Source organism: Mesorhizobium helmanticense (assembly GCF_003034915.1).
Lineage (GTDB): Bacteria > Pseudomonadota > Alphaproteobacteria > Rhizobiales > Rhizobiaceae > Mesorhizobium > Mesorhizobium helmanticense.
Window position 1 is genome coordinate 1 of sequence record NZ_PZJX01000006.1, and the last position, 56,870, is coordinate 56,870.

Below are 56,870 nucleotides of genomic sequence, written 5' to 3' on the forward strand. Positions count from 1 at the left end.
TCTGGGTCAACTCCTGGTTCGATCCGGGCAAGGAGGCCGACGCCGCCAAGGCCCTGTTCGACCAGGGCGCCGACATCATCGTCCAGCACACCGATTCCACCGCCGCGCTGCAGGTGGCGGAGGAGCGCAAGCTGCACGGCTTCGGCCAGTCTTCCGATATGATCAAGTTCGCGCCGAATGCGCAGCTCACCTCACTCACCGACGAATGGGGCCCATATTATATCAGCCGGGTCCAGGCCGCGCTCGACGGCACCTGGAAGCCGGGCAATGTCTGGCTCGGCATCAAGGACGGCGCCGTCAAGCTCGCCCCGTTCACCAACATGCCCGACGACGTGAAGGCCATGGCCGAGGCAACCACCAAGAAGATCTCCGACGGCTGGAACCCCTTCACCGGCCCGATCGCCAAGCAGGATGGCACGCCATGGCTCAAGGACGGTGAAGTCGCCGACGACGCCACGCTGCTCGGCATGAATTTCTACGTCAAGGGCGTCGACGACAAGCTGCCGCAGTAAGCAGCACAGGATTTCAAACGGAAAGGGCGCCGCACGGCGCCCTTTCTTGTTGGCTTTCCGCTTGAAAATATCTGCGTCAGACCGCCGTGCCGTAGAGATCATAGGCGTCGGCGCGGTCGATCTTGACGGTGACGATATCGCCGGCGCGCATTGGCCGCCGCGACTGGATGTGCACCGAACCGTCGATCTCGGGCGCGTCGTATTTGGTGCGGCCCTTGGCCGAATTGCCATGCGCCTCGTCGATCAGCACCGGCAGGCGCTTGCCGACCCTCTTGGCGAGCTGCGTTGCCGAAATCTTCTGCTGGCGCTGCATGAAGCGGTGCCAGCGCGCTTCCTTGATCTCCTGCGGGACCTGTTCGAGGCCGAGATCGTTGGAGCGGGCGCCCCTGACCGGCTCGTATTTGAAACAGCCGGCGCGGTCGATTTTTGCTTCGTCCAGCCAGTCGAGGAGCATCTGGAAATCATCTTCGGTCTCGCCGGGAAAGCCGACGATGAAGGTGGAACGGATGGCAAGGTCCGGGCAGGTCTCGCGCCAGCCGCGAATGCGCTCCAGCGTCTTTTCGCCATGCGCCGGCCGGCGCATGCTCTTCAGCACCTGCGGCGAGGCGTGCTGGAACGGAATGTCCAGATAGGGAAGGATCTTGCCCTCGGCCATCAGCGGGATGACATCGGCGACATGCGGGTAGGGGTAGACATAGTGCATGCGCACCCAGACGCCGAGCTTGCCCAGTTCTTCCGACAGGTCGAGGAATTTCGCCCGCACCTCGCGATCACCGAACATCGACGTCTGGTACTTGATGTCGATGCCGTAGGCGCTGGTGTCCTGCGAAATGACCAGGATCTCCTTGACGCCGGCCTTGGCCAGCTTCTCGGCCTCGCGCAACACATCCGCCGCCGGCCGTGAGACGAGATCGCCGCGCAGTGCGGGGATGATGCAGAAGGTGCAGCGATTGTTGCAGCCTTCCGAAATCTTGAGATAGGCGTAGTGGCGCGGCGTCAGCTTGACACCCTGCGGCGGCAGGAGATCGATATAGGGGTCGTGGCTCGGCGGCGCCGCCTCATGCACGGCGGCCATCACGCTCTCATAGGCTTGCGGCCCGGTGATGGCGAGAACATTGGGATGTTTTTCGCGAATGACGTCCGGTTCGGCGCCGAGACAGCCGGTGACGATGACCCTGCCATTCTCCGAAAGAGCGGAACCGATGGCGTTGAGCGACTCGTCGCGCGCGGAATCGAGGAAGCCGCAAGTGTTGACGACGACGAGATCCGCGCCGTCATGCTTGCGCGCGATCTCGTAGCCCTCGGCGCGCAGGCGCGTGATTATGCGCTCCGAATCCACAAGGGCCTTCGGGCATCCAAGACTGACGAAACTGACGCGAGGCGCTGCGGACATAAAGGAGTTTCCGGGTTTTCGGGATTGGCGGCGCATTACCACACTTATTGCGGCATTGGTATGGTCGTGCGCGGCAACCGCGAAAGCGCTCTGGCCGGCGACGTCAGCCGACGGCGTTGTTCACATGCGGCCAGACTTCCAGCGCGCCGCGATAGATCATGTCTCCAGCGACATAGAGGATGATCAGCAGGCCGACATAGGCGATCCAGCGATGGCGGTGCAGCAGCCTGGCGATGAAGCTCGCGGCCAGGCCCATCAGCGCGATCGACAGCACCAGGCCGATGATCAGCACGGAGAAGTGATCGCGCGCCGCACCTGCGACCGCCAGCACATTGTCGAGCGACATCGAGACGTCGGCGACGACGATCTGCAACGCCGCCTGGCCGAGCGTCTTGCGCTGCGCCTTGCCAGCCACGAGACTATCCTGGTCGAGATCGGAATCCGACAGCGCTTCCGTCGCTTCGTGCTCATCGGCATGCGAGGTGCGCAGTTCGCGCCACATTTTCCAGCAAACCCACAGAAGCAGAATGCCGCCGGCCAGCAACAGGCCGACAATGGCGAGCAGTTGGATTGTGACGGCTGCAAAACCGATGCGCAGCACCGTTGCCGCCAGCACGCCAATGAGGATGGCCTTCTTGCGCTGTTCGGTCGGCAGGCCGGCCGCAGCAAGGCCGATGACGATGGCGTTGTCCCCCGCCAGCACGAGGTCGATGGCGATAACCTGGAGCAGGGCCGAGAATCCCGCGGCGGTAAAAATTTCCATCAACTGGACGTTCCTCGCTCTTCGCCGATCGTTTGCGTCGAGTGTCCGCCTACGTGCATGGTTCGAACGCGTCAAGAGATTGGTTGGGCGAATCCGGAATTGGGATCATTCCGGAGCAAACGCAGGGCGCCAACCAAGAACTCAAAATCCCACCATTAATATCTTGAATTCCCTAGTATTTTTCTGATTCTCCAGTCTAGTCGTAGAGATTGTATTTCGCCCAATCGGCTTCCGGAATCTCCTCGCCGATCCGATAGCGAAAATCCAGAACCTGCATATGGTCGGGCGCTGTCTGGCACTTGAATTTCAGCCGGTACCACTGCCCCTTGCTGCGAAAGGCGGCCCCAGGGCTCCTGATTGCATCGGCGCCCATTTCGGGTGTCGCAAACGCGTAAGCGACGACGCGATCGGCTTTGTATTTGCGATCGTCGTGGCTGATGCGGTCGAGCACTTCAGCGTCGCATCGCTGTTCGAGCCGGGTTTGCGGGTCGAGTTTCAACAGGCCGGCGCGCAGGGCGCTGTCCATGGCATTGGCCGGCAAAGCCAGCGTTGCTGATGCCAGGACCGTTAGACACAGCTTCTTCATGGCCGGGAGAAGCACCATATTTCGGCGGAAAAATCAACCGGACGAGGCCTCGGTCATCACGACGCATGTTACCGCTGGCTAGACCGCCCGCTCACAGTGCTGGCCTTAAACGAGGACTAAAGAGCAGTTTCAGATAGGTTCGGAACAGCATGATTTGCGCCGGCAGTGCACTCGGCTCATTCAACGCCTTGGACAGAATGATACCTCCTTCGGCCACGCCCATAACCATGTCGGCGAGGGCGCCCATGTCGACCGGCTCGTTAGGAGGGTATAACGCGCGGATATCCTCGATCATTGCGAGAAACCTGGCACGCCAGCCCAGGATTGCAGAACGATTCAACTCGCGAACCTCGGTGTTGAACATCCTGTCCTGATAGGCGGTCGTGGCGACCAGGCAGCCGGGGTGCGCCTGCGGCAAATTCTCGAACAGTTCAGCGAGCATTTTCAGGCCGATCAGCATGGCATGCAGTGGATCGTCATTGAGTTCGCGCGCCCTGCCGAACAAGTCGTCGAAAATGCGATCCTCTTCCTTGATGTAGCGACTAATCAACGCCTGCGCCAAAGCGTTCTTGTCGGCAAAATGGTAGAAAAATCCGCCCTTGGATATATCTACGGCCGCGACGATTTCCTCGATCGACGTCGCTTCGAAACCTTTCAGCAGGACAGCGTCCTGGGCGACGTCCATAATGCGCTGTCGCGTCGAACTCCCGCGTATATTTGTGCTCAAGGCATACCCGCTTTCTGGACCGTCAGTACAAAATCTTGCGACGACGGCGGGTAGGCATGCCGGCTGCGGCTCTGCAAGACATTGTCTCTAAACAACAATTTTCGATTTATGGCCAGTATACCGTAAGCCAACTGGTTTTGGAACGCTGGTCCGTGGATGTTCCGGGCACTCGAAACCCCGAACCAGACGGCGCATCCGCGAGCTGAAGTCCGATGCGCATCAGGAGACAGATCAATGTTCGACCAAACCCGTAGAAACGTACTGGGTGCATCCGTGATCGGTGCAAGTGGCCTGCTGGGCGGTATCGCGTCCGGCGCCACTCCGGTGAACCAGCAGAACGGCGTCAGAACAGCCCCGGAGCGCGGCCTTGCGCAAGTCGCTACCTTTCCGCTGCTCCAAGCGATTCACGGCCGCCGCTCGCGGCGTTTTGCGAAAGGCGCATCCATTCCGGACGGTCCTCTTGCCTATACGTCAAAACATCCTGCGGCGCCGATCACCGAGATCGAAAAGATGCTGCTCTTGAGCACGGTGGCGGGCAATACAGGATGGGCAAATCTCATTCCGCACAACAAAAGCTACGCCCCAAAAATGCCGAACTATGCGGGCGCCGCCGGTGGCCGCACATTTCCGTCTTCGGCAGGGTTTCACACATCGGAGATCTTCTTCACCGACGACACCGGAGTCTATTTCCTGCCGACGCGGGACATGGCGTCCATCGTGCCGGTCGGGGGCGAGATTGACTTGGACGCGTATCTCGGGGCGCACCGGTCGCGCATCGTCAAACTGGCGGATCAACGGCTAAACGTCCCGCGCTCTCCCGAGCACATGGAGATGCACAACGAGTGGTGCGGCAATGTTCCCGGCAGCACGCTGATTATTCCTGTCGCGGATCTCGCCCAGCACATGGTGCTCACGCTTTGCTACCTCGTTCAGAACGGAGCCTGCGTCTACGACGACGTCAATGGCCGGCCAATCCCGGGGCTGGAAAACTTCGCAGGGCTGGTGGATCTGCAGAATCCGTATCCGCTGACCTTCGTAGAACAGCTGGCTCTCACCGAAGTCACCGTTGAAACCTCGACAGCCTGCTACGCAGGTGCCCTAATGCTACAGGCACTTGGTCTCGGTGGCTGGATGTACGATGGCCTCAATCCATTCACGGTTCAAGGCGCCAGCGGCGATCCTGCCGTTCCCGGTCTCGGGTTCCGGTTCGACATGATCCCCGGAAAACCATTGCCCCATGTGACCGGACTGCCGGGCGTGTTCGAAGCGCACTGCCCGCCGCATTTTCCGGACATGCGCGCTGCCGTTGAAGCGGTGGTCGAGCGCAAGTTCGGCAAGGGCGGGCCGTTCCATGGCGAGACAAAGGGCCCCTACAAGCACTCGGAGACAGTCCGCACCAGCGCCGCGCCGATGGGAACGGAGTTCGTCAACTGCGTGGCCGTGATGGCCCAGTATATATACGATACTTTCGGCAGATTCCCGGCCACCGTGCCGGCGATCTTCAACCTGATGTATCTCCAGGCGCATCGGCTCGACACAGAGTTCTACGACACGCATTTCGCACTGGGCGCGTACCTTAGGACGCACGCGGAGCACGACAGCAATTGGGGCTGAGACCGTTCCGTTGTGCCGCTCTTTCACAACTTGAGCCCCGATATTCCGATCAACGCAAAGCGAGGCCGAAGTCGAACCCTTCGGTCGTTGGAACCTCTATGTCACTCAAGTTCCCTCTATCACAAGGTCGCGGCGTGTTTCGGGATACAGCTAAGGTCAAATCGCGATACATGGCCTGAACTCGCGCCAGGCACAGGAATAGTAAAAGCCATGCCGTGCGGCAATTGGCAGTTGTGCCGCGGGAGGGAGAGAACCGACCACAAATGGCGGGCCGGGCTGGGGGCTGGGGTTGATGCAGGCCGCCGCGGCAATAGATTAGATGCGAGAGCCGAAGAATGCCTGCCGAATCCTCACAGGAGAGGCTCGTGACGTCTGACGCCGACACAGCCGTCCTTTCCGGGGCGATCGGGGACTACCGCGAGTTCGATCCTGCGGCCGCGCTCGAAAGACATTTCCAGTGTGTCTGGTCCAATGCGGTGCGACCGGATGGAGGAAGCCTGTCGGCCGTCGTACCGGATGGCTGCGTCGACATCACCTGGGTCGACGGCAAGCTGATCGTTGCAGGCCCCGATGTTGCCGTCGCCGTCTCAACACTGACACCCGGCTGTACCGTGATCGGCGCGCGCTTCCGGCCAGGTGCGGCAAGCCGGTGGCTCGGCCTGCCAATGTCGGAGATCGTCGGCGGCCGGGTGGCGCTCGGCCACTTCTGGGGAACGCCGGCGCGTGAGATTGCCCGCAGAATTGGCGATGCGCCCTCCACGATAGAACGGATGCGGGTGATGCAGAGGGCACTCTCCAGACGCGCGCCCGATATCGAGCCGCCGCCGCCGGACATGGGATTTGCCTTTAACGCGCTGAAGACCGAATCCGCCGGTCCGGGCATGGCGGTGATCCTCGACCGGCTGGACGTCAGCCCGCGAACGCTGCGCCGCCGCTGCCAGGAGGCTTTCGGCTATGGGCCGAAGACGCTCGATCGCATTCTCCGCTTCCAGCGGTTCCTTAGCCTGGCGCGACAGTCGGGCGGTGAACGCCTTGCCGGCCTCGCCTTCGAAGCAGGCTATAGCGACCAGGCGCATCTTACCCGCGAGGTGCGGCGCCTGTCGGGTTTTTCGCCCGCGGCGGTTCTGCGGCAGTACGGCGCCTGACTGGCCGTTTTGTTCAATACGCCACTGTGACGTCAGCCTTATCTGTCTTCATCGGAAGGAGGCAGATATGACCATCTACAAATCCCGTATCATCACCGCGTCCATCGACCGGGACTGGCGCGAAGTCTACGACTTCGCCTCCATCCCGGAGAACTTCCAGCGATGGGCGGCAGGTCTCGGCAGGCGCTTCGAGCAATCGGGCGAAGAGTGGACGGCGGAGGATCCGGACGGCCGGCTCATCCGCGTCCGTTTCTCCCGGCCCAACGAATTCGGTGTCCTCGATCATATCGTCCTTGCCGAGGACAAGGAAACCCGCAATGCGGTGCGCGTCGTTCCCAACGGGACCGGCGCGGAGATGATGTTCACGCTTCTGAAGGCACCGGACATGACGGAGGAGGTATTCGCCGCCGACGCCGTCGCGGTGGAGCGAGACCTCCAAGCCTTGAAAGCATTGCTCGAACGCTGAGCATCAAACTCACGAAAGGAGACGATCATGGCCAAATCCAGCAACGACAAACGCATCGATTATGTCGAGTTTTCCGTCGCCGACATCGCACGCTCGCGCGACTTCTATGGCAAGGCCTTCGACTGGTCATTCAAGGACTATGGACCGGGCTATTGCGAGTTCAACGACGGCCGCCTGACCGGCGGCTTCGCTCTCGGTGGCCAGGGCAAGGCGGCCGGCGGTCCGCTGGTGATCCTCTATGCAGACAAGCTTGACGAGATCCAGCGTCGCGTCGAGGAGGCCGGCGGCAAGATCGTCAAGCCGGCCTACTCCTTCCCAGGCGGCCGCCGCTTCCATTTCTCCGATCCCGACGGCTACGAGCTGGCGGTGTGGTCGGAGAGGTGAGGAAGGTGGAAAGGGGCGCCGAGCCAGATCCGGCGCCCCGCGTCATGGCGAAGACTGTTCAGGAAAACCACGGCGCTGCCCAGTTGGTCGACATACCGGGTTTCTTGTGCTTGCCGGTAGCGTGCCCATCAAGATCGGCGATGAACCATTGGCGCGGTTGGGATCGGCGGCGCTCCCGGTGGCAACCTCGACGAGGAATGCGCCATGGAAGCGCTGGAAAAAATCAAGGACAAGCTAAAATAGCGCTCGGCGAGAAGGCACGCGTCGTCGAGGTGAGGTGCTATTGGCTCTGCCCCGTGCTTGGCAAACAGCCAATCAAAACGCGCCTTGGGGGGCGAGCTGCTTGTGCTTTTCGAAGATCGCCATCTTGTGCGGATAGGTGATCCGCACCTTGGCGTTGCAGCCGTCGCATCTGATGTGCGCGATCGTTCTCAGCGCGGAGCCCTTCCTTACCGTCGGATGCGAGCAATCCGGACAAGCGAATGTGAGCGCGATATCGGACAAGTTTTCGGCTAAACCCATTTCCATCTCCTTCGCGGCGCTTGGCGACACCATTCAAAGCCGTCGTGTGTGAAACTGATATGAAGGCGCTCACACAATGACCGAAGAAGCTCGCTGTCCCGCAATCAGCGAGCCCAACTCTGGCGAGTCTCACTGTGCAATTCAGATGCCAATCCGATCGTGCCAAAACGGGACGAGGCACGGCGAGAACGAGGAGACCAGCGCAGAGGAGGCCGGCTGCAGGATTGCCAAGCCGGCTTACCTTCCTGGGCCGCTTCCATTTCTCCAATCCGGACGGCTATGAGTTGGCGATGTGGTTGGAAGATTGAAAAAAACGAAAGAGGCGCCGGCCGGCGCCTCTTTCGAACGGTCTGGACAAGCTGTCGAGACTTATGAGGCTCTTGGGTCGAAGCCAAAGAGTCTCGGCCACGTCGACCACCACCACCTGGGTGGGGCGGTCAGTCAGGGCTGGCTTCGTGTTGAAGCGTCTATTCTGCCGCTTTCGCGTCCTCGTTTTTGAGGACCGGGGTGTCGGCAGTTGTGGCGGTATCGGCAGTTGTCGGCGTATTGCTGTTCGCGATGCTTGCCACTTTGGTTTGCTGGTCGACGGAAGCCGTCGTTTTGGTGTGGCCAACACATTCCGCCGCGGCGCCGGACACGGAAAGGCCGAGAGCGGCGGCGACTAAGATGGTGGTCTTCATCCTATGGCTCCTAGCTTTGTGAGAGTGCACTGCAGAGTAACGCCATATCGCCAGTTCGAAAAATCAACTTTTTCGTACCGCCATTAGCGGGTGGAAACCGACCTTTAGGGCGGATTGAACGGTCATCACAGTTGTTTTCGATGGTGCCGGCTTCGCCGTCAGGCATTGAGCGGAATCTGTTCGATCAAACCGGCTTTACCTCCTCCAATCAGGTGATGACCGGACGCGACTTCACTGTAACGTCGCGGCAGGTATGCCCGATAAGGTGAGGAATGCCTTTTAGAAGGCACTCGAAGGAACAGCGTCATGAGCAACATCCCTATAGTCGAACCGTTTTGCGTCTCCGACACCTTTGTCACCGGCGCCGGCCCACTCCAGTTCATGGGCGACAATCTCAGGCTGACCTTGTTTGTTGCGCAGCGCTTTAGCTACGACGGCGACAGTGATGGCCCTGAGAACGCCGTGGTGGCTAAGCTTGTCGGAAGCCGATCCGACATGCTGCAAATCGCTGCCGCCATCGTGCGAGGCTGCAATGCGGAAGGAACGCCACTCGAGAAGGTGACGGAGAGCTTTGTCGATTTCCTGGAGGCACCGAAGGGCCGGCACTGATCAACCGGCAAACTTGCCGCATGAATCGAAATCGGTAGAAGGCTTCCCTGTGAGGTGAGGGCGGCGAGGGCCGGCAAACCGATCGATTCCGACCCTCACCAAGGTGCTCGCCATCCCGGCCGGGATCAGCCCGCTACTGGCGTGTTGAGAAGCTGCTGCTAACGGCGTAGTATAGAATAGAACATCTAACCAATATTTATCGCTTCGCGCAGTGCCGTGGATGAGCAACCGGCGGGCGCGTGGTTAGACCGAATGGCTGATTTGCATCGCGACGGGGCGTCGGGCAGAGTTGAACAACGCTCGGTTCGACCGGGCAAGGCATGGCGCGGCGCAACCCAGGGAGGGACAGCATGAAACGCGTGGCACTTTTAGTAATGGTGCTTGGCGCGCTCGCAGGCACCGCATCGGCTCAAGAGAACCTGTTTCCAAAACTAGGTCAAGAACCTCTGACTGAGAAACAGAAGAGTATCGTATTAAGAAGATGCGCTTGCGACCGCACGTTCGCCCCACTATACTCATGCCAGTGTCTCATGACGGAGGAGTATTACATGCCAGAACTTCTGGCGAGAGTCAAAAGAAGCCCGCATGCTACCGAGCGTGACCATCTAGAGAATGCCATGGTCACAACCGCCCGCAAGCACGGGAATCAGTGCCTACTCCCAGAGCCTGACTACTCCATGGCCCTCTGTAGTACTTTGCCGCGAATTAAAAACTAACTTCGACCACGGCGTCGCGGTCAGCGTGGTCAAGTGAGGGCGCAAATCGAGGAGATCACCCCGAAGAAAAAGCGGCGCTGACTTCCGCCGTCCGCAACCTGACCGACACCTTTGTCACCGACGCCGGCCCACTCCAGTTCATGGGCGACAATCTCAGGCTGACCTTGTTTGTGGCGCAGCGCTTTAGCTACGACGGCGACAGTGATGGCCCGGAGAACGCCGTGGTGACTAAGCTTGTCGGAAGCCGATCCGACATGCTGCAAATCGCTGCCGCCATCGTGCGAGGCTGCAATGCGGAAGGAACGCCACTTGAGAAGGTGACGGAGGGCTTTGTCGATTCCCTGGAGGCACCGAAGGGTCGGCACTGAACAACCCGGCAAGTTTGCCGCAGGAAGCGAAATCGGTAGAAGGCTTCCCTGTGAGGTGAGGGCGGCGAGGGCCGGCAAACCGATCGATTCCGACCCTCACCGAAATGCTCACCATGCCGGACGGGATCAGCCCGCTACTGGCGTGTTGAGAAGCTGCTGCTCCCAAAGATACGCGATGCCGCTGCCGCCGAAGTGCTGGATGAGAATCTCGGTCAGCTCCTCGACATGCTCGGTGCGCGCCCAATCGCGTTGCCATTCGCCAGCGAGCGCCATCACGGTCATCACGTTCGCGCCGGCCGCGATCATTCGCTGGATGGCAACTTCGTGAGATTCCCTCGAAATCCCGCCCGACGCGTCGGTGATCACGGTCACGTCCCAGCCTTCGCCGGCGGCCTGGATCACAGGCATTGCGACGCAGACCTCGGTCCACAGGCCGGCGATGATCAGCTGCTTGCGGCCGGTCGCCTTGACGATGTCCACCACATTCTCGTCCTGCCAGGTGTTCACCCAGGTGCGATCGATGACTTCCTGGTCCGGAAATACGTCGGTGATCTGCTTAAAGAGAAGTCCACCGCGCGCCGCGATCACGCTGGTGAGAATGGTCGGAACATTGAAGGCTTTTGCCAGCTTCGCCAGCGCGGTCGTGTTGTTGACCACCATGTGCGGATCGTGGCTGTTCAGGTTTGCGAGCTGATAAGGTTGGTGATCGATCAGAACGAGGACCGAGTCTTCAGGACGAAGAAGCGAATCGAGGCCGTTACGAGGGGTCATCAAGACTTCCTTTCTCTGCCGCTATGGACGGCGATGGGTTCATTGGAGGCATGCGCCAGCGGGCGACGTTGCCTGGACACAATTTGCTGTTCCTTCTGGTGATGCGGTAGTGCCATAGTCAGGCAAGCTGTGTCGCGAAACGAGGAACGCCGAATTGGACATCGAAGATCTACAGACATTCGTCGCGGTGGCCGATGCAGGGGGCGTATCGGCCGCCGCGCGCCGGCTCGGCATCTCCAAATCGATCGTCAGTCGGCGGCTCTTTCGGGTTGAAGCGGAGCTTGGCGTCCAGCTTCTTGCACGAACGACCCGCGGCGCCGCGCTCACCGAAGCGGGAATCACGTTCAGAGACCATGCGGCCCGAGCCAGCGCCGAGATCGATGCGGCCAGGGAAACGATCCTCCCCGCCGGGGAACTGCGCGGCCGCCTGAGAGTTGCCATGCCGCTTTCTTTTGGCCCAACCCACTTTGCCCCCGTGCTTGCGGAAATGGCACAACACCACCCGCAGCTCCACATCCATACCTCCTACAGCGATCGCTTCGTCGATCTGATCGCCGAAGGTTTCGACTGCGCGATCCGGGTTGGTTATCTTCAGGACTCCAACCTGATCGCGAAGTGCGTCGGGCCGATCTTTGGAAAGCTTGTCGCAAGCCCGGATTATATCAAAGCGCACGGTTCACCCGAGACGGTAGAGCAGCTCGTCAACCATCAGGCCCTCATGCAAGGAACGGAAGCCTGGCAGTTCATGGATGGCGACAAGATCGTCACGGCTCAGCCGCAGGGCAGGTTCAAGGCCGACAACGCTACGGCGCTTGCCGCTGCCGCGGCGGCAGGACTCGGCATCGCCTGGCTCCCCGATTGCATCACATACGAATATGTGGCCTCCGGCGCGCTCGTTCCGGTGATGACACGCTATCCGGTACCTCCGGGGGCCGCATATGTCGTACGCCCGCCGGGTCAGCACCCCACGCGGAAAGTGCGGGTCCTCATCGAAATGCTGATCGAATGCTTCGCACGAAATCCAGACGTTTGGGGCGTGTAACGACCAGCGCATACCTCGCCGCGGTCGGATAGCGCAGCGATTTCCTGACGCCATTTACATGCGGCAATCGGCGGAGATTGGTCCTCTATTGGCTAATTTAGTATAGCCAGGTAATTTGTGCGGCTATCGGCGGCGTTTGGCGGAGGGAGTGCAACTGAGATCCAACCTTCTCCACCCACGCGTCGTAACCTGCCCCCAACGGGCGAAAAAGACTGTCCAACAGCAGCGCGTCGGCCGGTGAGGGGATTTCATCAACAAGGTGGCGTGCCGGCAGAAGCAAGCTGGGCTCACCGGTTCGGGGCTTGCATTTCCAGCAATGCTGGCAACGGCGATGATGAAATATGCCATTGAAGCCGGGGGAAACGTCCGGGGAATCGGGCGAGGAAGGATAGAGCCATCCGCTGCAAATCCTGCAAACTGAGGTAGCGGATTTGCCGACTGCCAGCTTAAGTGGAAGATGGAATGCCGTTGATTGCCGGGCCCTCAGTGGAACAGCTGATTGAAGCTCGACGCTCAGCAAACGACCGCTTCAATTCTGATCGTCCGCCGCCACGACTGCCTGAGGTGGCCATATATCGCGCGCGCTTTCTCTATGTCGAGCGCCGACAACATGCCGTCATTGGAGAATTTCGGATTGCAGAAATTCAATACTGACTCAGGGTCGTAGGCGTGACGTAGTTAAGAGCGGAATCGGACCCCTGCCGAAGTTCCGGGCATGCGTCGTCAGGTGCGCAAAGGCACGCCGCATGCGTCTTTAGCCTACCAAGTGGGGTCACGTCCTCCTTGATCATCCTAAGGCTCTCTCCTTGTTTAAAGGAGGTCGGCAATTGCTCAACAGCTTCCTTAATCCTTGCGGCAATAATGGAGAGCAATGAAGGGGGAAATAGTGGGAAACGGATTGCCAGTGCCCTGTGTGCTACCTTGAAGCTCGACCTGCCGCGCGGAGACGACGCCATAGTCATCGCCACCGGCCTCAACTTTGTCTCTTCCAGTTCGTGCTTCGCTGACGCTCAATGAGAAAGAAAGCGGAGGAATTTCGTCGGAAGTGAGGGTGAATTCTTCCAAGCCGCCTTGATCGTTAAAATTTCTTCTGACTGTTTTTTGACCTAGATCCCGATCAACTCGAGGGCCTGCAGCGATGATGCTGCGCCCGGCAAATCGATCGGAATCTTGGACACCTACATTCGTAAAACCATCGGGACAACCCGAGGGTAGGTCGAATGCAACAACGGCCCCTGTCGGGAGCATGCGAGAACCAAGGGAGTTTTCTACTTAAAGCGTAATACAAGCTGCGAGTTGCTTCAGGTCGTAACGCCCAGGTTGGTTCTCTAAATCGTCTATGCAGGACGCAAACGCCGGAACAGGAAATGCAAATGAAAGGATCAACGAAGGAAAGCAGTGCCGAAGATACATCGTCTTCTCCGCGATTGATCGTTTTTTGAAGGCTGATATCAAATATCGAATTCTTGGAGCCTCTTGGCGTCCATGTGTTTAGCTTGATAGTAACTCTCAAGCCTCGTTCGCGCCGGCTCGTTCTTGCTAAGGCCTAGGAAACGTTTGGCATTGCCGCTGAGGAAGCGCTGCCGCTTTTCGTCTGTTATGCCGACCGCCTGAGTGAAGCGGTCGACAACCTCGAAATAGTCGGAAAAGCCAGCCTCTTGGCCCAGCATAATCCAGTCGGTGGCGAACATCAGCCTTTCGACATTAGGATCGGAATTCGCTACATAGCTGGCAAAGGCGGCGCTCAGCCTCTGCATCTCAGCCGGCGTGGAATGACCCGGCAGGATCTCGCTGAGGAATCCCACATCGGCGAAGAGATTCTTGGCACCTGAAGAGACGAGCGCCACGCGGATATTCTCCCAATCCTCGCCCCCCGCGACCGACTTTTCGAACCCACCGAAATGGGCGAGGTTCAGTCTTAGTTCCGGATATTTTAGAAGAACCGGCTTCCAGTTCGCCGGGCTGGCGCGCCCGGAATATCCGGGTCCCGCGCCGTTGGAATCGGCGCTATGAGCCATAATAGGCACGCCTTGGCTGGAGGCCCACGAGAATAGCTTGTCCAGTGCCTCGTCAAGCTTCCGCGTGAATTGCGAGATGTCGCCGGCGCGCTCGGGAAAGGCAAGAGTCGAACCTTCATTGCCCGCCGGCATGAAGCCCATTGGCGGATAAAGCTTTACGCCAATGAAGCCCATGTCGTTGATCGCCCATTTGACCAAGTCGAGCGCCGTGTTGGTTCCGCCAATTTCCTGGTCTGCAACCTCACGCCACGGGTCATACGCCACGAAGCAGTGAACCATCGATCGACGCTCGAGGCGCTGGATCCGCTCCATTACTCGAATCTGGCTCTCCAGATTCGAGCGCGGCTCCTCGTCAAGCCAGCGCGAGAAATCGATAAGGGCGGGCGTGAACAGCCTGACGCGGTCCGGTCCGCCGAAAAGTCGCTCGATCTCCGCGACGATCTTGCGGCGTGGGCTGTTGAAAAGCGCCGCCCAGCGGAAATAGCGTGAGATCTTGCCGTCGCCAGAAAGCAGGCTCCGGGCCATATTGGGATAGGGGTCGGCGCCCATCTCCGGTGAAAGAAGCGAATCCTCCGATTGGCCGGCCTCCTCGGCGAGCCGACGCATGAAATATCCGGCGCTCGCACCGCTGACCTGACGTTCAAAAGCGGGCAGATTCTCGAAGGATTGCGAGAAACTCTCCGACATCGTCGCGCGAAGCGCCTCGGCAAGGGTCGCGACGTCGGAATCCATACTTGGGGCATTTTCGATTCCGGCATCGGCCTGTGCCTCGATGGTGCGGAGCTCCATTTCGGCGCTCGGCGCGGTGCCCGTCAGCAGCTGGCGGACGAGGACGGCGCCGATCCATGGTGCTAGCGCCCGGTTCACTTCTGGAGCTTCGTTTGGAACGACAGTCGGCTCTGCATCCCCGAAAACGACGCGCTGGACGAAGCCCCGGACCGGCAGGTCATGGGCGTTGAACACGTGGCAATGGACGTCGGTGACGATGCCGGTTTCCTGCGCAAGGAGCGCACTTGTCGGAAGAAGGCACGCCGGGAGCAGGGCCGCTGCCCCTTGCATGAAGCGTCGGCGCGTCAGCTGATATCTGTCTTCGAGCGTCGCGAGAAATACTGCGGCCATTTGTCCTCCTATGGCGCCCTCCGGAGTACTCCGAGCGGTTACCCAAACTTACCTTAACATATTGAATAAATGTAAAAATTTATTCTTTTACCACTCTGGTATAGTGGCGAGGATTATGATAAGATCTAGCTAATATAACTTTAGTTCATGATTCATGAGGGTCAAGGAGGAATAAGTCGTCAGGGAGGGAAATATGTTTCGCAGTTTAAGTGTTTTTACCTCGATTTTTTGGGGTATTGCTGCATTCTCTTCAAGCTCCACGTTCGCATCCGAACAAGAGACTTTGGACGCGATAAGAAAGCAGTCGGTCACCACTGGCAGCCAAATTATTGTTCCGGAAGCATCAGATGCTGCTCCGGAATCTGGGAATGCCAGCGTCAATACCCTTTTCAACATCACGGCCAAGGAGCAGGCGATCATCGTCGACCGGCTCTTCCCGCTCGCCGCCGCCAAGTGGCCGTTCAATGTCGTCTTCGTCTGCTGGGAGAATGGGACGCCGGAGAACCTCGAAGGCCGCGAATGGGTGCGCGACGCGGTGGTCAACAGCTGGGAGAAGAACTCCTCGCTCAAATTCATGGGCTGGCAGACCTGCCAGGCCGCCACGCTCGGCATCCGCATCCTCATCGAGGACAGCGGCCCGCATGTGAAGGCGCTCGGCAAATTCCTGAACGGCAAGAAGGACGGCATGGTCCTCAATTTCGACTTTGCCAATTGGAGCAAGGGTTGCCAGGAGACGAAGGAGTTTTGCATTCGTTCCGTGGGTGTTCACGAGTTTGGACACGCGATCGGTTTCGCGCATGAGCAGAACAGGCCGGATGCACCGGGTGAATGTGCGATTCTTCACCAAGGTTCGAACGGCGACGTGTTGCTCACGCCTTATGATCCGAACTCGATCATGAACTACTGCTCGCCTGAGTGGAATAATGATGGGGAACTCAGCGAGCTCGATATCAAGGGCGTCCAGTATTTCTACGGCGTGCCATAGGCAGAACCCTTCAAGAGGAGACGGCGATGCGGCTGACACTCGGCAGAGCACAAGTATTCGCCGGCCTTCTGCTGGCCGGACTCGCCCTGATCGCCGTCCCGCACAGCGCGCGCGGCGATGTGCATGGCGACATGGCATTGAGCCTCGTCCATCTTCGCATCGAGGCGATGGACAAGCTCGGCATCCAGAAGGAAAGCAAGGCGACCGGCTTCCTCGTCACGGCCGACGGACAGGTCTTGACCGTCTATCATCTGATAAGCGGCCTCGGTGAGGTCCTCGGCGACACGGTCAAGATCACTGCCCGCGTCGGACGGCGCGGCGAGAATTCCACCGATTTCACCGAAAGCGCCGCCGTCGTAACGGCCTTGCCCGAGCTCGACCTCCTGCTCCTCAAGATCAGCCAAGGCCTTGACGCCTACACCCCCGTGCGGCTCGGCTCATCGCGCACGCTTGCGCTCGACGCTCCTCTCCTCACCTCAGGCTTCCCCGAGAATCTCGAACGCTGGCAGGATGACGGAGCCCTTCGCTCGAAGCAGGGGCCCGGCGGCACTTTGTGGGGCACCGACATGGAATTCCTCGGCGGCCAGAGCGGCAGCCCTATCTACCTCAACACCGGCGAGGTCGTCGGCGTGGTCAAGGGACAGCTCCGCGGGGCGTCCAACAAGAGCTTCTTCGTCCCAATCGACCTTGCCGATCCGCTGCTCATTCCGCTGCGGCTCGAGGCGATCTGGCAGCGCCTCGCAGCTGTTCCGAAGGGGCAGTGCCGCGTGTGTGTCAGTGCAACCCCAACACTTTGCGCGGGAAACACGCAGGCCTGCAGCGACTGGAGCACGGCCGGCGCGTTGACCGGGGCCGATCCGAACAGCGCCGGCTGGAGTGAGCCCATCCAAATCATAAAGGACACGTCTGCAGGTTTTGCAGACTGCAAGATCCGTTGGAAGGTCGAGTGCCAGTAGGCCGGTCTAAGAGCGACCAGCGCTTGATCCCGATGGCCAGGGAGAGGATGCGATGAGCCTAAGGGCCTGTATGGTCTCGGGGGGACTGCTCGGCACGCTCATGATGGCCGGCGCAGCGATGCCGTCCTTCGCGCAGGAACTCGCCGATCCCGGCTGGGATGACCCGTTTTTCTCCGGCTATCTCGAGCGGGAAAGGAGCCGGCCGCTCGACGCATCGCCCCCGAATGACGGCGTCTCCTTCAGCCTGCCGGTGCTCGGCTTCGCAACGCAAGGGGCTCCCGGCGCCGGCGATGCCGCGCCGCCGATCGGGGGCCCGCTCAGCGCGCGGCTCAAGTCCGCGATCGCGGAATGGCCGGCCTGCGCGACCGCGTCACCGAAAGTGACGACCGTGCCGGAGACGCCCGAGCAGGCTGCCGGCGCGGCGCCGGGAACCTGGTTCACCTCGACCTATGATTTCGGCTGCCTGCAAATCGTCATCGACGGAGACCGCAACGAGCCCGACGAGGCCTTCGCGAATGCTGCTGAGGAAGCGCCGGAAAGCGGCTCGATTGAGCTCGCTTATCAGAATGAGAATGCCGGCGAGTCGATCGATGCGGAAGGCAACGTCGCCTCGCTCGGGGTGCCGCCGAAGATCGAACAGAACGAGGTCGTCATCAGCTATGCGCGCGGCAATCTCGTCTATGGCGTGACCGTTTCCTGCCAGACAGGCAGCGAGAGCCTCTGTGCAAGCAGGCCAGCCTTGGTAGCCCTTACTGGCCAACTCATCCCTGTCGCGGGCCGACCGGCGCCGAACTAATTCGGAGGACTCGTCATGCGGTTGATTCTAAAGGCGGCGATGATGCTGGCGGCGAGCGCGATGCTCATCATGCCGCAAGCCGGGATCCCTGCCAACGCCCAGTCGACGGCAATCTCGGGGCCGAGCCTCGAATATTTCGCGCCCGGCAACATCCTGCCGAGGTCGAATCTCGGCGTCCAGGGTCGCAAGGTAGTTTTCCCCGACTGGGTATTCCCGTTGAAGATCGGCAGCGCGAGCGGCCATCACGCCTATATCGGCACCCAGCTCACGCAGTTTCACGGTGTTAACTGGGCGAACGATCCGCGCCTCTTCAACTATCCAAGCCGCGACAATCAATGCGAGCCGCGGCAATGGGACATGCGGCCGTGCCCGGCCGGGCAGGGGCATCAGGGCGTCGACATCCGCGCCAACGACAATCGCGACGATTTCTGGCCGGTGGTCGCCGTCGAGAGCGGCGTCGTGACAAGCATCACGCGGAACACGACCGTGCAGATCCGGAGCGGCAACCACACGGTCCGCTATCTGCATATGAGCCCGGGCTCGATTGCCGACGCCGGCCTGGAGATCGGCAATAATGTCAGCCAAGGTCAGCAGATCGGGCGCGTCTCCTGCTTCCTCGGCAAGATATGCCAGACGTCCCGCCACCTGCATTTTGACGCCTATAGCGGCTCGGCCGGGCAGGGCAATTTCTTCCACGTCTATCCGTCGCTGATCGCCGCATATAAGCGTGCTTGGGGCATCCCCGATGGCGTCGCCAATGGCGAGCTCACCGTAGATCCCGCTCATGAGGTCGGCTCGGCGGGATCAGGACCCGGCCTGTTGCCGGATCCGGGGCCGGCGCCGATGAGCTCCTGCGAGGGTGTCGCGATCGCCGATCCTCTGCCCAATGTCGACCGAAATAGCTTCGTCAGCCTCTGGCGGCATAATTGCTCGATCATGGGGCTCGTTGCCGACAATGCGAGCGGCGAGCGTTCCTTTGTCTATTTCCGCCCGAAAAAGGCGATCGAGGAGATCGTCGCCGACGATCCTGTCCTGTTCAAGGGCGTGAACCGGGGGGGCGAGTATCGCGGCACGGCGAAGCAATATAGCAAGCGCTGCGGCAATCAAGGCTTTGCCGGCAGGGGCAGCGCCGCCGACGGCTTGACCACGAGCGTCAAGGTCGCCGGTACGCGCAACCGCCTCGACAGCGACTGCCAGATCGTCGGGACTCAGGAGCAGGCACTGGAATTCGTCTTCGTCGAAAGCGTCGCGCCCCAGCCCGCCGTCGTTCAACACACGGTGCCGCCGGACCGCGAGACGCTTTCGGAGATCACGCGCAATTTCCTGGCGATTACCTTCTATCCGGACGCTTCCGGAACAATCAGGCTGCTTCCTTACTTCAGTTCGTTCCCCGGCCTGGTTCAGGGCGGTGGTAAGATCGACAGCGCTGGCGGCCTGATACCGGAGCTTACGACCGACGAGGCAGGCGTTGCGATCTCGCGCGTCTGGATCCGGAAGCGCGCCCAGTTCACCGAGAGTCTCCGGATAACGCCGCGCATGGTCGCGCACAGCATGGCGGGGGTCGATCCGTCGGCCTGCGACGCGCAAGTCAACCCGACCGAGGCCGGCATCGCGGCGGCGCGCAGCGCCAACAAGGCGCGGGTAATGTGCAACAAGGTGGTCAGCTATCTCCGCGGCTATATCGGCCTCGGCGGTGGGCGCGGCTTCGCCACCGATTATTTTGGCAGAAGGGTCAGTTCTGACGAATTACTCGACCTCGGCGAATCCGACACCTCCTGGAACTGGATGCGCACAATGTACAGTCACGAATCGGGACGCGCCCCGGTCATCGGCCACGAGGCCTTCGATCGCGGTATCGCAATGGGAGATCACTACATTTCCTTCCATTACGACCAAGTCGCCGACGCGATGAAGCCGATCGCCTTCTACAGCGACCCCTGCAACTTCGCGCAACCAAGTTGCGGAACAGGTACTGGCGAGACGGTCGTTGTCGTCGGAACAGGTGGTGCGACGACGACGGGTGGCGAAACAACTGGACCGTTACTAGAAAAGCTGTTGAAGGAACTGACAATATTGCGTAGCAAAGTTGACGGGCTGAGCAGAAAAATCGACGGCTTGAATATTAGCACTGCAGATCGAGATGACTAGAGCAAGCCGAGCCCTTCGATAATTTGCAAGACTGAATGATCGGACTAGCGAGATACATAGTCATATGAGTGGGGAAAAACCTTAGCCCGTTAGTCGAGTCAGAGCTGGAAAAAAGTCCTGACGATTGCGGGACATGTTAAGGTGAACCCTAATGGTGCCTCAAGAAGCGCGTGCCACTTTTCGAGCGATTTGGGTCGGTCTTTTGGTAGGCCTGGTTCTGTTCAACTCAGCTTCAACCGGTGCGCCGTCGTGGGCAATTCAAAGGGTATTAGCAGACGCGACGGTTTTCATCGAGCCTCGGTACGGGCCTGATCGACGGACTGGTGCTCACAACAGAGCCAATACTAGAGAGGCTCGGAGGGCAAGCAGGCTTCAAACCCGAGCCTTGAATGGCCACTTGGCTGCCGAAAGCGGAAATATCTTGTCGACGATCAGCCTTTCTTCTGCGGCAGTGATGTTGATGAGCGGATTGACCGAGGTCTCTGAGCCGCCCATAGCAGGTGCCTCGTCGACGGGTTGCGGGACGACGATCTCGGCCCCGGTAGTAACTTGACCCTCCCGGATCGCCTTGAGAATGGCTGTTTCAGAAGCCGTGGCGGCGGACGCGACTACAATCGAACAAAGCGGCAGAAACCACTTCGCGCAGCTGAGAATTTTCATCACGCCCTGTCCTTAAGCTCTGATGAGGTGACCTGTCTCTGCACGTTTAACACATACCAATATGACGACCTTGGCGAGTGGGTCCCAAATTAAGGAAAAAAATTAGTGCCATTATGAATAGGCTGCTCCCTTTAAGACACAATCAAGAGAAGCTATCATAGCAACGCTGGTGAAACGATGGGTCACATGTGGACTACAGCCAAACCAAGGGCGTCAGCTTTTTTGCTGCAGTTGATCTTTGCCTTCCTCGCTGTTTCGGCGGCCCCCGCGCAATCGGTGCATGACAAGATTAAGCCCAGCCTGGTATCGATTCGGGCGATCGGCCAGCAGTCGGACAATACGCTAGTTTCTTCGTCAGCGACCGGGTTCGTTGTCTCGTCCGACGGGCTGGTTCTCACTGTCTACAGTCTTTTGACCGGCCTAGGAAATGTGAATCCCGAGACGATCGAAATCCGCGCTGATATAGGCAGCAATAGTCCCAACCCGACCTTGCGGGCGGGGATTGTGGATTTTTCCCAGAATATGAATCTGCTGCTGTTGAAGGTTTTTTCTGATTCGCCCACGAAAGGCGTCGAATTCGGCAAGTCCGGCATGATTGCTCAGAATACCAATATTTCTTCGTCGGGCTATTCAGACCAGAATGGGTACCGCGTTCATACGGGAGAGATAACCGACCGCGACAACAGCAGTGTTCACCTTTGGACAACGACCTTGCCTTTTGAAAAGGGCGAAATCGGTAGTCCGGTCTACAGCGGGGATGGCAAGGTGGTAGGAATAGCGCGCGGCCAGTTTTCTCCGGGCGCTGGGGACCAGTACTTCATTCCAATAGAATTTGCTGATCCGCTCATGGCGGCTACGCGCGTCAGTGCACTGCAGCAATCTTTGAGCAAGGTGAACTCGGAACTCACGCACCCCGAACACGGTCCAGAGCAGTTGGCAATCCGCATTAAAACGATTCAGAGCACGATCGACGCTCTGCAGAAATACATGACATGGGAGGGAAAAATCGAGAAATCCGAAAGTGGGGTTGAGTCTGTAAGAATTTACTATGAAAAAGCCTTGTCAGGCGAGCCTTTCCCTCAACAGATCAGTGTCAAAATAACGCCTGTTGGACACCGTTCCGATGGTACGATAGCCCTGTTCGAAACTTTGCCAGGTAAAAGCTATACATCCAAACCTCAGACCAATTCGCTGGACGTCGGCTATTTCGATCTCGAAAAAGCCATATCGATCATCGATTTTCATAAAGAGGCCAATCCGGATGTCGCCCACGTTTCGCTTCGCGTCGATTTCATCGTAACCTTGTCCGACGGGACTCAATTGCCGTCGAAGAAGATGACTTTGGAGAGGTAGGGCGGCCATGTCGCCAAATTATGGAAGGTGGAAGCAGGTCGGTCGCCGCGTGACCCTGGCCCTCTGTGCCTTGCTTGCCGCTATGTTACCGCGAACGGTTCAGGGTGGGATGTTGTCTACTGCTTTGCCAGTTGAACTCGAGATTCGGGCCTATCACCTCGAGTTCACCCCCGACGGCAACAATCTGATTTTGATCGAGGGCCCAACCGATCGCGTGGTCCTCTACGATTTGGCAACGGCAAGCATCAAATTCTCAACTCAGGTCCCGCACAATGTGTCCGACACAACCTTCTCATCCGGCGGGGACTACGTATTCCTCATTGGACAGGACAGTAAAGCAGGCAACACAGCCGTTTCTCGAATGTCCCTAGAAGATGGTATCGTGCGCACTGTTGCGTTCGATCGGCAACTCGACAGGCCATCGATTGCAGTGGGCCCCGACGATAGACTTTTCGTTAGCAGGTACCTCGCCGGAACATTGAAGCAGGTTCCTATCGAGTTGTTTGACACAGGCCTCGGTGACAGCCCGATCCCGTTTGATATCGACCGAGGCGGCAACGAACTCTTGATCAAAGCGGCGCCGGTCGCTGGGATCGAGTCCGTGCCTGGCGAGCGGATCTTATTCGTTTCACATGCTTTCGAGCGTGCAGTGACGGCGATCGACATGCAAACGGGAGGATCAATCGATCAGCTCAAGCTTGACGGAAAGATGGTAGATGAGAAGGAGCCGGCCCTTCATCTGGTGGCGACGTTTTCAGGCCAATCCGATTCGGTCGTTATCGGCGATTCTAGCGGAGAGCGGCTGCTGATTGCCGACGTCGACGAGGCGTTTTCCAGCTTCGATATCATCCAAGTTGTCGATCTAAAGGCTATGCACCGCGCGTCGGATGCAGTCCTTCGCAAATCGCCATTGCTCATTGCAGCCGATGCTGAGCAAAATGCAATCCTGGTAGGAAGTGAAAACAGTACCGAGGTGCTCGTTTACAGCCGGTCCACCCGGAGTCTTGAGGTTCAGAATACGCTGTTGCTACCCTTCCGACCCAGCGCGCTGGACGTCTCTCCCAAAGGAGACACCGCTGCCTTTCTGGATGCTGCGAGCGGCCGGCTGATCATACAGGACGATCCGACTGGACGAGGAGTTGCGCAACCTGTCGATCAGGAAATGGAACGGGTAAGGGAGGTGCAGCGTCAGCTTTCCGAACTCGGCTATCCTGTCGGATTGGTGGATGGCCTTTACGGTACACAGACCAGTACGGCGATCGCCCTTTTCCAGAAGCAGCAAGGCCTCAAGGTAACCGGCACCTTAGACGACGAAGTGCTTGCGACCCTGGACCAAGTGGTGGCGCATCAAAAAGGCAACACAACGACTCAGGGGGCAAACAAGGATTTCGTGGTTGTCCAGGCAGTCATAAACCCGGTCTTGCAGCCTAGGAATGTCGGCGACCCGATAGGCTACTGTGCCGGAGACGAGAGATGTAGCTCACTCGCGGAAGTTGCCGAGTCGTTTCTTAAGCTGCCGCCCGGGACTGTGGCGGCAGCTCTCGCTGCAGTGCCGCGGGTGAGCCGGGAAGGCGAGGAAGGCCGTTATACGATCGAACTGCCTGCGGGTTATCAATATTGTCGATCCAAAATACGCACCTCCTCCGTAGTACCTGCCACAGGGGACCGAGCATCGGTAATGAGTGCTAGTAGCTTCCAGAATGGGGTTCACGTTTATACATGGACGCCTAAACGTGGAATTGTCGAAGGGCGCAGTTGGGTTGAAGCCGACTACACTATCTATGGCGTTCGTGATGATTTGGCTGAAAAACGCCGAATCGAAGGGAAATGCCGCCCGCACGGGAAGCAGTTGATTGGATGTCGCGGGGCCAGAGGCACCAATAAGGGACAACCGTCATGTGGTACAGTGGAAGACTGATCGCTGGCATGGGGTGGCGAAATCCCCGCCTGCCACGTACCAAGCTGCTTCATTGCCGAGATCACGCCAACTTTAGCGCGGCTGTACCCTCTAACGCACACCCAGTTGAGGCTGTGTCCGTGGAGTGGTGTAGCTCGGCGTCAGCGAAGCCGCTCGCGACCGCGTCCCTCGGCAGCGCTGTAGCGAGCGAGCGGCGTAGCGGGCGGTCATCGACGTTTTCTCGGTAGGGTCGGGTTGCTGACGCTGTGCTGTTTTCCGAGGGGAATCAGCACCATGGTGATGCCGCCAACGCGCTCCTTGCCGTCGCTGGCGTTCCTGCCGAGCGACCAGGTTGGTCCCAGCAGCCAGGTTCTGCCGGTGGAGCGGAGAACCGGGAGGGGTCACGTCATAGCGATCCCAACCTGATCCCGCATGCTCATAGCCTTGCCCTTCCGTTCAGTGGTTTTCAGCTCTAGAACGTGTGTCGGATGTCACCCTGTTGCACTTAGCTATCGAGAAGAAAGTCCGTCGCGTACAGTAAATTGATGAGATCTAGTGTTCTCAATTCCCACAAGCGCTTGATAACTTCAGAAGGTATGATGGATTTGACTGGACGCGGAGCTTACAGGAGTACAAGTACCAAACGCGTGGTGGAACGTCGCCGTCACGCCGCATTCGGCGTTCGGTTTCCAGAACCTCGAATTGCGGTAGCATGTAGTTCTTCGAAATCGAATTTTGCACCCGTGCGCACCATTTTTCTGCGTCCAATTCCTCCGGGATCCACCCTGACTCGCGGGATACCTCCTGCACTTCATTCCATTTCTCAACTCCGTGGCTAGGATCTCGGCAGGCCCCAGCGGTGCTCTCATCCGACACGGTTGCGTTTTCAGCAGGGGTTATTTCGGAGCAGGGTCCGGTGTCTTTGTACACCGCTCCCGCTTTGTCTAGTATCGTGTCAGCCCTTGCCAAAGGGAGCACGTATCCTACACGCGCAAACTCATCGTGGCCCTTAATCGCCACCCCTACAACTCGACCACCCACATCGAATACGGGCGCGCCGTTCATCCCTGCCATTATTTCAATGTTAGTTTGCCACCATGTGGTAAGTGTACTTTGAACGAAAGCGTTTCTGCTGGTAAGCGCTCCACCTACGAAGATTGTTAGGTCAAAGCCTTTCGGATATCCGATAGCAAACAATGGGTCGCCTACAGATGCCAGTGGTTCGCTACCGAGGGTAGCGGTAGGGTACGGTTCCGCCTTTTTCTCTAGCTGCAGCAGCATGAGATGATCGTCAGACTCGATCCTCCCAGCTGCGACAACGGGGCCGTTTCTCCCTCCGAAGCGAACGCGGAGAGGCATTTTCTCGTTCGCCTTCCACAGAGCAGGAGCGGCAGTTACAAAATGCCCCTGGGCCGAAACAGTAAATCCTGTGGCTACGGGGTCACCCTCCACAGGAGGATAGGCCTCTACAACCCCAACTATTTTCTCGTATTCCGAGTAAATGCATTTGGCGCTCACTTGCGCGTATCCGTGGCCCGCAGTTGTAAGTAGGCATGCGAAAACCGCTAATAATCGTTTCTGCACCGCACAAATACGCGGTCTCATTTTATGCAGGCCTGAGATCTGGCCAGCACGTAAGTAGGATTTGACCTCACGCGAAGGCTGCAGAAGTATTGATATTCAATCAACCTAAAGGGCGGCGACCGATCTCGCACCTTCTCCGCACTTTCAAGCACGTCGAAGACTGGGGCGTTGTACCTTTCTGCCAGCCGGCCCTTCAACTCGTCACACCAGGCCGATGGGTTACTGCCGCCGCGCCGCCAATCGGACCATCGTGAATTTGTCTCCTGGACGCCCCAGGATTCGACGCCATGGCTTGGGTCGCGACATTCTGGGATAACACCAACATCAGTGGCGCCATCCTTTGAGTCCGGGCCATGACATGGACCCGCCTCTACGGGTCGCACATTTGCTTTCGACAGTATGTCTCGCATAAATGTGTTCGTAACAACGAAACTAAGTCCAGGTTCCAAATCAAAACTCGAAGCAACTAGACCTATAACTGTACCAAGTTCGTCGAACGCAGGGCTCCCGCTCATCCCCGGTTGCACTGATAAGTTCGTTTGGAGCATCGGTCGCAATCTGCCCTCTATCTGAGCGCTTGTATCAATAACTGCGCCTTCCACAACCACAAACGATCCGAGAGTAGCAAACCCGAGGGCATATATATCGGCACCTGGTTCAGGGTTTACTTCGAACGAAATTGGCATGACCGGCCATTCCGTCTGTCTTTTGGGTAATTTCAGAAGGGCTATGTCCAACTGCTCATCCCAAGACACCAAAATCGCGGACAAGGGTATGGCCCCAGCTCCCCCCACCCGGACCTCAATTCGAAGATTACTTTGCACAGCCTCGTTCGCTCTTGCCGGATGCTCGGAGACCCCGGCCACTCGTGCTGTGGTCAGTAAGAATCCATCCTGGCTTATGAGAAAACCGGTCCCGGTAACCAACGCTTCGGAACCCTCTGGGTTCAAATACCGGGTCTCGACCAATGCCACGCTGCGCAGGTGGTTCGTCACCAAGCAACGGTTTAAGTCGATATCGCTCTGCGCGCTTGAGGTTGTAACGCAAGCGATAACTGCGATGAAAGCGCACCCGCGCCGTATCGCGGCTCGCCTCAGCGCCACCGCAAGGTGGTGCAAAGCGCTGCATTCACGCATATTGAACACCTCCCCGCCACCGATTGACATTCTTAAGCCGATTTACTGCAGAATCCCTTCCGCACCAGCTGGACGGCAATGTCATACGATTTATCGTGTCAGTCGCCTGAAGCATGCCTGTACGGACGGCTTTAGGCAAGTGTCTCGGATCGCGCAGGCACGTCGGTGGTGGTATCGTCACTGGCTCTACATACTCATATTTTGAGGGCGCAACTTACCGAAGTTTACCGGCGTTGTCTGGGCAACGATATGGGGAGCAACGAAGCCGGCAACGACACCGTGCAATCGTTGATCAGTTTCAATCTGGCCACAGCACTCGGTTCGGTCGAGAACCTTTTGCTGCTCGGCAAGCCTCTCGGATCGAGATGCGCCGACCCTTGTCGGCTGCGGCTGACGCGTTGGTTGGGTTGCCTAGTTTCGTCCCAAACGACTTTCGGGAGGCGAGTCGCGAGGCTCGGTCCGCAATAGAGGCTTAATTTGATCCCACCTGGAAACAGGCGCCGGAGGAGGAACCTGGCAAGCAGGGGTCACCGAGACCGCGGAGGCCAAGGAAGGGCTTGGCGGTTCGCTGCTCCGGGAGGCTCTAGCTGCCAAGCGGTAGGTCTCGATAGCCGCGCCATGGCCATCTACGATATAATGGACGATTTCGGGCGCCACACCGCGTTTGACTGCGCTGAGCTAGCGCTTTGGTGTCATGTCGCTCATGGCGCCCTGGAATGCGCCTCAAGGGGACAGCAAGGGATATTCGCAACCTCGCATCCTCGGGCATCAATGCCGACTTGGCAGCTCGCATCGTCAAACAGTATGCCGAGCATGGCGACGAGCAGAACGGCATCCTCTTTGCCAAGGCCGGCGACTGGACCGACCGCGAAGCCATCGACGCATTCCGGACCTGACGGTTTCCGGTCGCGCCGCCGCCGATGCCGCCGCGCAAGAGTACGCCGAGAACTTTGCGCGGTTCGCGCCTTGAGGGTCGCTCATGCGATGGCGGCCTTCCGGCGGAAAAAGCCCGCATTGAGCAGCGGACGTTCGACTACAAAGTGGAAGAAGACGCCGGCGGCCAGCCCAGCAGCGATAGATCCGATCTGAATGGCCGGCGATGGCATAGCCGGGGCTACTTTCAAGCAAAGCTTGTTGAAGGCAACGATAACCGGGAAGTGCACTAGATAGATCGAATAAGACGCGTCACCAAACAGCATGCCGATTCGTGGCCATGTGATCGTCGACGTCAGGTCTTTGGATGCTAACCCAACAACAATTATCATGCTTGATACGGCATAGAACCATGCGCCCCACACGTGCCCTAAGTCATGTTCGAAAAACGCAGTTGTAAAAAATGCGGTGACACCCAAAATCGCGATGGCCCTTCCTTGGCGCTGTGGGTGCTCGCCAGATGTGCAATGCAATACAAGCACTCACCAGGCGGAACAGTCAACGGCGATGTTCAGGCCGCGAATTCGGCCGCGACCCGGCCGGTTGGCCAGGACGGCGTTCCGGAAATGGCGATTGGCTACGCGTCACCTACATCGCCAGCGGACGGACCAGCGAGTTTCTGTTCGCGTGAATTGCGCCAGTTTGAACCTCATCCGTCCATTCCCTCCACACCGCTTTATCTAATAAGCTTTCTTTACCGCTATAGTCGACTGGTCAAATTCCCGCCTATAAAAGCAATTTCGCAGAAGCTTGCCGCGCCAAGATGTTTCGCACATTCGAGACCTGCCATCGGCCATTGCGCGCTGTCCGAACGCCGCGGCTGTTCAGGGCAATGGCCAGGCCACGCAGGCTGGTGATGCCGGACCGTTGGATAGAGGCGATGACCGGCAGCACGGTCTGGGCAAATCGGTTTGCCTCCCGAATCGACATCTTCCGGCCTTTCGCCGCGGCCTCAGCGGTGTTGGTCGGGTTGCCGAGTTTCATGCCAGTGGTCTTGCGCGAGGCGAGGGCGGCTTTGGTGCGCTCCGAGATCAATCGCCGCTCTTTCTCGGCCAACGCGGCGTAAAGGTGCAGCATGAACGGGTCGGCGTCAGCACCGAGTTCGGCCACGACGAAAGGAACGCGCTGGACCATCAGGCCCGCAATGAAGGCAACGTCGCGCGAGAGTCGGTCTAGCTTCGCCACGACGACTGGGCATTTGAGCTGCCGGGCAAGGGCGAGGGCAGCTGTCAGTTGCGGCCGTCGATCAAGAGCGTCTGCTCCCTTGCCGGTTTCGATCTCGGTGAACTCCTGGAGGATGATCATCCCCTCGGCCTCGGCAAAGCGGGCGACCGCGGCACGCTGGGCCTCGATGCCCAAGCCCGAGCGTCCTTGCCGCTGTGTGGAGACTCGATAATAGGCGACCGCGCTCGTCATGCTGCTGTTTCCGGGGTGTTCAAACTGCAAACCACCGTTTGCAGTTTGCTCACCCGTCAAGAATAGGCAAGGGATTCAATGAGATAATGCGATCTTCTCCAGTGATCTGCCCTTAGCCGGACAGCGGCTCCATGTCCGTGTTACGATAGACCTCGGTCGAGCGACGCGCAGGGGAAGCACATGGCGGGCGAACGTTGGGTGAGGAGGGGTGCCTGTTTGTGCTCGGGTTGGAAGCAGGTTCGCGCTTCGAACATGCGTTCAACGTCCTGAGCCCACATGCAGTCCTATGCCCTCCTCTTGGCGGTTTTTGGAGCAATCGTGCTCCTTACTGCCTGGCTACCCATACTTCTCAGGGAGCTTCCGCTTTCGCTGCCAATGGTTTGCATCGGGATCGGGGTTCTTTTGGTTTGGTCACCATTCTCTCCGCTCGTAGGGGTGAACCCACTTGAGAACCGGATACTAACCGAGCGACTCGCTCGACCGGAAGCTATCGAAGGGGGTGCGGGCGATTTACGATCTCTCTGCCACGCCCTTCTTCCTGCGCGGGTCAGGCTACCCGGAAGGCTATTTGTTTCCCTGGGTGGTGTCCGACTTCAGCCTGATCGACGCGATCGAGAGCGGCATCGTCAAGTTGCCCCGCGTTCCCGTGACCGACAATCTTGTTCAGACGGACTCGGTCATCTATCGAGACCTCTGGAAGCATATTGGAAAGGACCTGCCCAAGACCGCGGCCGGCGCCAACAAGCTCAGTCCGTTTGATCTGCCCAATCAACTTCGAACAGCTTTGTCCGCCCTCTACAGCCACTATGAGGGCGAGTTCGACCGCTGGAAGCGCGAAGGCATCGAGGTGCCGCCGGTCTTTATCGTGGTGTGCCAAAACACGGCGATCTCGAAGCTGGTGTTCGAGTGGATAGCCGGCTTCGAGCGCGGCGATGCAACCGAGGGCGAACGCGCTGCATTCCATGCCGGGCATCTTGAGTTGTTTCGAAACTATGATGAGCACGGTGCAAGGCTGCCGCGTCCGCGCACCTTGCTCATCGACTCCCGCCAGATCGAATCCGGAGACGCGCTGGACAAAGGCTTCCAGGAAGCGGCCCGTGCAGAGATTGAGCAGTTCAAGCGGGAGATGGCCGCACGGGAGGGCGCTGGTAGCATCAACGCAGAACCAGCGAAAGCGCATTGTTGCGCGAGGTCATGAACACCGTCGGCCGTCCAGGCCGCCTCGGGGAGCAAATCCGCTGCGTGGTGTCGGTGTCCATGCTGACCGAGGGTTGGGACACGAACACTGTTACGCATATTCTGGGCGTCCGCGCCTTTGGAACCCAGCTCCTTTGCGAACAGGTGGTCGGGCGCGGCCTGCGCCGCCAATCCTACGAACTCAATCCGAAGACCGGTCTGTTCGATGTTGAATATGCCGACATCATGGGCATTCCATTCGATTTCGCCTCGGCACCGCAGATTGCGAAACCGACCAAGCCAAAGCCTGTGACCCGAGTGCATGCGATTAAGGAGCGTGCAGCGTTGGAGATCGCTTTCCCGCGCGTGAGCGGCTACCGGCGCGAACTGCCCTCCGAGAAGTTGGACGCCGTCTTTACCGAAGACAGCCGTCTTGTGATCACCCCCGCCGACATCGGCCCTACTTCCGTTGTCATGGAGGGGATCGTCGGCGCCGGGGTCACGATCACGCCTGCGGTCCTGGAGCGCCTGCGACCTTCGGAAATCAGCTTCAACCTAGCCAAGCACCTTCTCTACGCGCATTTCCGCGACGACGAGGGCTTTCCAAAGCAGCACCTCTTCCCGCAAATTCAACGACTGGCGCGCCGCTGGCTCGACGAGGGATATCTGGTCACGAAGGGCGTACCTATCGGCGCCATACTCTATCAGGATCAACTTGCGCGCGCCGCAGAGAAGATCGACATCGCCTTGACGCGCGCCGGCGACGGACGCATCCTCGCGGTGCTCGATCCATACAATCCCAAGGGTTCCACGCGTCACGTTAACTTCATCACCTCGAAGACATGCTGGGCGACCGGTGCCCGCCCGCCGAAGAGCCAAATAAGCCACGTTGTCCTGGATTCGAGCTGGGAAGAACAGCTCGCTCTGACGCTGGAGGGTAATCCGCGCGTCATCGCCTACGCTAAGAACCAGGCGCTGGGTTTCGACATTCCCTACCTCGATGCGGGAGTGATGCGGCGCTACATGCCTGATTTTCTTGTTCGCCTCGATGATGGCGGCGACGAGCCGCTCAAGCTAATCCTCGAAGTGAAGGGCCTTCGCGACGAGACAGATAAGGCCAAGGCCCAGACGACCCGCGAATTGTGGGTGCGCGGGGTCAACGCGCTGGGCGGCTTCGGCCGCTGGGCCTTCGCGGAGTTTCGTGATTGGACCGTGATGGAAGATGATTTTGCTGCGCTGGTCGATCGACTGATGGGGGAGAGGAATGGCCAAGCTTAAGCCTTATGCGGCAACAGATGCGAACTTGCTCGCACACGGTCTCGCGCCGGCAATGCGCTGGCTTATTGCCGTGGCTCTCGACGGCTCGACGATGACCTACGGCGAACTCGGAACCAAGCTGGAGAACGAGGCGGGGTTCTCGACTATCTTTAGAACGCGCCTCGGTTTCGTCGCAGGCGTGCTAATGCACACGATCCAGCAAGTCGCGGCGGATGCACCCCTCATCAACGTGTTGGTGGTCAACCAAAAAGATCGTCAACCCAGCCGAGGTGCTGGCCCATTCATGGCGAAACGCTTCGGAGAGAACCAGCTCGAGCGAGAGGACTCTAAACAGCGCCTTCCAAGACTGTGGGAAAGAAGCTTCAAACGAGCGGCGGGTGAAGTCTACAAGTTGTCAGCAACCGAGTGGGCCGATCTCTACAGGCGTGTTTTCGGTACTCCCCTGAATGCGGATGCTATTGAACGCGATCGCCGGGAGCGCAAGCGAGGAACCGAAAAGGACGGAATACCCACAGGCCGAAACTATGGTGCTGGCGGAGAAGGTCCATACCATAAGGCGCTCCGCCTGTGGGTAAAGGATAACCCTGGAATGGTGGACAAAGCATTCAGTGCTGCTACGGCTGAAACTGAGGTGGATCTGGATTCAGGCGACCGTATAGATGTGGTCTACAAGCTCATCGACCGAACGATCGTTGTCGAAGTGAAATCCCGGATCTCAAACGAAATCGATTTGCGACGCGGTGTTTTCCAGTGTGTCAAATACCGAGCCGTTCGCCAGGCCATGGATGTACGAGACAATGTAGCGGTTGAGGCTTTTCTAGTGACCGAGAACGAACTGCCCGGCGAAATTGCGGCGTTAGTAAAGCTTCACGGGATTCGGCATCTTCTGGCGCCGTTGGAGCGAAACTGAATAATGGCTCGTCCCCCGAAATCCCCTCGGATCATCGATATCCTCAAGCATGAGGCTGCGACGCGGCGAAACATCCCGACGGCTGAGATGGAGAGCTTTTTCCGCCGCGACGAGGACACCTCGCCGATGCCGCCGAAGCATTACGCCCGTGCGCGACCGCTGACGCCGGGCGCGACACGGACAGCAGAGGAGCCGGCGAAGCCCGAACTGATCTGGAATGGCGCGCGTATCAGCATCAGTGATGAGCAAATGCAGGAACTGGCCGAGACGGGTAGCTTGACGCTGTCGGACGCGCAACTGGTCTGGCGCGGGAAGGACAGGCAGGACTGGTCCAACCTCGTGGTCAACGTGCCGCCGCTTTACATCCAGGAGAAGATCCACCCCAAGGCGATCATCGATGATCTGAAGCGCCGCACGGCGCTGAAACGCGAGGCGAATACCGACGCACCGGACCTCTTCGCCGACTTCAACGGCATCGAACCCGACCAGCGCGCGGAATTCTATCAGCATGACCAGCATTGGTCGAACCGCATGATTCTCGGGGACAGCTTGCAGGTTATGGCGAGTATGGCCGAGCGAGAGAGTTTGAGGGGTAAGGTTCAGTGCATATATTTCGATCCGCCCTACGGCATCAAGTTCAACTCGAATTGGCAGGTTTCGACACAGTCGCGGGACGTGAAGGACAGTAAGCAGACTGACATTTCCCGCGAGCCCGAGCAGGTGAAGGCCTTTCGCGATACCTGGAAAGATAACATCCACAGCTATCTCACGTATCTCCGCGATCGCCTTACCGTGATGCGCGATCTGCTGACGGAAAGTGGTTCGATCTTTGTGCAGATTGGCGATGAGAACGTTCACCGCGTGCGGGCGGTTTTAGACGAGGTCTTCGGGGCCGAGAATAGCGTAGCGCTCATCCCGTTTGTGAAAACATCGGGACTAGGCGCGTCCGGGCTGCCTATTATCTGCGACTATCTACTGTGGTTTGCCAAAAGGAAGGGTAATTTAAAGTACCGCCCAATCCTTCTCGCGAAAGCGGCCGGCGAGGCTGGCTCGGATCAGTATACGTGGACTGATGACGGTGAAGGGCGGCGGCGTAAAGCTTCGAAATCGGAATTGAGCGGCGAGGCAGATAATTTACACAGGCTCTACCGAATAGACAATCTGACCTCTGGTGCCTTTCGCCCAAACACCACAATTGATTATCGGTTTCGGAACAAAGTTTTTCATCCAGGTAATGACAAGTGCTGGAAAACTACGCCCGCAGGACTGGATCGATTAACTAAAGCTGATCGATTGCAAGTATCAGGAAATACATTGTCCTATGTTCGATTTATAAATGATTTCGCTGCCATGCCGATCAAGGCACTGTGGACCGACACTGGAACAGGCGGTTTCGGCGACGAGAAATATTATGTCGTTCAGACGACCGCCAAGATCATCTCGCGTTGTATACTACTAACGACAGACCCCGGCGATCTCGTTCTGGATCCAACGTGCGGGTCAGGATCAACTGCCTACGCATCGGAACAATGGGGTCGTCGTTGGATTACTATCGATACCAGCCGCGTTGCGCTCGCGCTTGCTCGCACGCGGTTGATGTCGGCGCTATCCTTGGTACCTGCTTGCCGACAGTCGCGAAGGCCGCGCCAAAGAAGCCACCCTCGCCCAACGTCCACCCGCCGATACACCGATTGGCAACGATATTCGCCAAGGGTTCGTCTATGAGCGGGTGCCTCGCATCACATTGGGATCCATCGCCAACAACCCGTTGATCGACGACATTTGGGATAAATGGAAAGCCGTGCTGGAGCCTATCCGCGCTTCGCTCAACGCTGCAACGGGAGACGCTTGGGAGGAGTGGCAAGTCCCGCGCGAGCTACCTGCCACCGTGCCGGCGTCCGCGAGGGAGCCGCACGAAAAGTGGTGGGCGGCTCGCATTGCCCGCCAGCACGAGATTGACGCATCGATCGCTGTCCGCGCCGACGTCGAGTACCTCTACGACAAGCCTTTTGCCGACAGTAATCGCGTCCGTGTCGCCGGGCCGTTCACGGTGGAAAGCCTGTCGCCACACCGTGTGCTGCCGGCAAGCGAAGAGGAGTTGATCGAGGAGATCGAGGCCGCAGAGGGCAAGCGCTCGCTCGCCGAGGCCGATCTGGCTGGCCAAGATTTTTCTGGCATCGTCATCGACTATATGAAGTCAGAAGGCGTCAAGCAGCAGGAGAGAGGCGACCGCATCACCTTCGAGAGCCTGACGCCATGGCCCGGCAATTTCATCGGCGCCAGCGGCACTTTCATTGAGGGTGAGAACGGCCCGGAGCGGCGCGCCGCGATCCTAATAGGGCCAGAATACGGCACCGTCGGCCGACAGGACATCGTCGCCGCCGCGCGCGAGGCCGTTGACGCGCGCTTCGATGTGCTGATCGCCTGCGCCTTCAATTTTGATGCCCATTCCTCCGAGCTTTGCAGCCTCGGTAGCCTGAAGATCCTGAAGGCCCGTATCAACCCTGATATGCACATGTCGGAGGAACTGAAGAACACCGGCCGCGGCAACATGTTCGTGGTTTTTGGTGAGCCGGACGTTGATATCCTCGACGACGGGGGGCCTGAAATCCGCGTCAAGGTGAACGGCGTCGATGTGTTTGATCCGAATACTGGCGATATCCGCTCGAACGACACGGCCGGCATTGCCGCCTGGTTCATAGACACGGAATATAACGAGGAGAGCTTCTTCGTCCGCCATGCCTATTTCCTCGGCGCCAACGATCCATACAAGAATCTGAGGACCGCACTTCAGGCCGAGATCGACAAAGACGCCTGGGCAACGCTGTATTCCGACACGTCCCGGCCGTTCGAACGACCTGCGACTGGGAAGATTGCCGTGAAGGTGATCAACCACTTCGGCGACGAGGTGATGAAAGTGTTTGGGGTGTAGGGGAGCGCGGTATGCGGCGGGAGAGCTTCGATCACGGCTTCAGCGCCTTGGCCTGGGAAAAGGCCAAGCAAGAAGCGCTGGTGGTCATGACGCTGCGGGCAAGGACAGGCAATCCCATCACCTATTCCGACCTTGTCGCGCAAATAAAGGCGGTTCGCATGGAGCCCCACGACACTCGGCTCGCTCATTTTCTAGGCGAGATTTCAACCGAGGAGCATGAAGCCGGCAGACCGTTGATAACTGCGTTGGTCGTCCACAAACATGATCTGCAGCCCGGAAAAGGCTTCCTTGAACTTGCTATGTCTTTGGGCTTCTCGTTCGTCGATGAGGTCCAATTCTGGAGTGATCAGATTTTGCTGCTTCAAAGGCAATGGAGATAGAATTGCCGTGAACTTCTTGATCGCAGACACCTTCACAGCTTCGTTCAACCGATTGTCTGGCCTCGACCAGAAGGCGGTGAAGGCGAGTGTCTTCGATCTGCAGATGGACCCGACCGGCAACGGCTTGCAGTTGCACCGCATAGAAAACAGCAAGGACGCCAATTTCTGGTCGGCGCGTGTTAACCGCGATGTCCGGCTCATTGTCCACAAGACAGGCGACAGCATCCTTGTCGCCTATGTGGGTCATCACGACGACGCCTATTCCTGGGCTGAGCGGCGGCGGATAGAAGCGCATCCGCGCACGGGTGCTATACAGATTGTGGAAGTGCGCGCGCGCGTGGAGGACGTCGCTCCGCCCTCAACTTTCGATTTTATCTTTCCTGAATCCGCGAAAGGCAAAGGGACACGCGCACCTGCGCCGCCCCTGTTCTCTGCGCTCGATGACGATGCCCTGCTGTCGGTAGGCGTGCCCACAGACTGGCTGTCTGATGTCCGAGCGGCCGACGACGACGGTTTCTTCGCGCTCGCCGCGCACCTGCCGGCTGAGGCCTCGGAAGCATTACTTGAATATGCAGCGACGGGACTGTTGCCAGCCCCGATTCTGGCTGGTGCGAATCCTTTCACCCATCCGGACGCGCTTCGGCGGATACGTCCGATCGCCGATCAGGAAGAGCTGGAACAGGCGCTTGCATTTCCTTGGGAGAAGTGGGGCGTCTTTCTCCACCCGTCCCAGCGCGCGCTAGTCGACCGTTCGTTCTCAGGCCCGGCGCGTGTGGCCGGATCTGCAGGAACCGGCAAGACAATCGTGGCGATCCACCGAGCCGTCCGGCTCGCCCGAGAAAATCCACACGCCCGGATCTTGCTTGCGAGCTTCTCGCAGCCTCTCGCCGACGCGATGGCGAAGAAGCTGCTTGTGCTCGCACCTGAGACGGGCGGTATCGTGCCTCGCATAACGACCGCATCGTTTCGAGGGATCGCAGAGCAAATGTACCAGCTTGAGAATGGCGTGCGGCCGCGCATCGCCTCCGATCTGGTGTTGCGCGAACGGTTGCACAGTGCTGCCAATGCCACTGGGCTCAAGGGCTTTTCTGAGCGCTTCTTGCTCTCCGAGTGGACGAATGTCATCGATGCCTGGGGGGTGACATCTCTCGACACGTACTCGACTGTCCAGCGGATGGGCCGCAAGAGCCGGCTTGGCCCGAACCAGCGCGAGCGTCTTTGGCCGGTATTTGACGAGGTGCGGGCGGCACTGGCCGCCGAACGATACACAACTTGGGCAGACGTCTTCACGGGATTGGCGGACGCATTGTCACACCGAACGTCAAAGTCGTTTGATCATGTCATCATCGACGAGGCGCAGGACCTTGCGCCGGCCGAGCTCAGATTTTTTGCCGCACTGGCGCCTGGCAAAGCTGATGGCTTGTTCCTCGCCGGAGACGTGGGCCAGCGCATCTTCCAGCATCCGTATTCCTGGGCGAGCCTGGGGGTAGATGTGCGAGGCCGATCGCACACGCTGAAGGTCTGCTATCGTACCTCGCAGCAGATTCGACGCGCGGCGGATCGCCTGTTGCCGGCGGTTTTGCGCGATACGGATGGATTGGAAGACGAGCGGCGCGGCATCATTTCCGTATTCGATGGGCCGGCTCCAGAGGTTAAGTCGTTCGATGCCGAACGTGCAGAGGCCGATTGCATTAGAGATGCCATAGAAGGCTGGTTGGGCGAGGGTATCGCGGCTCCGGAGATCGGACTGTTCGTCCGTACGTCACAACTCGTCCCTCGTGCTCGGTCTGCAATCGCAGGGCTCGCAGGAGCCGAGGAAATGGTGACCGCGCCTATGAGCTTGGCCAAAGGACTGGAATTTCGCGCCGTCGTCGTGATGGCGTGCGACGAAGGAATCCTGCCGCTTGATGAGCGCGTGGCCGACGCTGCGGACGAAGTGGAACTTGACGACATTTACGAGACCGAGCGGCGGCTGCTCTACGTGGCATGCACGCGGGCCCGCGAACACCTGCTATTGACGGGGGTCATTCCGACCTCTGAATATCTGACCGATTTCACAAACTAGCCAAGTTAGTGTTCGCTGATAAGCTGATGGAGGTGGTTTTCATTATGCGTCATGTCTTTTCCCTGCTCGATGTACCCGTCGCCTAATGGCATTGCTAGGCCCTCGCTGGCGATAAGCAGCTCCAACCCAGCTTTCTATGTCTGGGTGAGCTGACAGTTGCCACAGTAAGACCGAACGCCAGTGGTTAATCCCGAATATTTGTTGATTGGACGCGGCTTGGAGAGCCAGAAACTCAGCGACGTCGGTCCCCCCGGCTCCCACGTAAGCGGCACCGCCGTCTAGCATCTCACCAATTTCGTCATTAGCATTTTCGTTATAACGATCGATAAGGTGCAGACGATCGAAGTGCCGTTGTATTCGGGTCCAAGTGGCGTTCTCTATGCCATTTTGGTCAAGCCGAAAGTGAGCGCCGACTGCGACTAGTGGCGGACGAACCACCAAGTCTGCGCGAAGGAATTGGGCCTCCGGGATAGGGTCTAGGTAAAAATGGAGGTACTGGCGTTCACCCAGCGCGTTCAACCAGTCGTCGTCCTTGATCGTGTTGCAACGAAAGCAGCAAGGAACGAGGTTCAGTGCGTGAACTGAGAATTCGGGGAATTGGGAGGCGGGCAAATAGTGGTCGTAAGTTTCGTTAGTGGTTGTACCGCAATAGGGGCAATACTTAAGCTGCCTCTGGGGTTGGGCTGCCTTAATTTCTTGCTTAAGCGCCAAAAGCGCCAACGTCTCGCTGCCATAACAGTGACGTAAGGCTGCACTTATTGCGAGTAGCGGCGAAGCCCCTATAATCTCGAGATCCCCGGCCGCCGCGCGGTTGTCGAGCGCCTGATAGCGTGCGGAGATGGCCATCTCGTTGTCAATGAGAGTCTTTTTAGTGGGGTTGTACTTACTGTCTCGAATGACGATGTAGCGTGCGAGATAATCCGGAGCCAGAGGCACTAGTGTTTTCATTTTTCGGCTCTGTCGGCGTATTTTCCAAACAGATAAGCTTGAGCAGCAAGGCCGAGTCCGCGAGGGAATAAATCGAGCACCTCTTCAACCGTCATCGAATTTGATAGCCGCGACAATACTTCCTTATATAGGCTCTCCACTTCCATTGTTTTAAAGACATGGCGAGTAAGTTCAGTAACGCTCTCGCCGAAGCTCTCCGTCGTTAGCAGTTCTGCTACCGTAGTTGCCTCGGTTCTCACGAAGTGGAGTACTCGCCGGGAGGGGATTTCTTGGAGCACAACCGGCGAATGGGTCGCTACCACGGCGAAAGAGCGGTGTTGTCTAAGAATGGATGTGAGAGCCAGAAAGAGGCTTGCTAATGCGTTTGGGTGCAAATGTGTCTCTGGTTCGTCGAAAAGCACAAGCGTGTCGGTTTGTATCCACGCCAATAGGGCCGTCACAAAGTGACACAGGATTGCCTGGCCAGAACTGAGGTCATCGATCAGTGTGCCGGGCGCTTCCCGCATGATTTCTAAACGCAGACTGCTTTCGGACAGGCCTTGATCCTCGCCTAGTACCGCTAAAATTCGAAAGATCCAATCTTCAGCTCGGCCAAGTTCTCGAATTCGAGTCCTGTTCGTGTCGTAGCTTTGGGACAATGCGCGTTGAGAAATGCTTCCTTTTTCGTCGCGAATCCCACAGTAGACATAACTGCTGTAAGGAGTGACTTCCGGGCGCCGAAACTTGTCGAATGCGCTGTAGGAAATTGCAATCACACGGACAAAAAGAGGGCGGCCAGGAGAAAACCTACCTTCGACCTTGGCCTGTCGCTCGACGGAAATGCGGTCCACCTGAGTCAAATCGGCAGCAAGGTGAGACAACAGCATGGTCTTGCCAACTGCGTTTCGACCGATAATCGCAACAATGCGGCCAGGAAGTTTTGACTTCTCATCGAACGCGAAGTCGCAGATCGTAGGCACTGACCCTTGTCCGATATTCAATGAATATGTAAACGCAGGATCGGGTTGGGAGTCTTGCTGTCTGACCCACGCACGCGCAAACCGCCTGGCACGCTTTGCGCTATTTTCGCGCTCAAGGCCGTTGCGGAACGCGGTGTCGGTGTCGAAATCGCTTGATAAAGCTGGCATCTCAGCAATGTCGCGAAGAGCTTCTAGTACCTCAATCGCTCCGTCGGTAGTAAATATCGCGCTCAACGATTCATAGTAATCTTGGCTTTGCCCAAGAGAAATGTATCCGCTGTCCAGCGAAGAAAATTCATTTGGTAATGCGGTCAATTTGTCTAGCGTCTTATGGTTGCTCTTGGCAGGACGGTGAAGTATCTTAACTTTCCCCATCGCAGAGCCATTTCCCGCTTCGTCGTAGTGATGTAGATCAAATCTAAGCTTGCTACCGAAGTCGTCCCATCCATCTGCGTGAAGCACTAGGCAATTCGCCAAGCCTTCGGGAATTCGCTCGGTCGATTTAACAGATACAAATCTCAGCTCGGACATCGCGCCTACCCTTTTTAAAAATCGGCCCTTATTTGCAACCCATGAACGAGGTAACCATCCTGAAAAACTTCGGGGACCAGTAAGCAGCCGAGGCTTCGACTACCACGAGTGCAAACTACTCGAAAATGCCCATGTCTCACTTTTGGTTATTGGCTTTGATGTTGGAGCGAATGAAAGGCTAAAGCTGTAAGTGGTGTTACCCCGGTGTTACCCGGCTTGAGAGCCGCAAGCGGCTTCCTTAAAATTCGATAGCAGAATCAATTAATTGAACGGCGCACCCGACAGGATTCGAACCTGTGACCTCTGCCTTCGGAGGGCAACGCCGGCAGTTTAAATACGTATGCCAACCGAGTTCATGCGTTCATGCGTTCATGCTCACCCTATTCCAAATGAACAGGGCGACATCTAACGGGGAATCCAAGTTTGCACCTGAAGGATGACATGAGTCGCTAACGCTCGCGGGGCAAACGTCTATGATAGGTCAAGGCGTAGACGTACGGGTTGGATTTCGGCTGAATTCGCTAAGCGAGAAGGTTGCCAACTTCAAATGGTCACTTGATCTGTAAGCTTTTGAAATCGTTTGCATAGAAACCTATGAACCAAAAGCGCGAGGTTCACAGCTTTGGAGAATATCGGTCGAGAGAACGCTAATTCAGCCGGAATAGCGGGCGGCGCGGTTGCCAGCTTTCTTTTCAAAAGCCCGCAGTTCTGCGGGATTCCTGTGCCTTTGGATCGAGGCAGAGAATGTTGGGGCAGGGTGCATTGGCGGAGGGAGTGGGATTCGAACCCACGGTGGGCTTGCACCCACGCCGGTTTTCAAGACCGGTGCCTTAAACCGCTCGGCCATCCCTCCATCGTGATTTTTCAATCACTTGGATGCGCATGATCTGTTCTGGTGTTTGCTCGGCGCTGCCGCACCCTGAGACAATTCGCGCGTCATTGCTCTAGTGCGCCCAGCAAAGCCCTGTCAACCGGCCGCGGCTCTCCGCCGGCGGCAAAGTTGCCGGCCGATTGACAATATGGCGCAAGACTGGCCAACTTGCGGCGTGTTTTCAACTTTCGGGAGAATCCATGAAGAAGACATACGAGAAGCCAATCCTGATAAAGCGCGGAAGGCTGTCGCACATAACGGCACAGGAAATTCCATCAGAGCCGCTGCCGGGCTGACCGACGCCAAGTATCCGAGATTATACAGCGGATTTCAGCCCTTCGTATTGAAGGCGAAGAGCGCGCTGTGATGTGACGATGGCCGCGCCAGCCGAAAAGCAGTGGCTTTTCATTCCGATCGCCTTGCCGGTTCGTGCCACAATCCTGCCCGGTTCCGACCACAATCGGTTAATACGCTGATAAAGAATTCCTGCGCACAAGGGGGATGGAATCAGGGCGCCGCTGGCTTTGTCGAGCGCGTGCTTTGGCTCCTGGGGTTCGGGTCGTAGTGCGCCTGTCGAGACTGTAGGGGGACATCAGAAAAATGCAGCCTGTGGCGCGCCCACATTTCCGTCGCGCTTCCGCTTTCGTGTTGCTGGCTTTGTCGGGTGCCTTGTTGGCAGCCTGCGCGTCGCCGGAGCCAAAGGCGATGGTCAACACCAAGAAGCCCCGCTCGAAGGAATATTTCTCCGAGGCCGAATATGGCGTGAAGGCCAGCCCGCGCGTCACCTTCAAGATGTCGGGCCTGCAGCGTGGCGGCGGCCGCGACCAGCTCGGCAAGCCCTATCAGGTGCGCGGCAAGTGGTACTATCCGAAGGAGGACAGGGGCTATGCCAAGGTGGGTCTAGCCTCCTGGTATGGCGAAGCGTTCCACGGCCGGCTGACTGCCAATGGCGAAGTCTATGACATGACGCATCTGACTGGCGCGCATCCGACGATGCCGCTGCCGAGTTATGCGCGGGTCACCAACATGAAGACCGGCAGCTCGGTCATCGTGCGGGTCAACGATCGCGGTCCCTACCATGACGGGCGCATCATCGACGTGTCGAAGCGCGCCGCCGAAATGCTCGACTATGCCAATAGCGGCACGGCCAAGGTGAAAGTGGAGTATGTCGGACGGGCGCCGCTCGACGGCAATGACGATCAGTATCTAATGGCGTCCTATCATCCCGGCAACAGGGCGCCGGATCCATCCGACGGCCTGCCGACCGGCGTGATGATCGCCATGAATGGACCGTCGCCGAGCCTGCCGGCAGGCACGGCCGCCGTGCCGTTTCCTGGTCAACTGACGAATTCGGGAGCGCAGCCTGTTGTGTCGGCGCAGGCGCCGGCCTTCGGCGACGTGACCTTGCCCGACTTCGGGCCGATCGTGCCGGAGCGCCCGGAGATCAATCCGCAATCGCCATTCACTGTGGCATCGCTGTCTTACGCGGATGAGCGCGTGGAGCGCGCGTCCAACGCCTTTGCCGCACTGGATGGCGACGGCATGTCGCCTGCCGAAATCCTCCAGTCGTGGAAGCGGGGTAACCCGGCAGCGCCGTCGGCCGGTTCGCCGACGGAGTATGTCGCGGCGGGCTCGTTCGAGGATGCCGCCGAGGCGAAGCGCGTGGCGGCACAGCTTTCCGGCTTCGGCAAGACCGAAATCCAGCGCTCCGAACTCGACGGCGAGGACTGGTATTCGGTCAATCTCTACCCTGACGGCCATGGCAGCCTGGATGAGATGCTGCAGGCGGCCTGGTCGCATGGTGCGCCCGACGCGCTCGCCGTGCGGAACTGACCGGCAAGGCCGGGTTTCCGTGGTTGATTGTGCCGCCGGGGAAAAGCCTGATAGCTTGTAGGGCCTGCCCTGAAATGCCGGCTGACGGGTCGAACCTCTGATGAAATTTCGCCGCGCTTGGCCTTTTGCCGGGCTCCCTTTTGCTGGGCTTTTGGGTCTTGGTCTGCTGCTGGTTTCGCTGGCGCCGGCGGCGGCGCAGCTTTTCGAGATCAAGGCCGCGCAGGCGTTCATGATCGATCCCGAAACCGGTACGGTGCTGTTTGCCAAGGATGCCGACAGGCCGATGCCGCCGGCTTCGCTGGCCAAGCTGATGACGATGGAAGTGGTGTTCAACGCCATCAAATCGAGGCGCGCGACGCTCGACGATACATTCGTGGTCAGCGAGCACGCCTGGCGCACGGGCGGTGCGCCGTCTGGAACCTCGACCATGTTCGCCAAGCTCAAATCGGCGATCCGGCTGGAGGATTTGATCCAGGGCGTGACGGTCCAGGCAGCCAATGACGGCTGCATTATCATCGCCGAAGGCCTCGCCGGATCGGAGGCGAATTTCGCGGCGCAGATGACCGAACGGGCCAGGCAGATCGGTCTCACCAAATCGACATTCGTCAATTCGACCGGCCTGCCGGCCGACGGTCAGCAAACGACGGTTCGTGAGCTTGCGCTGCTGGCCTTGCATATCTGGCGCGAATACCCGGATCTCTATCGCTACTACGGGCAGAAGGACTTCACCTGGAACAAGATCCTGCAGAGGAACCGCAACCCGCTGCTGGCGATGGATATCGGCGCCGACGGCCTGGCGGTCGGCGCCAGCCAGACCGGCGGTTTCGGCATTGTCGGCTCGATCAACCAGAACGGCAGGCGGTTGATCGCGGCGATGAGCGGTCTGGCCAGCGACCGCGAGCGTGCCGAGGAGGCGCGAAAGCTGCTCGACTGGGGCATGCGCTCCTTCCAGAAGACCGAGATTTTTGCGGGAGGTGAGGTGGTCGGCGAGGCCCAGGTTTTCGGCGGCGCCAAATCCGGCGTGGCGCTGAAGGCGAAGGGCCCGGTGACGATCTTCCTGCCGACCGCCAACGGTAACAAGGTGACCGCCAGCATCGTCTATGACGGGCCGGTTGCGGCACCCGTGGAAGAGGGGCAGAAGGTGGGCGTGCTGCGCGTCTGGATCGGCGACACGCTGAGCCAGGAGACGCCGCTTTTCGCGGCCGAGTCGGTCGGTGTGGGATCGTTGCCGCAGCGCGCGTTCGATGCCGCCACGGAACTGGCCGTCGGCTGGTTGCGTTAGCGGCGTTACGGTGGACCTTTTTCCCGGCCGGGATTATGACCATCCCCAGGCACCGACAGAGGCGTTACGATTGGCGCGCGGATTTTTCATCACCTTCGAAGGCGGCGAAGGAGCAGGCAAGTCGACGCAGATCGAGCGATTGGCCAGGAAGATGCGCGCCAAGAAGTACGATGTGCTCGTCACGCGTGAGCCGGGCGGCTCACCGGGCGCGGAAGCTGTCAGGCATGTCCTGCTTTCGGGCGCCGCCGAACCGTTCGGCCCCAAGATGGAGGCGCTGCTTTTTGCAGCCGCGCGTTCCGATCATGTCGAACAGGTCATCCGGCCGGCGGTCGAGCGCGGTTCGATCGTACTTTGCGACCGCTTCATGGATTCCTCGCGCGTCTACCAGGGCGTCACCGGCGGCCTCGATCCGGCGTTCATGGACGCGCTGGAAGAGGTTGCCATCAACGGCATGGCGCCCGACATGACGCTGATCTTCGATATCGACCCGACCGAGGGCCTGCGCCGCGCCACGGCGCGGCGGGGCAGCGATGCCGATGCCGACCGTTTCGAAAAGGAAACGCTCGATATCCACCAGCGCCGCCGCGAAGCCTTTCTGGCGATCGCGGCTGCCGAGCCAGAGCGTTGCATCGTCATCGACGCGTCCGCCGATCCCGACGTGGTGGAGAACGTCGTCACCGCCACGGTGTTCGCAGCCCTGGAGGCGTTGGCGCCAACACACAGCAAGCAGGCGTCGCCGGCATGATCTTCGAACGCATCGCCCCTGAGCAGCACGACACGCTGGACGGCGTACCCGAGCCGTCCGAGACCCCGCGCCTGGTCGGACATGGCCAGGCGGCGAACATGCTCGCGTCAGCCTATCGCTCGGGCAAGCTGCCCCATGCGCTGATCTTTGCCGGCCCGGTCGGCATCGGCAAGGCGACGCTTGCCTTCCATCTGGCGCATCATCTTTTGAAGCATCCGGCATTCGAGCAGGCGCCGGATGTTCTTGCCGTTCCCGACCCGGCGTCATCGCTGTTTCGCCAGATCGCCACCGGCGCGCATCCTTCGGTGCTGCATCTGACACGCCCAGCGAATGACAAGACCAAGAGCTTCAAGACGGTCGTCACCGTCGACGAGATCCGCAAGGTCAGCCGCTTCCTCTCGCTGACCTCGCATGACGGCAGCTACCGCGTGGTGATCGTCGATCCGGCCGACGACATGAATACCAACGCCGCCAATGCCTTGTTGAAAAACCTTGAAGAACCGCCGGCGCGAACCTTGTTCATCCTCATTGTCCATGCGCCGGGCAGTCTGCTGCCGACGATCCGGTCGCGCTGCCAGATGGTGCGGCTGTCGCCGCTCGATGCCGAAAGCCTGATGACGGTTCTGGAGGGGGTCGAGCCGCCGCCGCCCGACAATCCCGCGGCACGCGCAGCACTGGCCGAACGGGCAGGGGGCAGCGCGCGCGCCGCGATCCTTTTGACGCAATATGGCGGACTGGAAATCGCCGAGACGCTCGATGCCCTGGTGACAGCGCGAAAGGGCGACATCGCCGGCGCCTATCGCCTGGCGGAGGCGGTCGCCGGGCGCGACCAGGCCATTCAGTTCGACATCTTCAACCGCCGTGCGCTCGACCTGCTTGCATCAGGCGCCGGCGAAGCAGCCCTTGCCGGCGATCTGGCGCGGGCGAAAACGCTGTCGGATACTTGGCACGAGGCGCTGAACGCTATATCTGAGACGGACACCTACAATCTCGACAAGAAGCAGCACGCCTTGACCATGATCGACCGCCTGAATTCCGCAATGCGAATGTGACCGGATCCGGCCCCGCGTCGGGATGGCAATCGCCGTCTCGATGCGATATCCACCGCCTCACATTCATTCGGACATTCATGACGGTTCATTCATGTCACGCGACACATTCTATATCACGACCGCGATTTCCTATCCGAACGGCAAACCGCATATCGGCCATGCCTACGAGTTGATCGCCACCGACGCGCTCGCCCGTTTCCAGCGGCTTGACGGCAAGCAGGTTTTCTTTCTTACCGGCACCGACGAGCACGGCATCAAGATGCTGCAGACGGCAAAGCGCGAAGGCATCTCGCCGCGCGAACTGGCCGACCGCAATTCGGCGGAATTCAAGCGCATGGCCGTTGCGCTCAATGCCTCCAATGACGATTTCATCCGCACCACCGAAAAGCGGCACTACGCTGCCTCCCAGGCGATCTGGAAGGCGATGGCCGCCAATGGCGACATCTACAAGGGCGGCTATGCCGGCTGGTACTCGGTGCGCGACGAGGCCTATTACGGTGAAGAAGAAACCGAAGTCCGCCCCGACAATGTCCGCTACGGCCCGCAAGGGACACCAGTCGAATGGGTCGAGGAGGAGAGCTACTTCTTCCGCCTCTCGGCCTATCAGGACAGACTGCTGGCGCTTTACGAAAGCCAGCCGGACTTCATCGGCCCGACCGAACGGCGCAATGAGGTGATGAGCTTCGTCAAATCCGGGCTGAAGGACCTGTCGATCTCGCGCACCACTTTCGACTGGGGCGTGCCGGTGCCGGGCGACGAAAAGCACGTGATGTATGTCTGGGTCGACGCGCTGACAAATTACATCACTGGCGTCGGCTATCCCGATGAAAAAGCTGATGATTGGCGCTTTTGGCCGGCGGATGCGCACATCATCGGCAAGGACATCGTTCGTTTCCACGCCGTCTATTGGCCAGCCTTCCTGATGTCGGCGGGCATCCCCCTGCCGAAGCGCGTCTTCGGCCACGGCTTCCTGTTCAACCGCGGCGAGAAGATGTCGAAATCGGTTGGGAACGTCGTCGATCCATTCACCATGGTCGAGCATTATGGCGTTGACCAGGTGCGCTACTTCTTCCTGCGCGAAGTGCCGTTCGGTCAGGACGGCAGCTACAGCCACGAAGCCATCGTCAACCGCACCAATGCCGATCTCGCCAATGGTCTCGGCAATCTGGCGCAGCGCTCGCTGTCGATGATCGCCAAGAACTGCGGTGGCGTGGTGCCGCGGCGCGGCGACCTCCTGGATGCCGACAGTGCTATCCTCGACCAGGCGGTGGATGCGCTTGGCGCGGCGCGCACGACGATGGCAGAGCAGGGCATCCATTTGGCGCTGGCTGCGATCTTCGGCGTGGTGGCCGAAGCCGACCGCTATTTCGCCTCGCAGGAGCCTTGGGCGCTGAAGAAAACCGATCCGGTCCGTATGGAGACGGTGCTTTGGACGACCGCCGAGATCGTACGCCGCGTGGCGTTGTTGTGCCAGCCCTACATCCCGGGGTCGGCCTCCAAGCTGCTCGACCTGCTGGCGGTGGCGGCGGACAAGCGTGACTTTGCGCATGTCCACGCCGACTATGCACTTGTGCCCGGTACGGCATTGCCCGTGCCGGAGGGCGTCTTTCCGCGTTACGTCGAAAAGCCGGACGCGAACGCCTGATGCTGGTCGACAGTCACTGCCATCTCGATTTTCCTGATTTCGCCGAGGAGCGGGCGGCCATCGTCGTCCGCGCCAAAGCGGCCGGAATCGCCCGCATGGTGACGATCTCGACACGCGTGAAGCGATTTCAGCAAGTGGTTGAGATTGCCGAGTCTTTCGACGATGTATACTGCTCTGTCGGAACTCATCCACACAATGCGGCAGAAGAGCTTGATGTGACGGCTGAGGAGCTCATACGCCTGTCCACGCATCCCAAGGTGGTGGCGATCGGTGAAGCCGGGCTCGATTATTTCTACGACCATGCGCCCCGCGATGCGCAGGCACATGGGTTTCGCACCCATATCGCCGCCGCCCGCGAGACGGGGCTGCCGCTGGTCATCCACTCGCGCGACGCCGACGGCGACATGGCGGATATCCTCGAGGATGAAACGGGGAAGGGCGCCTTCCCCTTCATCCTGCACTCTTTTTCGTCCGGACGCCGGCTGGCGGAAGTGGGCGTCAAGCTCGGCGGCTACGTGTCCTTTTCCGGCATCCTGACCTTCAAGAATTCGGCCGAACTGCGCGCCATCGCCACTGATGTGCCGCATGAGCGCCTGCTGGTCGAAACCGACGCGCCATATCTGGCGCCGGTGCCGTTTCGCGGTAAGCGCAACGAGCCGGCCTATGTCGCGCATACGGCCAAGGTTCTGGCCGAGACGATCGGCGTCGGCGAGGCCGAGATCGCTGATATCACGACGGACAACTTCTTTCGGCTGTTCAGGAAGATGCCCCGACCCGACACACCGGGTCCGGACGCGCAGGCGCCGGGCGCATGAGCGACCGGCTGCGTTTCACCGTCCTCGGCTGCGGCTCGTCGCCGGGCACGCCGCGCATCACCGGCGACTGGGGCAATTGCGATCCCACCAATCCCAGGAACCGGCGCATGCGCACCGCCGCCCTTGTCGAGCGGATCGCGGCGGATGGCGGCCGAACCACCGTCGTCATCGACACCGGGCCGGATTTCCGTGAGCAGATGCTGCTGGCATCGGTCAAGCGCATCGATGCCGTCGTCTACACGCATCCGCATGCCGACCATATCCACGGCATCGACGATTTGCGCGGCTTCGTCCTCGAACAGCGCCAACTGATCGATATCCATGCCGACCAAGACACCATGCTACGCATGCGGCAGGCGTTCGGCTATTGTTTCGAGACGCCGCCAGGCAGCTCCTATCCGCCCATCGTCAACGCCCATATCATCGATCACGCCAGGCCGGTGGTGATCGAAGGAGAGGGGGGTGCCCTCACCCTGCAGCCGCTGCCGCAGTTCCATGGCGACATCATCTCGCTTGGTTTTCGCATCGGTGGGCTCGCCTATTGTCCCGATATCAGCGGCTTCCCGGAGGCCACGGTCCGGCTATTGCACGGCCTGGAAATGCTGGTCATCGACGCGCTGCAATACAGGACGCATCCGAGCCATCTGTCGCTTGGACAGGCGCTTGACTGGATCGAAAAACTGGCGCCGAAAAAGGCCGTGCTGACGCATATGCATGTGCCGCTCGACTACGCCACGGTGATGGCCGAGACGCCAGCCAACGTCGAGCCGGCCTATGATGGCATGATCCTGGAAATACCTTATGAGTCAGTGTGATACGGATAGCGCTTCATAAGCGCATTCGGCTCTTTGGCCCGAATATCAGCAGCGTTCCAATCCGCTTATAGCCCATCCGGGGATAAAGCAGCGCCCCTGCATGTGTCGCGGCCAGCACCGAGCACCGCGACCCGTGGGCCCGGTCGTCATGCAGCATTTTCGACATAAGCGCCTGGCCGATGCCGCGACGCCGGTGCGAAGGCTCGACATACATGTCCGCGCACCACGTAGCGCCGACGGCATCCACGCTGCGCACGCGTCCAACGATATCGTCGCCATCGACCGCCACATATTGGCGGAACGGCGCTCCGTCGCCGAGCAGATCGTCCGCGATCGGCCGCCTGCGCATGCTCTTTCCCAACTGCGCCGCCCGTTCGACTGTCCGCACGCGTTCGATCAAAACAATCGCCGGCGGCTTTGGAATCTGGCTCAGTGGCTGGACGAAAAATCCTTCCGTCCGAAGCAGCCGGTAGCCGAGAGCCCTGTACGCGGTTCGCGTCGGCCCATCCGATTCCTCGTTCGCGATCACAACTGATATGGCGAAGCCCGGCCGCGCATGCTGCCGCACGATCGCGTCAGCTTCCTGGGCGGCGACGTCATGGACGACCCATTCCTCGCTGCGGTAGTCGCGAGGATTCTTGCGCACGGCATCGCGCATCAGCCACAATGGCCCGACGCGGCTGGCCTCGTAAGGAAAGGTGTGGCTCTTGCCGGTGCTATACCCATGCACGAACACCTCGATCGCCGCTTCGATCTCACGCTTTGCTGTCGTCATCCGGGCAGCCTAGCGCTGGCCATCGGCTCTAGGCAACACGCATCAATTGCGCCAAGCCTATGAAAATCGCCAGCAATTTCCAGCTGCCGGGTTTGCTCATAAGTTCCATAATCTATCTTATGCGACTTTCTGATGTGGCGGCTAAGACAGTTGAGCACGCGGCTGTCGGCGGCGCGCTCAACCATTTCCATTCAAGCGATCGGGCCAAGAGCGCCGCCCCACTATTCCAGGATGACGACGGCCTCCACCTCGAAGAGCATCGGGTCGATCGCGAGCTTGGGAACGGGAACCAGAGTCTGCGCCGGCAGCGCGTCGCCGAACATTTCCTTGACGTTCCTGGTCAGCGCCTCGAGCTTGGACATGTCGTGATCGACCACGAAGACCGTTAGCTTGGCGACCTGATCGGGTTTCGCGCCTATCCCTTCAAGCGCTGTCCGCAAATTCGCATAGGCCTGTTTCACCTGGATAGCGAAGTCGGGCGACAAGCCTCCCGTGCTGTCCTGGCCGCCCTGCCCGGAAATGTAGGCCACCCGGGCTCCGGGCGGCGTGATCACCGCCGTGCTGTAGCCGTTCGGCGACGGGCCGTAGAGCGTCCGCGGATTGACGATGGTCAGCTTTCGATCCTCGCTCGCTGTGGTCGCAGTGGGAATGGTCATGATGAGCAGGCCTCCGATAAGCAGGTTCGTGATTGCACGTGACATGTTTCTTCTCTTGCGCTCTGCCGACTGCGAACGACCTCGCTGCCAGCATGATTGAACTTTGGCCATATCGGCCATACGATGACTCATACGATGTACGAGTCATCGTATGGTACAGTGTACTAGTCAAGCCGTCAGCGTCGGCATTCCTGACGGTGCCTGCCAAAATCGACGTTCGGCCAGCGAGGAAGACAGATGGCAGCCAAACGCAGCGGCGCCCGAAGCAAACCGCTCCAGCCAGTGCAGGAGCCGCGCAGTGAACCAGCTCTCTCCCGGGAGCGCATCGTGGCGACCGCGGTTGAGCTGCTGGACGCTCAAGGGCTCGACGGATTGACGATGCGCCGGCTGGCCGATCGCCTCGGTTCGGGCGTGATGAGCCTATATTGGCACGTCAACAACAAAGAGGATGTCTTTGATCTGGCGCTCGATTCGGTGCTCGAATATCGCGGACCGCCGCAAATAGTCGAATCTCAAGACTGGCGCGCAGATGTCGTTCATATGCTCGAAGACTGGCGCGCCAGTATGCTGCGCCATCCTTGGTCGGCATCGCTGCTGCCGCGCCGGGCGCTCGGCCCCAACATCCTCAGTCGGCTGGAACTGCTGGGCAAGGCCTTGTCCAAAGCCGGTGTGGCGGACACGGACTTGAATGTCGCGATATGGTCGCTCTGGAACTATGTGATGGGCGCCACCATCACCCGGGCGAGCTTCGACCTCTCGGACGACGACAGGGCCGCCGCGCAGCAGCGCCTTACCAGCGAACGCTATCCGACGATCGAACGCTCTCGTCTGCTGTTGGATAACGATTGGGACGGCGCTTTCCGCAAAGGCCTCGACTTCCTGCTCGATGGCCTCGCTCCAAGAGAATAGACATTCCTATCATCGCCCCTACCCGGCCGGTGTCGTCGCACCTTCCGAACTCTGCAACAAGGACCTCCAAAAATGCATCCCGGCTTTCTCGATTTCCCCGCGCAGTTGCCCGGCGGCGTGCAGCCGCGCATCGTGCTGTTCGGCGCGCCGCATGGCAGCACCTATCCCGGCGCCGACGCGTCGGGTTTCGCCGGTGCTGCGGCCACCATCCGCGCCGCCAGCCAGGACGATGCGCAGTTCCTCGACAGCTGGGACTTCGACCTTGGCGGCCCCCTCTTCGACGGCCGCGAGCCCTGCTGTGTCGATGCCGGCGACCTGCCGACGTCGGTCCTTGACAATGCCGGAAACCGCAAGCTGATCGAAGAGAAGACGCGCGCCATCCTTGCCGCCGGCGCTGCACCATTGATGATCGGCGGCGACGATTCCGTGCCCATCCCCTTCATCGCCGGCTTTGCCGATCATGGCCCAATCTGGATCCTGCAGATCGATGCCCATATCGATTGGCGCGACGAGCGTTACGGCGAGCCCTTGGGCTACTCCAGCACCATGCGCCGGGCGAGCGAGATGCCACATGTCGCCGGCATCGTGCAGGCGGGTATCCGGGGCGTTGGCAGTGCCCGGCCCCTGGAGGTCGAGACCGCCAGGCGCTGGGGTGCGCACCTGGTCACGGCGCGGGAGATCCATGCTGAGGGCATCGAGGCCGCCCTCAGGCACATACCCGCGGGCGCGCGCGTGGTCGTGACTCTCGACTGCGACGGGCTCGATCCCAGCGTGATGCCGGGCGTCGCCGGCCGCACGCCCGGCGGGCTGACCTATCAGCAGGCGATCGGACTGATCGAGGGGGTGAGCCAGCGCGGACGCCTCGCCGGCTTCGACCTCATTGAATTCCAAACATCCGCTGATATCGACGGCCTGTCGGCCCTGACCGCCGCGCGCCTTCTCGTCAACGCGATCGGGCGCATCGTCAGGCAGGTTTGAGCCGGTAATCGGCGCGTGCATGAGCCCGATGCCGCGCGAACCGTTTTAGATCTGCTCAGAGGATTTCATCAGTGCCGCCTGGCTCCGTCCCCGCTGGACCGATCCGGCTGCACTAAAAAATTCGCCGAGGAACGCCGCCGCCTCATCCGAGATGCCGATGATCTTGTTCGTTGCCTGACGATAGAACTTGAAATTGAGTTCCGTCTCGGGCCGGCCGTCTTTCCAGGCGGTGAAATGTTTGAGTTCGCGCCGCCCGAGCGGTCGTTTGACGAGCGCGGTGCGTTCGATCGAGAGGCTCACACGCGGCGTTTGCCGGGCGATGCCGTGCTTCTTCGCAATCGCTTCGACTGATGTAACGACGCCGCACGCAATAAGACCCTGCCCGCCCTCGTTCTCGCTTGCGAACACGAAAACCGTATCGCCCTCGGCGATATGCTTGCCGCCATACATGGTTTTCTGCGCGGTGAACGCGAAGGTTTTTGCCTGCGGATCGCGGATCTCGGTCTTGATCGCGTAGTCCATGCTCTTCCCTGCGTTCAAACCGCTATCATCCCAGATCGATCTGGTAGGACAGAACACGCTTTGCCGCAGGCGCGATCAACATCACGCCCGGTTTGTTCGTGAACTCGCCGTCGAAGTCCACGGGGCTCGCAATGCCGTGCCAGGGCTCGATGCACAGGAATGGCGCACCGCCTGGCTTGGACCAGATGCCCAATTCCCGAAATCCTTGCCAGGACATCTCGATCGCCGGACCACGGTCGGCGGCATAACGCACGCTGCTGCCGGCAGGCCGATCGAGAATGACGGCGTCGTCGTCAAACAGGCGTTCGGAGAGCGCAAGAATTTTGCCCTCCACGGGCGTCGGCTGTGGCGTCGCCAGCAGCAGGCCGTCCCTAAGCCGCCGGATCGGCGCCCGCTCGTCGTCGGCAAAGGTCAGCCGATAGTCCGTCTTGGCCAGATCCGGTAGCAGCGGCCAGTTGAAGGCCGGATGCGCCCCTATCGATGCCGGAAGCGGCTCGTCGCCGGCGTTGGTGATGTCGAAGGTCACGCCAAGCTGCCGGCGGTCCAGCCTGTAGGTCACGGCCAGGCGAAAGGCGAATGGATAGTGCGTGCGGGTATCGGCATCGTCGGTGAGAACCAGCGTACAGGATCGGGGCCCCCTCTCCGCCCAGGCAAACGGCTTGTCACGCGCGAATCCGTGCTGCGTCATCGGGTAGAATTGGTCTCGATGGCGCAATTGATCGCCCTTCAGCCGGCCGACGATCGGAAACAGCACCGGCGAATGCCGCCGCCAGGCCGGTCCGGCCTGCCACAGAAGCTCGGTCGCCTCCGCGTCGCGCAACGAGACCAACTCGGCGCCCTGCGCGACTATAGTCGCCGAGATGCCGTCACCGTGAAGTGTCAGACGATCCTGTTCCATATGTCCTCACGGGTGGCTGATGTGGCCGGCAGGCTAGCAAAAGGCCCCGCGGGAACTCAAGAGCGCAGGCTACGCCGCGCCTCGCACAGCCGCGACCAACGCGCTACAGGCGAGACGGCGTGTTGCTCGCTGCCTCAAATGAAAACCGTGGCCGGAGGTTTCCCTTCGGCCACGGCAAGGTTCCGACGTGTTGCCTGCTACGGTCGGTCCGATTATTCGCGCTCGCCGGTGAAATTCAGCAAGAGCTGGAAGATATTGATGAAGTTCAGATAGAGCGAGAAGGCGCCGAAGACGGCGAGCTTCTGCTGTGATTCCGCGCCGAAATTCTCGGCATATTGTTCCTTGATCGTCTGCGTGTCCCAGGCGGTAAGGCCGATGAACACGGCGATGCCGATCACCGAGATCGCGAACTGCAGCGCGGTCGAGCCGAGGAAGATGTTGACGACGCTGGCAATCACCACGCCGATCAGGCCCATGATCAGGAAGGACGAGAACTGGGTCAGGTCGCGTTTGGTCGTGTAGCCGTAAAGGCTGGTGGCGCCGAACATGGTGGCGGCAATGAAAAAGGTGCGCGCGATGCTGGTGCCGGTGAAGACCAGGAACACGGAGGCCAGCGACAGGCCCATGACCGCGCAGAATGCCCAGAACATGGCCTGGGCGCCGGCAGCGGACATCGTCTGCATCCGGAACGAGAACAAGAGCACGAAGGCGAGCGGCGCCAACATCACCACCCACTTCAGCGGGCTGGAAAATATCGGCACGTAGAGCGCGGGCGTCGAAGCCACCGCATAGGCGATGATACCGGTGACGACGAGGCCGAGCCCCATATAGTTGTAGACGCGCAGCATGTGCTGGCGCAGGCCCTGGTCATAGTCGGCTCCGGCGCGGGCGCCAGTACCGACGCCATATCTCAGATTGGGAATGTTCATGCGGATTCTCCTGGTGATGCGGAATTAGTAAAGCGTACTGGCAAGCGTTTCGGCGGCGTGATCGAGGTCGCGCACACCGCTTCGGGCAATGACTGCGTAGGCGACGTCACCGATCTGGAAGTAAGCCGAGGAGATGTCGCCCGAAGGCGCGACGGTCGGCTTGACCACGTCGAATGTTCCGGGTCTGATCGCGAAGAGCGAGACCAATCCCATATCCTTTGTTTCGACAGCCATTTCGACGCTCGGGCCGAACTGCGACGGATAGATCTGTACGTCGCGGACCTTCCAGTCGGTCGGCAGTGACGGCATGACGATCGCCGTGGCGGCGCGGATCTCGTCCGCGTTGTAGTCCGGCGCTTCCAACTGGGACGACATGGTCTCGCGCACGATCGTCGTCCTGTGCGCCTGGATCGCTTCCTGCAGGTAGACAGGCGGCTGGGTCGAGGCGACGACTTTAGTCACCGATATCGGTCCAAGCATGCTGTGCGCCAGCCAGCCGGCAGCAACAAAGACAGCAACCGCGGCCACCCGCTGCAACGCGCCGAAGACGCGGTCCCGGGCCAGGCCCCGCTCCAGCCGGCGTGCCGCATCGGCCGTTGCCGGCCGCGCCATGCCTTGGGACCCCGCAAGCGCCATGCGCAGTTCGTCGCGCGTCCTGAGGTCGGACATCACCCGTGCCGCCGCCTCCGGACGGGTCGAAAGAAACGCCCCAACTTCAATGCGGCGTGCAACGTCCAACTGGTCGTCGACATAGGCGTCAAGGTCGGCATCGATTACCGGATCGCGCAGTTCGTTCATCACTGATCTCCCACGATCCTGAGGTGGTTTTTTGCACGCGCAGGCGACGTGTCTTCCATCTCGCGCAGCGCCGCCCGCGCACGACCGATGCGTGACATCAACGTTCCAAGCGGCACGCCGCTGACCTCGGCCGCCTGGCTGTAGGTAAGTCCCTCGATGGCGACGAGATGCAGTGCCGAACGCTGCTCTTCGGGCAATTTGAAAAAGGCTTCACGCACCTGCGCCAGGCGGATCGAATGCTCCTGGGGGGCGTCCATATTGGCGTCGGCAAGGTATTCGGCCTGCTCGATGCGCGCCGCTTCGGATTTGCGCGACCGTATTCCGTCAATGAAGGCATTGTGCACAATCGACAGCAGCCATGCGCGCAGATTTCCGCCGGAGCGGAAGGTGCCGCGCCTCTCATAGGCCCGCACCAGTGCATCCTGCACCAGATCCTCGGCATCGGCACTATTGCGCGTCAACGAACGCGCGTAGCGGCGCAGCGAACCGAGCTGTCCCGTGATATCGAAACGTGGCATCGATGGTTTCATGCTCTGTTTACGGAACATGCAGGGATTTTAATCCCTCATTGCGAAAATTTTTCCCACGATATCAATCTCGCGTGCCGCAAAGCCTGCTGAATGTGCTGACGCGGCGACCGCTCTGGAATGCGCGTCGCGATCGATGACGACCACCGAAAGGCCGTGCCGGACGGCGGCGAGCGCATGAGCCAGACCGACAATGCCGGCGCCGACAATTTCAGGGTCGAACTGTTCTTGCCGGCCTATCATTGTCTCACGCCGCCATTCTCGCGCTTGTCCCGGAAATGCCTGTCCAAACTACGCCGATGTCACAGGAACGTGTAGGGCTCACTTCCGTCTTACCGATCG

At 59.5% G+C, this 56,870-nt stretch carries 54 protein-coding genes, 1 tRNA gene and 1 pseudogene; 31 read left to right on the top strand and 25 right to left on the bottom strand.

The annotated features are described in order from the left end of the window. Window positions 1-512: BMP family ABC transporter substrate-binding protein (locus C9427_RS03375; protein WP_146172491.1), on the top strand; the 512-nt coding region annotated here is incomplete at its 5' end. A 76-nt stretch (window positions 513-588) separates the two neighbouring features. Here C9427_RS03375 and rimO read toward each other — a convergent pair. The 4 genes from rimO to C9427_RS03395 form a co-directional block, all read right to left on the bottom strand. Beyond that, window positions 589-1,905: a 30S ribosomal protein S12 methylthiotransferase RimO gene (gene rimO / locus C9427_RS03380; protein WP_107647797.1), complete on the bottom strand. Its 1,317-nt coding sequence runs from the start codon at window positions 1,903-1,905 to the stop codon at window positions 589-591. Between the two features lie 103 nt (window positions 1,906-2,008). After that, complete coding sequence (locus C9427_RS03385; RefSeq protein ID WP_107647798.1) at window positions 2,009-2,668, bottom strand: TerC family protein; 660 nt, start codon at window positions 2,666-2,668, stop codon at window positions 2,009-2,011. A gap of 196 nt (window positions 2,669-2,864) precedes the next feature. Then, the gene (locus C9427_RS03390; protein WP_107647799.1) at window positions 2,865-3,272 is read right to left on the bottom strand and encodes a DUF930 domain-containing protein; all 408 of its coding nucleotides are present in this window, start codon (window positions 3,270-3,272) and stop codon (window positions 2,865-2,867) included. Window positions 3,273-3,345: 73 nt separating this feature from the next. Next, complete coding sequence (locus tag C9427_RS03395) at window positions 3,346-3,939, bottom strand: TetR/AcrR family transcriptional regulator (RefSeq protein WP_107647800.1); 594 nt, start codon at window positions 3,937-3,939, stop codon at window positions 3,346-3,348. Window positions 3,940-4,215: 276 nt separating this feature from the next. Here C9427_RS03395 and C9427_RS03400 point away from each other — a divergent pair, with 276 nt between their 5' ends. The 4 genes from C9427_RS03400 (at window position 4,216) to C9427_RS03415 (ending at window position 7,590) form a co-directional block, all read left to right on the top strand. Further along, window positions 4,216-5,595: a hypothetical protein gene (locus C9427_RS03400; protein WP_208636336.1), complete on the top strand. Its 1,380-nt coding sequence runs from the start codon at window positions 4,216-4,218 to the stop codon at window positions 5,593-5,595. A gap of 365 nt (window positions 5,596-5,960) precedes the next feature. Next, entirely contained in the window at window positions 5,961-6,740 is a 780-nt protein-coding gene (locus C9427_RS03405; RefSeq protein WP_107647919.1) for a helix-turn-helix domain-containing protein, read from the top strand. A 67-nt stretch (window positions 6,741-6,807) separates the two neighbouring features. Next, the gene (locus C9427_RS03410) at window positions 6,808-7,206 is read left to right on the top strand and encodes a polyketide cyclase (RefSeq protein ID WP_107647801.1); all 399 of its coding nucleotides are present in this window, start codon (window positions 6,808-6,810) and stop codon (window positions 7,204-7,206) included. A 27-nt stretch (window positions 7,207-7,233) separates the two neighbouring features. Continuing rightward, window positions 7,234-7,590, top strand: coding sequence for a VOC family protein (locus tag C9427_RS03415; protein WP_107647802.1), 357 nt, complete (start codon window positions 7,234-7,236; stop codon window positions 7,588-7,590). Between the two features lie 315 nt (window positions 7,591-7,905). Here C9427_RS03415 and C9427_RS03425 read toward each other — a convergent pair whose 3' ends face one another. Together C9427_RS03425 and C9427_RS03430 are read right to left on the bottom strand one after the other, a co-directional pair. After that, window positions 7,906-8,112, bottom strand: coding sequence for a hypothetical protein (locus C9427_RS03425; RefSeq protein WP_107647920.1), 207 nt, complete (start codon window positions 8,110-8,112; stop codon window positions 7,906-7,908). A gap of 467 nt (window positions 8,113-8,579) precedes the next feature. Further along, the gene (locus C9427_RS03430) at window positions 8,580-8,792 is read right to left on the bottom strand and encodes a hypothetical protein (protein ID WP_107647803.1); all 213 of its coding nucleotides are present in this window, start codon (window positions 8,790-8,792) and stop codon (window positions 8,580-8,582) included. Window positions 8,793-9,098: 306 nt separating this feature from the next. Between C9427_RS03430 and C9427_RS03435 the strand changes: the two genes are divergently transcribed. Both C9427_RS03435 and C9427_RS03440 read left to right on the top strand, forming a co-directional pair. After that, the gene (locus C9427_RS03435) at window positions 9,099-9,401 is read left to right on the top strand and encodes a hypothetical protein (RefSeq protein ID WP_107647804.1); all 303 of its coding nucleotides are present in this window, start codon (window positions 9,099-9,101) and stop codon (window positions 9,399-9,401) included. 856 nt (window positions 9,402-10,257) lie between these two features. Continuing rightward, the gene (locus C9427_RS03440) at window positions 10,258-10,485 is read left to right on the top strand and encodes a hypothetical protein (protein ID WP_107647805.1); all 228 of its coding nucleotides are present in this window, start codon (window positions 10,258-10,260) and stop codon (window positions 10,483-10,485) included. Between the two features lie 126 nt (window positions 10,486-10,611). On the opposite strand, the gene C9427_RS03445 is transcribed toward C9427_RS03440, so the two are convergent. Continuing rightward, window positions 10,612-11,256: a hydrolase gene (locus C9427_RS03445; RefSeq protein WP_107647806.1), complete on the bottom strand. Its 645-nt coding sequence runs from the start codon at window positions 11,254-11,256 to the stop codon at window positions 10,612-10,614. A 154-nt stretch (window positions 11,257-11,410) separates the two neighbouring features. Between C9427_RS03445 and C9427_RS03450 the strand changes: the two genes are divergently transcribed. Beyond that, window positions 11,411-12,298, top strand: a complete 888-nt coding sequence (locus tag C9427_RS03450; RefSeq protein ID WP_107647807.1) for a LysR family transcriptional regulator — start codon at window positions 11,411-11,413, stop codon at window positions 12,296-12,298. A 462-nt stretch (window positions 12,299-12,760) separates the two neighbouring features. Then, complete coding sequence (locus tag C9427_RS33725; protein ID WP_146172492.1) at window positions 12,761-12,952, top strand: hypothetical protein; 192 nt, start codon at window positions 12,761-12,763, stop codon at window positions 12,950-12,952. A gap of 189 nt (window positions 12,953-13,141) precedes the next feature. Here the strand turns inward: C9427_RS33725 and C9427_RS33730 are convergent, their stop codons facing one another. Then, on the bottom strand, window positions 13,142-13,546 hold the full coding sequence (locus C9427_RS33730) for a hypothetical protein (RefSeq protein WP_146172493.1): 405 nt from the start codon (window positions 13,544-13,546) through the stop codon (window positions 13,142-13,144). A gap of 203 nt (window positions 13,547-13,749) precedes the next feature. After that, window positions 13,750-15,435 (bottom strand): amidohydrolase family protein, encoded by a 1,686-nt coding sequence (locus C9427_RS03455; protein ID WP_107647808.1) that lies wholly within the window; start codon window positions 15,433-15,435, stop codon window positions 13,750-13,752. A 193-nt stretch (window positions 15,436-15,628) separates the two neighbouring features. On the opposite strand from C9427_RS03455, the gene C9427_RS03460 reads away from it, so the two are divergent. From C9427_RS03460 to C9427_RS03475, 4 genes are read left to right on the top strand one after another with little or no spacing between them, the layout of a single operon-like run. Next, window positions 15,629-16,420 (top strand): M12 family metallopeptidase, encoded by a 792-nt coding sequence (locus C9427_RS03460; protein WP_107647809.1) that lies wholly within the window; start codon window positions 15,629-15,631, stop codon window positions 16,418-16,420. Between the two features lie 26 nt (window positions 16,421-16,446). Beyond that, a complete protein-coding gene (locus C9427_RS03465) occupies window positions 16,447-17,376 on the top strand; it encodes a S1 family peptidase (RefSeq protein WP_107647810.1) in 930 nt (309 codons plus the stop codon). A 52-nt stretch (window positions 17,377-17,428) separates the two neighbouring features. Further along, entirely contained in the window at window positions 17,429-18,172 is a 744-nt protein-coding gene (locus C9427_RS03470; protein ID WP_146172494.1) for a hypothetical protein, read from the top strand. A gap of 15 nt (window positions 18,173-18,187) precedes the next feature. Then, entirely contained in the window at window positions 18,188-20,320 is a 2,133-nt protein-coding gene (locus tag C9427_RS03475) for a M23 family metallopeptidase (protein WP_107647812.1), read from the top strand. A gap of 372 nt (window positions 20,321-20,692) precedes the next feature. On the opposite strand, the gene C9427_RS33735 is transcribed toward C9427_RS03475, so the two are convergent. After that, entirely contained in the window at window positions 20,693-20,980 is a 288-nt protein-coding gene (locus tag C9427_RS33735) for a hypothetical protein (RefSeq protein ID WP_146172495.1), read from the bottom strand. A 186-nt stretch (window positions 20,981-21,166) separates the two neighbouring features. Here C9427_RS33735 and C9427_RS03480 point away from each other — a divergent pair, with 186 nt between their 5' ends. Both C9427_RS03480 and C9427_RS03485 read left to right on the top strand, forming a co-directional pair. Then, entirely contained in the window at window positions 21,167-22,333 is a 1,167-nt protein-coding gene (locus C9427_RS03480; RefSeq protein WP_208636337.1) for a S1 family peptidase, read from the top strand. 49 nt (window positions 22,334-22,382) lie between these two features. Then, complete coding sequence (locus C9427_RS03485) at window positions 22,383-24,251, top strand: peptidoglycan-binding protein (RefSeq protein WP_167434236.1); 1,869 nt, start codon at window positions 22,383-22,385, stop codon at window positions 24,249-24,251. Window positions 24,252-24,791: 540 nt separating this feature from the next. Here C9427_RS03485 and C9427_RS03490 read toward each other — a convergent pair. Continuing rightward, window positions 24,792-25,748, bottom strand: coding sequence for a S1 family peptidase (locus tag C9427_RS03490; protein ID WP_167434237.1), 957 nt, complete (start codon window positions 25,746-25,748; stop codon window positions 24,792-24,794). An 83-nt stretch (window positions 25,749-25,831) separates the two neighbouring features. Beyond that, window positions 25,832-26,980, bottom strand: a complete 1,149-nt coding sequence (locus C9427_RS35390) for a S1 family peptidase (RefSeq protein ID WP_107647816.1) — start codon at window positions 26,978-26,980, stop codon at window positions 25,832-25,834. Window positions 26,981-27,666: 686 nt separating this feature from the next. Between C9427_RS35390 and C9427_RS03500 the strand changes: the two genes are divergently transcribed. Next, a complete protein-coding gene (locus C9427_RS03500) occupies window positions 27,667-27,846 on the top strand; it encodes a hypothetical protein (protein WP_107647817.1) in 180 nt (59 codons plus the stop codon). 81 nt (window positions 27,847-27,927) lie between these two features. Here C9427_RS03500 and C9427_RS03505 read toward each other — a convergent pair whose 3' ends face one another. Both C9427_RS03505 and C9427_RS03510 read right to left on the bottom strand, forming a co-directional pair. Continuing rightward, window positions 27,928-28,365, bottom strand: coding sequence for an acyltransferase family protein (locus C9427_RS03505; RefSeq protein ID WP_107647818.1), 438 nt, complete (start codon window positions 28,363-28,365; stop codon window positions 27,928-27,930). A gap of 244 nt (window positions 28,366-28,609) precedes the next feature. Continuing rightward, window positions 28,610-29,299: a recombinase family protein gene (locus C9427_RS03510; RefSeq protein ID WP_107647819.1), complete on the bottom strand. Its 690-nt coding sequence runs from the start codon at window positions 29,297-29,299 to the stop codon at window positions 28,610-28,612. Window positions 29,300-29,768: 469 nt separating this feature from the next. Here C9427_RS03510 and C9427_RS35395 point away from each other — a divergent pair. The 6 genes and pseudogenes from C9427_RS35395 to C9427_RS03540 form a co-directional block, all read left to right on the top strand. Next, window positions 29,769-31,753, top strand: a pseudogene (locus C9427_RS35395) (BPTD_3080 family restriction endonuclease); the annotation flags it as partial. Then, entirely contained in the window at window positions 31,740-32,663 is a 924-nt protein-coding gene (locus C9427_RS03525; RefSeq protein ID WP_107647820.1) for a hypothetical protein, read from the top strand. The pseudogene C9427_RS35395 and the gene C9427_RS03525, both read left to right, overlap by 14 nt. A 3-nt stretch (window positions 32,664-32,666) precedes the next feature. After that, window positions 32,667-34,388, top strand: a complete 1,722-nt coding sequence (locus C9427_RS34645; RefSeq protein ID WP_245436965.1) for a site-specific DNA-methyltransferase — start codon at window positions 32,667-32,669, stop codon at window positions 34,386-34,388. A 4-nt stretch (window positions 34,389-34,392) separates the two neighbouring features. Then, entirely contained in the window at window positions 34,393-35,595 is a 1,203-nt protein-coding gene (locus C9427_RS34650; RefSeq protein ID WP_245436966.1) for a hypothetical protein, read from the top strand. A gap of 11 nt (window positions 35,596-35,606) precedes the next feature. Further along, window positions 35,607-35,975: a hypothetical protein gene (locus C9427_RS03535; protein WP_107647821.1), complete on the top strand. Its 369-nt coding sequence runs from the start codon at window positions 35,607-35,609 to the stop codon at window positions 35,973-35,975. A gap of 7 nt (window positions 35,976-35,982) precedes the next feature. Further along, window positions 35,983-38,040 (top strand): UvrD-helicase domain-containing protein, encoded by a 2,058-nt coding sequence (locus C9427_RS03540; protein WP_107647822.1) that lies wholly within the window; start codon window positions 35,983-35,985, stop codon window positions 38,038-38,040. A gap of 42 nt (window positions 38,041-38,082) precedes the next feature. On the opposite strand, the gene C9427_RS03545 is transcribed toward C9427_RS03540, so the two are convergent. From C9427_RS03545 to C9427_RS03555, 3 genes are all read right to left on the bottom strand, one after another. Next, window positions 38,083-38,988: an HNH endonuclease gene (locus C9427_RS03545; protein WP_107647823.1), complete on the bottom strand. Its 906-nt coding sequence runs from the start codon at window positions 38,986-38,988 to the stop codon at window positions 38,083-38,085. After that, window positions 38,985-40,478 carry an AAA family ATPase gene (locus tag C9427_RS03550; RefSeq protein WP_208636340.1) on the bottom strand — a complete coding sequence of 498 codons (1,494 nt, stop codon included), beginning with the start codon at window positions 40,476-40,478 and terminating at the stop codon, window positions 38,985-38,987. The genes C9427_RS03545 and C9427_RS03550 overlap by 4 nt, the downstream gene beginning before the upstream one ends. 763 nt (window positions 40,479-41,241) lie before the next feature. Next, a tRNA-Ser gene (locus C9427_RS03555) sits at window positions 41,242-41,331 on the bottom strand. Window positions 41,332-41,949: 618 nt separating this feature from the next. On the opposite strand from C9427_RS03555, the gene C9427_RS03560 reads away from it, so the two are divergent. The 7 genes from C9427_RS03560 (at window position 41,950) to C9427_RS03590 (ending at window position 49,536) form a co-directional block, all read left to right on the top strand. Beyond that, complete coding sequence (locus C9427_RS03560) at window positions 41,950-43,182, top strand: septal ring lytic transglycosylase RlpA family protein (protein ID WP_107647824.1); 1,233 nt, start codon at window positions 41,950-41,952, stop codon at window positions 43,180-43,182. A 100-nt stretch (window positions 43,183-43,282) separates the two neighbouring features. Then, window positions 43,283-44,464, top strand: a complete 1,182-nt coding sequence (locus C9427_RS03565) for a D-alanyl-D-alanine carboxypeptidase family protein (protein ID WP_208636341.1) — start codon at window positions 43,283-43,285, stop codon at window positions 44,462-44,464. 70 nt (window positions 44,465-44,534) lie between these two features. Continuing rightward, window positions 44,535-45,209 carry a dTMP kinase gene (tmk, locus tag C9427_RS03570; protein WP_107647825.1) on the top strand — a complete coding sequence of 225 codons (675 nt, stop codon included), beginning with the start codon at window positions 44,535-44,537 and terminating at the stop codon, window positions 45,207-45,209. Then, on the top strand, window positions 45,206-46,261 hold the full coding sequence (locus C9427_RS03575) for a DNA polymerase III subunit delta' (protein ID WP_107647826.1): 1,056 nt from the start codon (window positions 45,206-45,208) through the stop codon (window positions 46,259-46,261). The genes tmk and C9427_RS03575 overlap by 4 nt, the downstream gene beginning before the upstream one ends. Before the next feature lie 91 nt (window positions 46,262-46,352). Next, window positions 46,353-47,906 carry a methionine--tRNA ligase gene (gene metG, locus C9427_RS03580; RefSeq protein ID WP_107647923.1) on the top strand — a complete coding sequence of 518 codons (1,554 nt, stop codon included), beginning with the start codon at window positions 46,353-46,355 and terminating at the stop codon, window positions 47,904-47,906. Next, window positions 47,906-48,721, top strand: a complete 816-nt coding sequence (locus tag C9427_RS03585; RefSeq protein ID WP_107647827.1) for a TatD family hydrolase — start codon at window positions 47,906-47,908, stop codon at window positions 48,719-48,721. Before metG ends, C9427_RS03585 begins: the two co-directional genes overlap by 1 nt. Continuing rightward, complete coding sequence (locus C9427_RS03590; RefSeq protein WP_107647828.1) at window positions 48,718-49,536, top strand: MBL fold metallo-hydrolase; 819 nt, start codon at window positions 48,718-48,720, stop codon at window positions 49,534-49,536. The genes C9427_RS03585 and C9427_RS03590 overlap by 4 nt, the downstream gene beginning before the upstream one ends. A gap of 13 nt (window positions 49,537-49,549) precedes the next feature. Here the strand turns inward: C9427_RS03590 and C9427_RS03595 are convergent, their stop codons facing one another. Next, window positions 49,550-50,311: a GNAT family N-acetyltransferase gene (locus C9427_RS03595; RefSeq protein ID WP_107647829.1), complete on the bottom strand. Its 762-nt coding sequence runs from the start codon at window positions 50,309-50,311 to the stop codon at window positions 49,550-49,552. 221 nt (window positions 50,312-50,532) lie between these two features. Continuing rightward, on the bottom strand, window positions 50,533-51,012 hold the full coding sequence (locus C9427_RS03600) for a RidA family protein (protein WP_107647830.1): 480 nt from the start codon (window positions 51,010-51,012) through the stop codon (window positions 50,533-50,535). A 192-nt stretch (window positions 51,013-51,204) separates the two neighbouring features. On the opposite strand from C9427_RS03600, the gene C9427_RS03605 reads away from it, so the two are divergent. Together C9427_RS03605 and C9427_RS03610 are read left to right on the top strand one after the other, a co-directional pair. Beyond that, entirely contained in the window at window positions 51,205-51,876 is a 672-nt protein-coding gene (locus tag C9427_RS03605; protein ID WP_107647831.1) for a TetR/AcrR family transcriptional regulator, read from the top strand. A gap of 72 nt (window positions 51,877-51,948) precedes the next feature. Beyond that, a complete protein-coding gene (locus C9427_RS03610) occupies window positions 51,949-52,854 on the top strand; it encodes an arginase family protein (RefSeq protein ID WP_107647832.1) in 906 nt (301 codons plus the stop codon). Window positions 52,855-52,899: 45 nt separating this feature from the next. Here the strand turns inward: C9427_RS03610 and C9427_RS03615 are convergent, their stop codons facing one another. The 6 genes from C9427_RS03615 to C9427_RS03640 form a co-directional block, all read right to left on the bottom strand. Then, window positions 52,900-53,376 (bottom strand): hypothetical protein, encoded by a 477-nt coding sequence (locus C9427_RS03615; RefSeq protein ID WP_245436967.1) that lies wholly within the window; start codon window positions 53,374-53,376, stop codon window positions 52,900-52,902. 25 nt (window positions 53,377-53,401) lie between these two features. Beyond that, window positions 53,402-54,274 carry an aldose 1-epimerase family protein gene (locus tag C9427_RS03620; protein ID WP_107647833.1) on the bottom strand — a complete coding sequence of 291 codons (873 nt, stop codon included), beginning with the start codon at window positions 54,272-54,274 and terminating at the stop codon, window positions 53,402-53,404. Between the two features lie 212 nt (window positions 54,275-54,486). After that, entirely contained in the window at window positions 54,487-55,203 is a 717-nt protein-coding gene (locus C9427_RS03625) for a Bax inhibitor-1/YccA family protein (protein ID WP_107647834.1), read from the bottom strand. A 24-nt stretch (window positions 55,204-55,227) separates the two neighbouring features. Continuing rightward, on the bottom strand, window positions 55,228-56,001 hold the full coding sequence (locus tag C9427_RS03630; RefSeq protein WP_107647835.1) for an anti-sigma factor family protein: 774 nt from the start codon (window positions 55,999-56,001) through the stop codon (window positions 55,228-55,230). Next, window positions 56,001-56,519, bottom strand: a complete 519-nt coding sequence (locus tag C9427_RS03635) for a sigma-70 family RNA polymerase sigma factor (protein ID WP_245436968.1) — start codon at window positions 56,517-56,519, stop codon at window positions 56,001-56,003. Before C9427_RS03635 ends, C9427_RS03630 begins: the two co-directional genes overlap by 1 nt. A 39-nt stretch (window positions 56,520-56,558) precedes the next feature. After that, window positions 56,559-56,771, bottom strand: coding sequence for an FAD-dependent oxidoreductase (locus tag C9427_RS03640; RefSeq protein ID WP_208636342.1), 213 nt, complete (start codon window positions 56,769-56,771; stop codon window positions 56,559-56,561). Window positions 56,772-56,870 lie beyond the last annotated feature (99 nt).

Excerpts from the sequence above, each read along its gene's own strand:
- C9427_RS03480 (WP_208636337.1), top strand. The coding sequence starts at position 21,167 with ATGTGGACTACAGCCAAACCAAGGGCGTCAGCTTTTTTGCTGCAGTTG.
- C9427_RS03620 (WP_107647833.1), bottom strand. The coding sequence starts at position 54,274 with ATGGAACAGGATCGTCTGACACTTCACGGTGACGGCATCTCGGCGACT.
- C9427_RS03630 (WP_107647835.1), bottom strand. The coding sequence starts at position 56,001 with ATGAACGAACTGCGCGATCCGGTAATCGATGCCGACCTTGACGCCTAT.
- C9427_RS03575 (WP_107647826.1), top strand. The coding sequence starts at position 45,206 with ATGATCTTCGAACGCATCGCCCCTGAGCAGCACGACACGCTGGACGGC.
- C9427_RS03430 (WP_107647803.1), bottom strand. The coding sequence starts at position 8,792 with ATGAAGACCACCATCTTAGTCGCCGCCGCTCTCGGCCTTTCCGTGTCC.
- C9427_RS03500 (WP_107647817.1), top strand. The coding sequence starts at position 27,667 with ATGCGCCTCAAGGGGACAGCAAGGGATATTCGCAACCTCGCATCCTCG.
- C9427_RS03525 (WP_107647820.1), top strand. The coding sequence starts at position 31,740 with ATGGCCAAGCTTAAGCCTTATGCGGCAACAGATGCGAACTTGCTCGCA.
- C9427_RS03585 (WP_107647827.1), top strand. The coding sequence starts at position 47,906 with ATGCTGGTCGACAGTCACTGCCATCTCGATTTTCCTGATTTCGCCGAG.
- C9427_RS03610 (WP_107647832.1), top strand. The coding sequence starts at position 51,949 with ATGCATCCCGGCTTTCTCGATTTCCCCGCGCAGTTGCCCGGCGGCGTG.
- C9427_RS03425 (WP_107647920.1), bottom strand. The coding sequence starts at position 8,112 with ATGGGTTTAGCCGAAAACTTGTCCGATATCGCGCTCACATTCGCTTGT.
- C9427_RS03385 (WP_107647798.1), bottom strand. The coding sequence starts at position 2,668 with ATGGAAATTTTTACCGCCGCGGGATTCTCGGCCCTGCTCCAGGTTATC.
- C9427_RS03510 (WP_107647819.1), bottom strand. The coding sequence starts at position 29,299 with ATGACGAGCGCGGTCGCCTATTATCGAGTCTCCACACAGCGGCAAGGA.
- C9427_RS03445 (WP_107647806.1), bottom strand. The coding sequence starts at position 11,256 with ATGACCCCTCGTAACGGCCTCGATTCGCTTCTTCGTCCTGAAGACTCG.
- C9427_RS03475 (WP_107647812.1), top strand. The coding sequence starts at position 18,188 with ATGCGGTTGATTCTAAAGGCGGCGATGATGCTGGCGGCGAGCGCGATG.
- C9427_RS03410 (WP_107647801.1), top strand. The coding sequence starts at position 6,808 with ATGACCATCTACAAATCCCGTATCATCACCGCGTCCATCGACCGGGAC.
- C9427_RS03455 (WP_107647808.1), bottom strand. The coding sequence starts at position 15,435 with ATGGCCGCAGTATTTCTCGCGACGCTCGAAGACAGATATCAGCTGACG.
- C9427_RS03590 (WP_107647828.1), top strand. The coding sequence starts at position 48,718 with ATGAGCGACCGGCTGCGTTTCACCGTCCTCGGCTGCGGCTCGTCGCCG.
- C9427_RS35390 (WP_107647816.1), bottom strand. The coding sequence starts at position 26,980 with ATGTCAATCGGTGGCGGGGAGGTGTTCAATATGCGTGAATGCAGCGCT.
- C9427_RS03600 (WP_107647830.1), bottom strand. The coding sequence starts at position 51,012 with ATGTCACGTGCAATCACGAACCTGCTTATCGGAGGCCTGCTCATCATG.
- C9427_RS03635 (WP_245436968.1), bottom strand. The coding sequence starts at position 56,519 with ATGCCACGTTTCGATATCACGGGACAGCTCGGTTCGCTGCGCCGCTAC.
- C9427_RS03390 (WP_107647799.1), bottom strand. The coding sequence starts at position 3,272 with ATGGTGCTTCTCCCGGCCATGAAGAAGCTGTGTCTAACGGTCCTGGCA.
- C9427_RS03550 (WP_208636340.1), bottom strand. The coding sequence starts at position 40,478 with ATGTCCGAGCTGAGATTTGTATCTGTTAAATCGACCGAGCGAATTCCC.
- C9427_RS03415 (WP_107647802.1), top strand. The coding sequence starts at position 7,234 with ATGGCCAAATCCAGCAACGACAAACGCATCGATTATGTCGAGTTTTCC.
- C9427_RS03595 (WP_107647829.1), bottom strand. The coding sequence starts at position 50,311 with ATGACGACAGCAAAGCGTGAGATCGAAGCGGCGATCGAGGTGTTCGTG.
- C9427_RS03400 (WP_208636336.1), top strand. The coding sequence starts at position 4,216 with ATGTTCGACCAAACCCGTAGAAACGTACTGGGTGCATCCGTGATCGGT.
- C9427_RS03545 (WP_107647823.1), bottom strand. The coding sequence starts at position 38,988 with ATGAAAACACTAGTGCCTCTGGCTCCGGATTATCTCGCACGCTACATC.
- C9427_RS03565 (WP_208636341.1), top strand. The coding sequence starts at position 43,283 with ATGAAATTTCGCCGCGCTTGGCCTTTTGCCGGGCTCCCTTTTGCTGGG.
- C9427_RS03605 (WP_107647831.1), top strand. The coding sequence starts at position 51,205 with ATGGCAGCCAAACGCAGCGGCGCCCGAAGCAAACCGCTCCAGCCAGTG.
- C9427_RS03440 (WP_107647805.1), top strand. The coding sequence starts at position 10,258 with ATGGGCGACAATCTCAGGCTGACCTTGTTTGTGGCGCAGCGCTTTAGC.
- rimO (WP_107647797.1), bottom strand. The coding sequence starts at position 1,905 with ATGTCCGCAGCGCCTCGCGTCAGTTTCGTCAGTCTTGGATGCCCGAAG.
- C9427_RS03470 (WP_146172494.1), top strand. The coding sequence starts at position 17,429 with ATGAGCCTAAGGGCCTGTATGGTCTCGGGGGGACTGCTCGGCACGCTC.
- C9427_RS03535 (WP_107647821.1), top strand. The coding sequence starts at position 35,607 with ATGCGGCGGGAGAGCTTCGATCACGGCTTCAGCGCCTTGGCCTGGGAA.
- C9427_RS03460 (WP_107647809.1), top strand. The coding sequence starts at position 15,629 with ATGTTTCGCAGTTTAAGTGTTTTTACCTCGATTTTTTGGGGTATTGCT.
- C9427_RS03465 (WP_107647810.1), top strand. The coding sequence starts at position 16,447 with ATGCGGCTGACACTCGGCAGAGCACAAGTATTCGCCGGCCTTCTGCTG.
- C9427_RS03395 (WP_107647800.1), bottom strand. The coding sequence starts at position 3,939 with ATGGACGTCGCCCAGGACGCTGTCCTGCTGAAAGGTTTCGAAGCGACG.
- C9427_RS03435 (WP_107647804.1), top strand. The coding sequence starts at position 9,099 with ATGAGCAACATCCCTATAGTCGAACCGTTTTGCGTCTCCGACACCTTT.
- C9427_RS33730 (WP_146172493.1), bottom strand. The coding sequence starts at position 13,546 with ATGCTCCCGACAGGGGCCGTTGTTGCATTCGACCTACCCTCGGGTTGT.
- metG (WP_107647923.1), top strand. The coding sequence starts at position 46,353 with ATGTCACGCGACACATTCTATATCACGACCGCGATTTCCTATCCGAAC.
- C9427_RS33735 (WP_146172495.1), bottom strand. The coding sequence starts at position 20,980 with ATGAAAATTCTCAGCTGCGCGAAGTGGTTTCTGCCGCTTTGTTCGATT.
- C9427_RS34645 (WP_245436965.1), top strand. The coding sequence starts at position 32,667 with ATGGCTCGTCCCCCGAAATCCCCTCGGATCATCGATATCCTCAAGCAT.
- C9427_RS33725 (WP_146172492.1), top strand. The coding sequence starts at position 12,761 with ATGCCGTTGATTGCCGGGCCCTCAGTGGAACAGCTGATTGAAGCTCGA.
- C9427_RS03615 (WP_245436967.1), bottom strand. The coding sequence starts at position 53,376 with ATGGACTACGCGATCAAGACCGAGATCCGCGATCCGCAGGCAAAAACC.
- C9427_RS03640 (WP_208636342.1), bottom strand. The coding sequence starts at position 56,771 with ATGATAGGCCGGCAAGAACAGTTCGACCCTGAAATTGTCGGCGCCGGC.
- C9427_RS03560 (WP_107647824.1), top strand. The coding sequence starts at position 41,950 with ATGCAGCCTGTGGCGCGCCCACATTTCCGTCGCGCTTCCGCTTTCGTG.
- C9427_RS03625 (WP_107647834.1), bottom strand. The coding sequence starts at position 55,203 with ATGAACATTCCCAATCTGAGATATGGCGTCGGTACTGGCGCCCGCGCC.